The sequence below is a fragment of the Corynebacterium sp. TAE3-ERU30 genome, assembly GCF_019209925.1.
GTDB lineage: Bacteria > Actinomycetota > Actinomycetes > Mycobacteriales > Mycobacteriaceae > Corynebacterium > Corynebacterium megadyptis.
Genome location: NZ_JAHUTO010000005.1, coordinates 1 through 57,671, shown reverse-complemented (window position 1 = coordinate 57,671; position 57,671 = coordinate 1). Strand labels below are relative to the sequence as shown.

Annotated in this window: 48 protein-coding genes, 1 tRNA gene and 1 other RNA gene (1 of these 50 running past the window's edge); 28 read left to right on the top strand and 22 right to left on the bottom strand. The window is 61.1% G+C overall.

What is annotated here, in order from left to right:
• The 3 genes in view from KR227_RS10020 to KR227_RS10010 are tightly spaced (at most 20 nt apart) and all read left to right on the top strand, a layout consistent with a single transcriptional unit that may run on beyond the window.
• Positions 1 to 666, top strand: partial view of a TrkA family potassium uptake protein gene (locus KR227_RS10020; protein WP_151529602.1) — the 3' portion only. Its footprint begins 456 nt before the window's first position; only the last 666 of its 1,122 coding nucleotides appear in the window; its start codon lies beyond the left edge, outside the window; its stop codon occupies positions 664 to 666.
• 3 nt (positions 667 to 669) lie between these two features.
• Positions 670 to 1,500, top strand: coding sequence for an NAD(+) diphosphatase (locus KR227_RS10015; RefSeq protein ID WP_370625224.1), 831 nt, complete (start codon positions 670 to 672; stop codon positions 1,498 to 1,500).
• 20 nt (positions 1,501 to 1,520) lie between these two features.
• Entirely contained in the window at positions 1,521 to 3,629 is a 2,109-nt protein-coding gene (locus KR227_RS10010) for an ATP-dependent DNA helicase UvrD2 (protein WP_218365203.1), read from the top strand.
• Here the strand turns inward: KR227_RS10010 and KR227_RS10005 are convergent.
• The gene (locus KR227_RS10005) at positions 3,626 to 4,543 is read right to left on the bottom strand and encodes a TOMM precursor leader peptide-binding protein (protein ID WP_218365202.1); all 918 of its coding nucleotides are present in this window, start codon (positions 4,541 to 4,543) and stop codon (positions 3,626 to 3,628) included. The two genes, KR227_RS10010 and KR227_RS10005, sit on opposite strands and share 4 nt — an antisense overlap.
• A gap of 118 nt (positions 4,544 to 4,661) precedes the next feature.
• Between KR227_RS10005 and KR227_RS10000 the strand changes: the two genes are divergently transcribed.
• Positions 4,662 to 5,201 (top strand): SprT-like domain-containing protein, encoded by a 540-nt coding sequence (locus KR227_RS10000; protein ID WP_370625223.1) that lies wholly within the window; start codon positions 4,662 to 4,664, stop codon positions 5,199 to 5,201.
• A gap of 6 nt (positions 5,202 to 5,207) precedes the next feature.
• On the opposite strand, the gene KR227_RS09995 is transcribed toward KR227_RS10000, so the two are convergent.
• Positions 5,208 to 6,668: a zinc-dependent metalloprotease gene (locus tag KR227_RS09995; protein ID WP_218365201.1), complete on the bottom strand. Its 1,461-nt coding sequence runs from the start codon at positions 6,666 to 6,668 to the stop codon at positions 5,208 to 5,210.
• A 121-nt stretch (positions 6,669 to 6,789) separates the two neighbouring features.
• On the opposite strand from KR227_RS09995, the gene KR227_RS09990 reads away from it, so the two are divergent.
• On the top strand, positions 6,790 to 7,848 hold the full coding sequence (locus KR227_RS09990; protein ID WP_370625222.1) for a PDZ domain-containing protein: 1,059 nt from the start codon (positions 6,790 to 6,792) through the stop codon (positions 7,846 to 7,848).
• Positions 7,849 to 7,885: 37 nt separating this feature from the next.
• Here KR227_RS09990 and KR227_RS09985 read toward each other — a convergent pair whose 3' ends face one another.
• A complete protein-coding gene (locus KR227_RS09985) occupies positions 7,886 to 8,578 on the bottom strand; it encodes a hypothetical protein (RefSeq protein ID WP_218365199.1) in 693 nt (230 codons plus the stop codon).
• Between the two features lie 140 nt (positions 8,579 to 8,718).
• On the bottom strand, positions 8,719 to 9,258 hold the full coding sequence (locus KR227_RS09980; RefSeq protein WP_151550039.1) for a PPA1309 family protein: 540 nt from the start codon (positions 9,256 to 9,258) through the stop codon (positions 8,719 to 8,721).
• A 251-nt stretch (positions 9,259 to 9,509) separates the two neighbouring features.
• On the opposite strand from KR227_RS09980, the gene KR227_RS09975 reads away from it, so the two are divergent.
• Together KR227_RS09975 and KR227_RS09970 are read left to right on the top strand one after the other, a co-directional pair.
• Entirely contained in the window at positions 9,510 to 12,551 is a 3,042-nt protein-coding gene (locus KR227_RS09975) for a UPF0182 family protein (RefSeq protein ID WP_370625234.1), read from the top strand.
• 317 nt (positions 12,552 to 12,868) lie between these two features.
• Positions 12,869 to 12,945 (top strand) — tRNA-Met (locus tag KR227_RS09970).
• A gap of 2,083 nt (positions 12,946 to 15,028) precedes the next feature.
• Here KR227_RS09970 and KR227_RS09965 read toward each other — a convergent pair.
• Positions 15,029 to 15,451 (bottom strand): hypothetical protein, encoded by a 423-nt coding sequence (locus KR227_RS09965; protein ID WP_218365197.1) that lies wholly within the window; start codon positions 15,449 to 15,451, stop codon positions 15,029 to 15,031.
• A gap of 834 nt (positions 15,452 to 16,285) precedes the next feature.
• Between KR227_RS09965 and KR227_RS10930 the strand changes: the two genes are divergently transcribed.
• Positions 16,286 to 17,176: a CPBP family intramembrane glutamic endopeptidase gene (locus KR227_RS10930; protein WP_218365196.1), complete on the top strand. Its 891-nt coding sequence runs from the start codon at positions 16,286 to 16,288 to the stop codon at positions 17,174 to 17,176.
• Positions 17,177 to 17,357: 181 nt separating this feature from the next.
• Here KR227_RS10930 and KR227_RS09955 read toward each other — a convergent pair whose 3' ends face one another.
• The 10 genes from KR227_RS09955 to KR227_RS09910 all read right to left on the bottom strand — a co-directional run bounded on the left by KR227_RS09955 (position 17,358) and on the right by KR227_RS09910 (position 29,386).
• Positions 17,358 to 19,043: an ABC transporter ATP-binding protein gene (locus tag KR227_RS09955; RefSeq protein WP_370625233.1), complete on the bottom strand. Its 1,686-nt coding sequence runs from the start codon at positions 19,041 to 19,043 to the stop codon at positions 17,358 to 17,360.
• Between the two features lie 86 nt (positions 19,044 to 19,129).
• Positions 19,130 to 20,842, bottom strand: a complete 1,713-nt coding sequence (locus KR227_RS09950; RefSeq protein ID WP_218365195.1) for an ABC transporter ATP-binding protein — start codon at positions 20,840 to 20,842, stop codon at positions 19,130 to 19,132.
• Positions 20,835 to 22,265: an ABC transporter ATP-binding protein gene (locus KR227_RS09945; protein WP_218365194.1), complete on the bottom strand. Its 1,431-nt coding sequence runs from the start codon at positions 22,263 to 22,265 to the stop codon at positions 20,835 to 20,837. The genes KR227_RS09950 and KR227_RS09945 overlap by 8 nt, the downstream gene beginning before the upstream one ends.
• The gene (locus KR227_RS09940; protein ID WP_218365193.1) at positions 22,262 to 22,987 is read right to left on the bottom strand and encodes an energy-coupling factor transporter transmembrane component T; all 726 of its coding nucleotides are present in this window, start codon (positions 22,985 to 22,987) and stop codon (positions 22,262 to 22,264) included. Before KR227_RS09940 ends, KR227_RS09945 begins: the two co-directional genes overlap by 4 nt.
• Positions 22,984 to 23,541: an MptD family putative ECF transporter S component gene (locus KR227_RS09935; RefSeq protein WP_218365192.1), complete on the bottom strand. Its 558-nt coding sequence runs from the start codon at positions 23,539 to 23,541 to the stop codon at positions 22,984 to 22,986. The genes KR227_RS09940 and KR227_RS09935 overlap by 4 nt, the downstream gene beginning before the upstream one ends.
• Entirely contained in the window at positions 23,541 to 24,098 is a 558-nt protein-coding gene (locus KR227_RS09930; RefSeq protein ID WP_218365191.1) for an MptD family putative ECF transporter S component, read from the bottom strand. Before KR227_RS09930 ends, KR227_RS09935 begins: the two co-directional genes overlap by 1 nt.
• Before the next feature lie 448 nt (positions 24,099 to 24,546).
• Positions 24,547 to 26,331 carry an ABC transporter ATP-binding protein gene (locus KR227_RS09925; protein ID WP_255549288.1) on the bottom strand — a complete coding sequence of 595 codons (1,785 nt, stop codon included), beginning with the start codon at positions 26,329 to 26,331 and terminating at the stop codon, positions 24,547 to 24,549.
• Positions 26,328 to 28,079, bottom strand: a complete 1,752-nt coding sequence (locus KR227_RS09920) for an ABC transporter ATP-binding protein (RefSeq protein ID WP_218365190.1) — start codon at positions 28,077 to 28,079, stop codon at positions 26,328 to 26,330. The genes KR227_RS09925 and KR227_RS09920 overlap by 4 nt, the downstream gene beginning before the upstream one ends.
• Positions 28,080 to 28,230: 151 nt before the next feature.
• A complete protein-coding gene (locus KR227_RS09915; RefSeq protein WP_218365189.1) occupies positions 28,231 to 28,386 on the bottom strand; it encodes a hypothetical protein in 156 nt (51 codons plus the stop codon).
• 442 nt (positions 28,387 to 28,828) lie between these two features.
• Positions 28,829 to 29,386, bottom strand: a complete 558-nt coding sequence (locus KR227_RS09910; protein ID WP_218365188.1) for an MptD family putative ECF transporter S component — start codon at positions 29,384 to 29,386, stop codon at positions 28,829 to 28,831.
• 280 nt (positions 29,387 to 29,666) lie between these two features.
• Between KR227_RS09910 and KR227_RS09905 the strand changes: the two genes are divergently transcribed.
• The 6 genes from KR227_RS09905 (at position 29,667) to KR227_RS09880 (ending at position 35,434) form a co-directional block, all read left to right on the top strand.
• On the top strand, positions 29,667 to 30,269 hold the full coding sequence (locus KR227_RS09905) for a nitroreductase family protein (RefSeq protein WP_218365187.1): 603 nt from the start codon (positions 29,667 to 29,669) through the stop codon (positions 30,267 to 30,269).
• 806 nt (positions 30,270 to 31,075) lie between these two features.
• Positions 31,076 to 31,306, top strand: coding sequence for a hypothetical protein (locus KR227_RS09900; protein WP_218365186.1), 231 nt, complete (start codon positions 31,076 to 31,078; stop codon positions 31,304 to 31,306).
• 341 nt (positions 31,307 to 31,647) lie between these two features.
• A complete protein-coding gene (locus KR227_RS09895) occupies positions 31,648 to 33,144 on the top strand; it encodes a methylmalonyl-CoA carboxytransferase subunit 5S (protein WP_218365185.1) in 1,497 nt (498 codons plus the stop codon).
• Between the two features lie 45 nt (positions 33,145 to 33,189).
• Positions 33,190 to 34,752, top strand: a complete 1,563-nt coding sequence (locus KR227_RS09890; RefSeq protein WP_218365184.1) for an acyl-CoA carboxylase subunit beta — start codon at positions 33,190 to 33,192, stop codon at positions 34,750 to 34,752.
• 35 nt (positions 34,753 to 34,787) lie between these two features.
• Positions 34,788 to 35,048, top strand: a complete 261-nt coding sequence (locus tag KR227_RS09885; RefSeq protein ID WP_151550211.1) for a hypothetical protein — start codon at positions 34,788 to 34,790, stop codon at positions 35,046 to 35,048.
• Between the two features lie 26 nt (positions 35,049 to 35,074).
• Positions 35,075 to 35,434 (top strand): biotin/lipoyl-containing protein, encoded by a 360-nt coding sequence (locus KR227_RS09880; RefSeq protein ID WP_151550212.1) that lies wholly within the window; start codon positions 35,075 to 35,077, stop codon positions 35,432 to 35,434.
• A gap of 97 nt (positions 35,435 to 35,531) precedes the next feature.
• On the opposite strand, the gene hisN is transcribed toward KR227_RS09880, so the two are convergent.
• Entirely contained in the window at positions 35,532 to 36,317 is a 786-nt protein-coding gene (gene hisN, locus KR227_RS09875) for a histidinol-phosphatase (protein WP_218365183.1), read from the bottom strand.
• Positions 36,318 to 36,352: 35 nt separating this feature from the next.
• Positions 36,353 to 37,195 (bottom strand): inositol monophosphatase family protein, encoded by an 843-nt coding sequence (locus KR227_RS09870; RefSeq protein ID WP_218365182.1) that lies wholly within the window; start codon positions 37,193 to 37,195, stop codon positions 36,353 to 36,355.
• A 107-nt stretch (positions 37,196 to 37,302) separates the two neighbouring features.
• Between KR227_RS09870 and prfB the strand changes: the two genes are divergently transcribed.
• The 10 genes from prfB to KR227_RS09820 all read left to right on the top strand — a co-directional run bounded on the left by prfB (position 37,303) and on the right by KR227_RS09820 (position 46,077).
• Positions 37,303 to 38,409 (top strand): peptide chain release factor 2, encoded by a 1,107-nt coding sequence (gene prfB, locus KR227_RS09865; protein ID WP_218365181.1) that lies wholly within the window; start codon positions 37,303 to 37,305, stop codon positions 38,407 to 38,409.
• A 129-nt stretch (positions 38,410 to 38,538) separates the two neighbouring features.
• The gene (gene ftsE / locus KR227_RS09860; protein ID WP_218365180.1) at positions 38,539 to 39,228 is read left to right on the top strand and encodes a cell division ATP-binding protein FtsE; all 690 of its coding nucleotides are present in this window, start codon (positions 38,539 to 38,541) and stop codon (positions 39,226 to 39,228) included.
• 30 nt (positions 39,229 to 39,258) lie between these two features.
• Positions 39,259 to 40,161, top strand: coding sequence for a permease-like cell division protein FtsX (gene ftsX / locus KR227_RS09855; RefSeq protein WP_151530431.1), 903 nt, complete (start codon positions 39,259 to 39,261; stop codon positions 40,159 to 40,161).
• Between the two features lie 424 nt (positions 40,162 to 40,585).
• Positions 40,586 to 41,602 carry a siderophore ABC transporter substrate-binding protein gene (locus KR227_RS09850; RefSeq protein ID WP_218365179.1) on the top strand — a complete coding sequence of 339 codons (1,017 nt, stop codon included), beginning with the start codon at positions 40,586 to 40,588 and terminating at the stop codon, positions 41,600 to 41,602.
• Positions 41,603 to 41,723: 121 nt separating this feature from the next.
• Positions 41,724 to 42,722, top strand: a complete 999-nt coding sequence (locus KR227_RS09845) for an ABC transporter permease (RefSeq protein WP_218365178.1) — start codon at positions 41,724 to 41,726, stop codon at positions 42,720 to 42,722.
• On the top strand, positions 42,723 to 43,799 hold the full coding sequence (locus tag KR227_RS09840) for an iron chelate uptake ABC transporter family permease subunit (protein WP_218365177.1): 1,077 nt from the start codon (positions 42,723 to 42,725) through the stop codon (positions 43,797 to 43,799).
• The gene (locus KR227_RS09835; RefSeq protein ID WP_218365176.1) at positions 43,796 to 44,551 is read left to right on the top strand and encodes an ABC transporter ATP-binding protein; all 756 of its coding nucleotides are present in this window, start codon (positions 43,796 to 43,798) and stop codon (positions 44,549 to 44,551) included. Before KR227_RS09840 ends, KR227_RS09835 begins: the two co-directional genes overlap by 4 nt.
• Positions 44,552 to 44,620: 69 nt before the next feature.
• Entirely contained in the window at positions 44,621 to 45,121 is a 501-nt protein-coding gene (gene smpB, locus KR227_RS09830) for an SsrA-binding protein SmpB (RefSeq protein ID WP_218365175.1), read from the top strand.
• Between the two features lie 130 nt (positions 45,122 to 45,251).
• Positions 45,252 to 45,637: a transfer-messenger RNA gene (ssrA, locus tag KR227_RS09825) on the top strand.
• A 155-nt stretch (positions 45,638 to 45,792) separates the two neighbouring features.
• Positions 45,793 to 46,077 carry a hypothetical protein gene (locus KR227_RS09820; protein ID WP_218365174.1) on the top strand — a complete coding sequence of 95 codons (285 nt, stop codon included), beginning with the start codon at positions 45,793 to 45,795 and terminating at the stop codon, positions 46,075 to 46,077.
• A 735-nt stretch (positions 46,078 to 46,812) separates the two neighbouring features.
• Here KR227_RS09820 and KR227_RS09815 read toward each other — a convergent pair.
• Positions 46,813 to 47,841: a PTS sugar transporter subunit IIC gene (locus KR227_RS09815; RefSeq protein WP_218365298.1), complete on the bottom strand. Its 1,029-nt coding sequence runs from the start codon at positions 47,839 to 47,841 to the stop codon at positions 46,813 to 46,815.
• 413 nt (positions 47,842 to 48,254) lie between these two features.
• Here KR227_RS09815 and KR227_RS09810 point away from each other — a divergent pair, with 413 nt between their 5' ends.
• Positions 48,255 to 49,667, top strand: coding sequence for a PepSY domain-containing protein (locus KR227_RS09810; RefSeq protein ID WP_218365173.1), 1,413 nt, complete (start codon positions 48,255 to 48,257; stop codon positions 49,665 to 49,667).
• Here the strand turns inward: KR227_RS09810 and KR227_RS09805 are convergent.
• Complete coding sequence (locus KR227_RS09805; RefSeq protein WP_218365172.1) at positions 49,664 to 50,419, bottom strand: SDR family NAD(P)-dependent oxidoreductase; 756 nt, start codon at positions 50,417 to 50,419, stop codon at positions 49,664 to 49,666. The genes KR227_RS09810 and KR227_RS09805 overlap by 4 nt on opposite strands.
• Before the next feature lie 73 nt (positions 50,420 to 50,492).
• Between KR227_RS09805 and KR227_RS10815 the strand changes: the two genes are divergently transcribed.
• Both KR227_RS10815 and KR227_RS09800 read left to right on the top strand, forming a co-directional pair.
• Positions 50,493 to 50,618 (top strand): hypothetical protein, encoded by a 126-nt coding sequence (locus KR227_RS10815; RefSeq protein ID WP_255549287.1) that lies wholly within the window; start codon positions 50,493 to 50,495, stop codon positions 50,616 to 50,618.
• A 12-nt stretch (positions 50,619 to 50,630) separates the two neighbouring features.
• Positions 50,631 to 51,290 carry a hypothetical protein gene (locus KR227_RS09800; RefSeq protein WP_218365171.1) on the top strand — a complete coding sequence of 220 codons (660 nt, stop codon included), beginning with the start codon at positions 50,631 to 50,633 and terminating at the stop codon, positions 51,288 to 51,290.
• Positions 51,291 to 51,388: 98 nt separating this feature from the next.
• On the opposite strand, the gene KR227_RS09795 is transcribed toward KR227_RS09800, so the two are convergent.
• The 3 genes from KR227_RS09795 to KR227_RS09785 all read right to left on the bottom strand — a co-directional run bounded on the left by KR227_RS09795 (position 51,389) and on the right by KR227_RS09785 (position 55,387).
• Complete coding sequence (locus KR227_RS09795; protein ID WP_218365170.1) at positions 51,389 to 52,807, bottom strand: MFS transporter; 1,419 nt, start codon at positions 52,805 to 52,807, stop codon at positions 51,389 to 51,391.
• Between the two features lie 117 nt (positions 52,808 to 52,924).
• The gene (deoD, locus tag KR227_RS09790) at positions 52,925 to 53,641 is read right to left on the bottom strand and encodes a purine-nucleoside phosphorylase (protein ID WP_218365169.1); all 717 of its coding nucleotides are present in this window, start codon (positions 53,639 to 53,641) and stop codon (positions 52,925 to 52,927) included.
• 210 nt (positions 53,642 to 53,851) lie between these two features.
• Entirely contained in the window at positions 53,852 to 55,387 is a 1,536-nt protein-coding gene (locus KR227_RS09785) for an AbgT family transporter (RefSeq protein WP_255549296.1), read from the bottom strand.
• A 401-nt stretch (positions 55,388 to 55,788) separates the two neighbouring features.
• On the opposite strand from KR227_RS09785, the gene KR227_RS09780 reads away from it, so the two are divergent.
• Positions 55,789 to 57,357, top strand: coding sequence for an SDR family oxidoreductase (locus KR227_RS09780; RefSeq protein ID WP_218365168.1), 1,569 nt, complete (start codon positions 55,789 to 55,791; stop codon positions 57,355 to 57,357).
• The last annotated feature ends 314 nt before the right edge of the window (positions 57,358 to 57,671 follow it).

Sequence of the window (57,671 nt, the reverse complement as noted above, 5' to 3'; positions counted from 1 at the left end):
ACAGTGGTCATCGGCTACGGCACCAAGGGACGCTCCGCAGTCACCGCGCTGCTGGCCGATGGTGTGCCGCCCGGACAGATCGTGGTGGTTGATACCAACCGCCAAGCACTCGAGCGCGCCTCGGGGCACAACCTCGTGACGGTCCAAGGCAATGCCACGAAATCCGATGTGCTCAAGCTGGCCGGAGTCTCCCGCGCCCGGGCCGTGGTGGTGGCACCCAATCAAGACGATGCCGCAGTGCTCATCACCCTCTCGGTGCGTGAAATCGCCCCCTCGGCGATGATCGTGGCGTCGGTACGCGAGTCCGAAAACCTGCACCTCGTGGAGCAATCCGGCGCCGACTCGGTGGTGATCTCCTCCGAGACCGCCGGCCGCATGCTGGGCTTGGCTACCGTCACCCCGCCCGTGGTGGAGATGATGGAAGATCTCCTCTCCCCGGGCGAAGGCTTTTCCATCGCCGAGCGCATGGTCAAAGAAGACGAGGTGGGCGCCAACCCCCGCCACCTGGCCGATATTGTGCTGGGCGTGGTGCGCTCCGGCAAGCTCTACCGCATCGACGCCCAAGAGGCGGAATCCGTCGAACCCGGCGACCGGCTGCTCTATGTGCGCCGCGTGCTCTCCGCCGATATCCCCGATACCGAGCCGCCGCGCGGAGAAAGCACCTAGCCCGTGCCGGATCAGTCTGCCGATCGCTACCTTCTCGTTGGCCCGCAGCACACCATCGCGGCACAGCTCGACGCGGCCGAGCTGCGCCGCTGCGGTATCAGTGCCGAGGCGATGCGACAGCGAGTGAGCGTCGATACGCACCGCCAGCTCTATGCCGTGCAGGCCGACGCCGCCGCCCTTGAGCGCGCCGCGGCAGCGGGAGCACGGCTGTGCGGCCCCAGTGATCCCGAGTTCTGGGAGGGCTCGATCGCCGGGGAAGGGGAGCTGCTGCGGGCTCTCGCCCTAGTGAAATCCAAGGCCAGCACTCATTTTCACCCCGCCGATGGCTCCGCCTTGGACTATGCCGCCGACTCCGCCCGGGCGCGGGGCAGTAGTGGCTGGGTGTTTCCGCGCATCGACCCTGCCGTGATCGGCGTGGTGGAGCTGCAGAACCAGCACCGCATCCTCGTCGGGCGCAATGCGCAGCGCTCGCAGTATTTTTCGCTCATCGCCGGCTATGTGGAACCGGGCGAGTCGATCGAGGCCGCCTTCGTTCGGGAGGTGCTGGAGGAAACCGGCCGGCGTCTCGACGAGGTGCGCTATGTGTCCAGCCAGCCCTGGCCGCTCTCGGGCTCGCTGATGCTGGGCATGTACGGCACCACCGCCGATGTGGAGGCCCACTGCGCCACCGATAATGAGCTGCGTGAGACCCGCTGGGTGAGCGCGAGCGATATTCGCGAGCAGCGCTTCCCGCAGCCGCGCGTGGGCTCGATTGCGCACAGCATGATGCATGCCTGGGCAGCAGGTAGGCTCTTCGAGGCGCTGCGCGCCTCAACAACCAGAACTCAACCCTAGGGAAGGTGCTTTTCGACGCCATGTTCAGCCTCGATGACCTCGACGAGGACCAGCGCCGCGCCGCCGCGGCGCCCCGCGGCCCCGTGTGCATTCTGGCCGGCGCGGGCACCGGCAAAACCCGCACCATCACCTATCGCATCGCCAATCTCGTGAACGAGGGCATGGTTTCGCCCAACCGGGTGCTGGCGGTCACCTTTACCACCCGTGCCGCGGCGGAGCTGCGGGAGCGGCTGCGCAGCATGGGGGTGGCGGCCGTGCAGGCCCGAACATTCCACTCCGCCGCCCGCCGCCAGCTGGCCTATTTTTGGCCCTCGATCGCCGGCGATCTGCCGTGGCGAATGCTGGACAATCAATTCGGCGCGGTGGCCCGGGCGGTGCGGGCGGTGGGCCTGGATACCTCCACGGAATCCATCCGCGATGTGCTGGGCGAGATCTCTTGGGCCAAAGCCAGCCTGCTCACCCCCGAGTCCTATCCCGCGGAGGTGGAAAAGACGCTGCGCACCGCCCCGGCGAATCCGGCGAAGATCGCCCAGGCCTATGAGCGCTATGAGCAGCTAAAAAACACCAAGGACGGGGTGCTGCTCGACTTCGATGACCTGCTCATCCACGTCGCTGGGGCGCTGGAGAACGCGCCCGCGGTGGCCGAGGAGTTCCGCGATCAGTACCGCACCTTCGTGGTTGATGAGTACCAGGATGTCACCCCGCTGCAGCAGCGGGTATTGGAGGCGTGGCTGGGGGATCGCAGCGATCTCACCGTGGTGGGCGATGCCAACCAGACCATCTATTCCTTCACCGGCGCCACCCCGCGCTACCTGCTGGATTTCCCGCGCCGCTATCCCCAGGCCACCACCGTGCGCCTGCAACGCGACTATCGCTCCACCCCAGAGATCACCTCCGTGGCCAATAGCGTGATCGCGCGCGCCAGCGGCCGCATCGCCGGCACCCGGCTGGAGCTGGAGGGGTTGCGCCCCTCGGGGCCCGCGCCGAGTTTTCAGTCCTACCCGGATGAATCCGCCGAGGCCCGTGGGGTGGTGGAAAAAATCCAGCAGCTGATGCAGGAGGGAGTACCGCCCTCGGAGATGGCTGTGCTCTTTCGTATTCGCGCCCAGTCGCCCATCTATGAGCAGGCGCTTGCCGACGCCGGCATCCCCTACCAAGTCCAGCAAGGCGAAGGCTTTTATGAGCGGCCGGAGGTGCGCCAAGCGATGGCGCTGCTGGTGCGCGCCGCGCAGAAGTTCAACCGCCAGATTCAGGTGGAGCGCACCGCTGGTGTGGCCGAGGAGGAGCTGCAGCGCATCGGGCCCAGCGGCGTGGAGCTCACAGGCTATGTGCGCGATCTGCTGGCCGATGTGGGCCTCAGCGAGAAGGAACCGGAGGGCGCGAAGCAGCGGGAGCGCTGGCAGTCGCTGAAGGCGCTGGCGGATGTGATCGAGGATCTCGCCTCCTCCCACCCCCACTGGGGATTGCAGGCCGTGATGGATCAGGTGCATCAGCGCGCCGCCGCGAAGCAGGATCCCACCGTGCAGGGCGTCACCCTCGCCACCGTGCATGCCGCCAAGGGCTTGGAATGGGATGCCGTGTTTGTGGTGGGGCTGGTGGAAAAAACCATTCCGATCAGCCACGCCATCAAGGCCGGCAACGAGGCCATTGAGGAGGAACGCCGCCTGTTTTATGTGGGCATTACCCGCGCCCGTGAGCATCTGAGCTGTTCTTGGGCCCTGGCCCGCAAAGAGGGCGGGCGTGCCTCGCGGAAGCGAAGTCGCTTTCTTGATGCGGTGGTGCCGGAGGTGGATCTGTCTTCTGTGCCGCCGCGCTCCAAGCGTTCCAAGCGCTGCCGCGTATGCGGCACCACGCTGCTCACCCCGCAGGACAAGGTGGCCGGCCGCCACGAGGACTGCCCCTCGGGGGCGGATGCGGCGATCTTTGAGCGGCTCAAGCAGTGGCGTCGCGCCGAGGCCGAGGAGCTCAACGCCCCCGCCTATATCGTGTTCACCGACGCCACCCTCACCGCGATCGCCGAGGAGATGCCCTCCACCAAAGCCGAGTTGCTGGATATCTCAGGGATCGGGCCGATGAAGGTGGAGCAATTCGGGGAGTCGCTCTTGCAGCTTCTCGACGAGCTGCGCTAGCCCTTACTTGCCGTTCGCGGCCGCGGCCGCCGCTGGGAGGCCTCGAAGCACACCGGGCAGATCGGATGGGCCGCCACCGTGTCTTCCTGCACGGCCGTGTGGGTGACCGTCCAGCGGGTGCCGGCGCGCACCAGCTCCGGCTGGCTGCCCTCGTGGATCGCCTGGACGAGGGCGGCGATGACGGCCGCGGTGGCGGTGGTGGTGATGGGGCTGGGCTGAAGTTTGTGCGGGACGCGCTGGGCCACGATATCGGACCATGCGGGATCGGCGTCGCTGCGATAGAGCTCCATGCATAAGGGGCACGGCCCGCGAGTGCCGCGGCGCATCGGGCCGATGCAATAGTGCCCGTCGATCACGTCCACCACAATCAGTGGCTGCTCCTCGGCGATGAGCTGGGTGAGCAGCGGGGCGAGGAAGCGGTGCTGGCTGATCTCATCAATCACCAGCACTGGGTGGGTGGGCAGCTGCGCAATATCGTGCACGAAGGGGGCCAGAAAATCTGGGTGCTGGGGTCGGTGCAGGCTCACGCCCGTGGCGTTGAGCACGCCCGCCACCTGGGTGGCGAGGGGAGAGCGCCCGATGAGGCTCGCGGTACGGCCGCTGTCGGGGCAGGCTTCGAGGATGCGGTGCTGGAGGAGATCGTCGATAAGCGAACGCGCCGCACTGCCGGCCATACCGGCCTCTTCGAGCCAGGTGCTGAGCTGGGTGCGTGGTGTTGCCCGATGGACGCGGCGGAAGCAGCGGGCAATGGCGGCGCCCATGACGGGGCTGAATTCGTCGATGACCACTGCGGTCTGCGGGTTTTGCCCGAATTGCAGTGCCCCGCAGGGGCGGATGAACACAGAAATGCCCTCGCGCAGGCGCACCGTGGCGCGTGGTGCCGCGGTGTCGTGATGCTCCGCTGGTGCTTGCATAAGACGTTCCCCCCGAAACCCCGTTCTGCACTGGCGGCGGCCGACGCCGCCGTGTCTGGGGATAGTTCTACTACACTCACCCGCCCCGCGCAGCCGAGCGGACTACACTGGCGTGCTTGTGAGTACAGAGCAGCCCGCAGTGACAGTCATTCGATCGGCGCGAAGAAAGAAAACCGCAGCCATCGAGGCCCGCGGCGATGGCTATGTGGTGCGCATTCCCGCCCGATTGACGGCGCGCCAAGAGCGCGAGATGGTGGCCTCGCTGCTGCGCCGAGTCGAAGCGAAGCGCTCCCGCGGCCAGCTCAAGGATGACACCGCCTTAGAGCGCCGCGCCGCGGAGCTCAACCAGCGCTATCTGGAGGGGCGGGCGCGGGTCAGTTCCATCCGCTGGGTGCATAATCAGCGCCGGCGCTGGGGATCCACCACCCCCGCCGATGGAACGATCCGGCTGAGCCACCGGCTGCAGCCACTGCCCAGCTATGTGGTGGATGCGGTGATCGTGCACGAAATGGTGCACACCTTCGTTCCCGGTGGCCACGGTCCCGAGTTTCGGCAGTGGGTAGAGCGCTACCCACACACGGCAAAAGCCGAGGGCTTTTTGGAAGCCCTCAGCTTTATGGACGAGCGCCCGCTCCGCGAGGAGGGGCCGGATACCTAGCGGAGGCTAGGCGTCGCGGCCGCTGTCCTTATCATCCTCGTCCTTATCGTCGCTGTCCTGAGCGTCCGCATCCTTGGCGTCCGCATCTGCAGCGCCGGAGTCCGTGTTCTCGGCCTCGCGGGCGAGTTCCTCTTCGAGCTTGGCGATCTCGGCGATGGGATCGAAATCGCCGGAGTCCTCGGAATCCAGCAGGCCGTCGATGAACTCGGCGGAGTTATCCAAGTCCTCGGCCACGGGCAGGAAGTCGGGGTGATCCCACACCGCGTCGCGGCGTTCGATACCCACGGCGGTTTCCACGCGGCGCCACAGCTCCTGGGCCTCGGCCACCTTGGGGGCGGCGAATTCGATGCCCACCACCTTGGCAAAGGCCTTTTCGGCGGAGCCGCCGGTGGCGCGTCGGCGGCGCCATGCCTCATTCATCGCCGCGGTCGAGGGCACGCGATCGCCCATGGCTTCGGTGACCACGAGCTCCACCCAGCCTTCGACGAGAGCGAGCATCGTTTCCAAACGGCTGACCGCGGCAGCGTTGCGGGAGGTGACCGTGGGGGAGAGGTCCATGCCCTGCAGCCGGGCCATGGCCTCTTGGATGCCCTCGGGGTCCTGGGCCTCGGTCTGGATTTCGCGCATCGCCTCTTCCACATTGGAGGTGTCGATCACGAGACCGGCGGCGTACTCCTCCACCGAGGAAACGAGACGCTCCACCAGCCAGGGCACGTGCTTGAATAGGCGCTGCCGGGCGGCTTCGCGGGCGCAGAGATAGACCAGCGCTTCCTGGGCGGGTACTCCGAGATCCTTGGACATGGTCTGCAGATTCTGCGGCAGCACCGCGGTGGTATCGCGCGGGGCCACGGGCAGCCCAAAGTCCGAGCCGGTGAGCGCCTGGGTGGCGAGCTCGCCGAGCGCATTACCCAATTGCATACCGAAATTCATGGAGGACATCCGAGAGAGCATGCCGCGCATCGGCGCGATCATCTCCTTGGCCTCCTCGGGCACATTATCGAATTGCGCCTCGTTCATCTGCTCGGCCACAGGCGTCACAAAACGCTTCCACATGGGCAGCGTGTGCTCGAGCCAATCGTGGGCGTTCCACGCCTGCACCGAGGCTTCCGAGGTGGGCAGCTGGGTGGCGTCGTCAAGCCACAGCTCCGCTAGCCGCACCGATTCCCGGACGGCCTCGGCGTCATTCGCCCGTACCGGGCCCGGCGATCCCGCGGCTTGGCGGGCGATACGCTCGGCAAGGCTATAATTCACCGGCCCCTCCGAGTTGGGGTCGTTCATACTCGAGCCCATATCGCTGAGCATCTGCCCAAACTGGTTGAGCATGTCGCCTAAACCACCGGATACAAACTTGGGGTCATCCCCCGAGCCTCCGGAAAAGAACATGCCAAAGGGCGATTGGTCATCCCGACGGCGGTCATCGTCATCGTCTTCATTACCAAAAGAAAATCCAAATCCGTTACGGCTCATGGCACCAAATCTACCGCGCACGGAGTTGGGCTTGCTAGCGAGACAGCCACGCTGAGAGCGAACAGGGCGTGAGCCGCGAGTGTTGAAGCCTCGTGCTGTGGGGAAGGTAATGTGGTCAGTCGTGAATCCTCGTAAGCGCACCTTGACCTACGGCGCCATTCCAGTGGTGGTGCTCGCCGTGCTCGCCAACCTCGATCACGTTCCTGGCACCGACATCTCGCTGACGGTGCCCTATGCCGCCGAGGGGCCCGGCCCCACCTACGATGTGCTCTCGGAGTTTTCCGGGGAGCCGGTCGTGGAGATCACGGGAGCGCCCACCCAGACGACCACGGGCAGCCTCGATATGACCACGGTGGTGGTGCGCCACAATATGTCGCTGGCCCAAACCATGGGGCGCTGGTTGTTCAGTGATGACACGATCGTGCCGATCGAGGCAGTGTTTCCGCGGGATAAGACGGAAGAAGAAGTCCGTGAGATCAACCAGCAGGCCTTTGTGGATTCCGAATCGGCGGCGGTGGTGGCGGCGATGGGTTATCTCAACCGCCCCACCGAGGTAGAGGTGCTCTCCGTGGCCGAGGGCTCCGCCGCCGAGGGCAAGGTGCAGCCAGGCCAGGTGCTGCTCGCGATCGATGACACCCCAATGACCACGCCCGAGCAGGCCCGCGAGGCGGTGCAGTCTCATGAGGTGGGCGATGAGGTCACCGTGACCCTGCGTGATGAGGACGGCACAGAACAGACCGTCACCGTGGAGCTGGGGGATAACCCCCGCGCCCCGGGCACGCCACTGCTGGGCATTGTGATGAGCGCAGTTCCGGGCGATAACCTCGATGTGGATTTCCATCTCGAGGACGTCGGCGGCCCCTCCGCGGGGCTGATCTTCACCCTCGCCGTGGTGGAGAAGCTCTCTGCCGAAGACATCAATGCCTCCTTGCATGTCGCCGGCACCGGAACCATTAGTAATGACGGCACCGTCGGCCCCATTGGCGGCATCCAGCATAAGGTCACCGCCGCCCACCGAGATGCCGGCGCGGAGGTATTCCTCGCCCCGGAAGCTAATTGCGCGGAGGCGCTCAAGGGCGATCACGGCGATATGGACATCATCAAGGTCACCGATCTCGCCGGCGCCATCGAGTCCATGCAGGCCTATAAAAATGGCGGCGACTATCCCACCTGTGACTAGCCGCCGCTTGGGCCTTCGGTCCTAGGACGCGGAGTTCTTAGTCCTCGGAGTCTGCGTTGTTCTCCTCGTCATCGGCAGCAGCCGCGTTATCGGAGTCCTGCTCCTCAGGCTCCGTAGGCTCGCTCTCCGCGGTCCCCGGTTTCTCGGCAAGCCCCAGCTCATAGATGCGCTCTTCCGGATCCACATCATCGGTGGACACCATCTGCTGCAGAATCAGGCCCTTGTCCTTATTCACCACGGTGACAATCGCCGTGGTGCCCATAATGGACCAGCCGACCACGCGATCCTCGGACTTGTCCACCACCTGCGAATTCGAAAACTCGGTCAGCGCCTGCATCACCGACATCGACTTCGGCTTGGAACTCATGAACTGGAACGTGCCCACCTTCGGGCCGGTGCACGTGATCGAATTCGGCAGGCCATTCGGCTGGCAGTCATTGAGCTGCTCAAAGAGCTCCCGCGGCGCCAGATCGCCGTACTTCTCATAGGCCCTACCGATGGAGGCATCCTTAAAGTCCCGTGTATCGGTGCTGCTCGTTGTGCTTGTCGACGCCGTCTCGGTGCTGTCTTCGCTCTTTGCCGAGGATGTTTCCGAGGTGCGGGTCGAGGTCGTGGAACTGGAGGAGCTCTCCGCTACATCCGAGGCCTCGCCCGACCCCGAGCATCCCGCCGCCGTGAGCGCAGCAGTGAGGGCGAGTGCCATCAGGGGCAGAATCCGAGAATCTTTCATGACAGTGTTTTTCCTCCGCGTGGATGCACAATCGATGCGCACGCTATCTAAGACCATTGAGCTAGAGCACAGCGCACCACCCATGCTAGTTCACGCATACCGGCCGCTTGGAATCTTGTTGCCCGCGGTGGGAGCGGGGCCTAGTCCACATTCTCCTCGAAGGAATAGCGCAGCGCGGCGATTACGCCCGGGGCCACCCCGGCGCCGCCGCGGAGCTCAATATCGTCCTCCGCGAAGGCCCCCTTGGCCTCCAGCTCCTCCTCGGTGGGGCGCAGCTGCAGCAGCGTCAGATCGCTTCCGCCGCGCACCACACCAGAGAACAGCCGTGCCGGGCGGGCCGTCGTATCCGCGTGCTCTGCGCTGTCTTTAAACATGATCTCTTGGGCGAGCACCGCGCCCTCCACGCCCTCGGGCCACATGATGCGGGCAATATAATCGCCGAGTTCCTCGGAGCCCGGCTGGATGTGCTCGGGAAGATTATCCTGCACCACGAGAACGAAGGGCGAGTCATCGATGTCCTCCGGGAGAGCGTCGATAAGCCTCTCGCGAGGAACGAGCGCGAACAGGGTAGGGGTGGCGTCCCAGCCCTCGGCGTGAATGAACTCGACTGCCTCCAGCATGGCCTTGTTGAGGGCCTGCGGCAGAAGATAGGTGGCTGCAGATTCGTCGTGATTGCTCATGGCTTCCTTGGATTACGTAATGTGGTGAACTGTCTATGCAGTTTTGGTAGATATGAGTGTGAGATGTGCCGGAGCTGGGTGTGGCTGCGGGACGTCCTCGAGCAGCATGAGGGGGTCCACACACGTCACTATGTGCACCGCATCCGCTGGCTGGCCTCGCCCACGCTCGCACGGACTCACTCCCGCGCCCAACGGTACGGGAACCGTAGTTGATAGAGCGTGACTTAACCTAACAATGTGCATCAAGGAGAATAGCGTTGTCGAATAAGCGGCCCTCGTCCGGCCCGCCCATTAAACGCCCACCGAAGGCCCTCAGCTGGACCTTAGGCATCATTATCGCTCTTGTGGTGATCGCCCCCATGGTCGTCGGCTTCTACACCGACTGGCTGTGGTTTCAGGAAGTAGATTTCACCGGAGTGTTCACCAAGGTAGTGCTCAGCCGCATCGCCTTGTTCTTTGTGGGCGCCATCCTCGCCGGGGGCATAGCGTTCATCGCCGGATACGTCACCTATAAGAATCGCCCCGACTCCCTGGAGGCGATCGATCCGAATAACCCGATCCACCAGTACCGCAAAGTGCTGGAATCCTCCCTGCGGGGTGTGCTCGTCGGGCTGCCGGTGCTGCTGGGACTGTTCAGCGGCTTCGCGCTGCAGCGCGAGTGGCGCACCGTGTTGATGTTCTTCTCCCGAGAAAGCTTCGGCGAAACCGATCCGCAATTCGGCCACGACCTCGGCTTCTACGCCTTTGTGCTGCCCATGCTGCAGCTGATCGTGTCCTACCTGTCGGTATTTCTCATCATCGCGTTCTTCATCGGCCTCATCGGGCACTACCTCCTGGGAGGTATCCGTGTGGGCAACCGCATGACGGGGGTGCGTGCCTCTATTTCCACCTCCGCCCAGGTGCAGCTGACCGTGACCGCCGGGCTGTGGATGCTGGTGAAGGTAGCAGGCTACTATCTCGAGCGCTACTCGCTGCTCTTTAGCAGGAACGAAACGTTCACCGGCGGTGGCTACACCGATATCAACGCGATCCTGCCCGCCAAGATCCTGCTCATGGTGATCGGCATCGTGGTGGCCATTGCGTTCTTCTCCGCGGTGGTGCTCAAGGACCTCCGCATTCCCGCGCTCGCCACCGGCCTGATGGTGCTCTCTGCAGTGGTGATCGGAACGGCCTATCCGCTGATTATTGAAGAGTTCTCGGTGAAGCCGAACCGTGCGGAGAAGGAGCGCGAGTACATCCAGCGCAATATCGACTCCACGCGCTACGCCTATAACCTCACCGACGACAACGTCACCTACATGGAGAACTGGGGAGCAAAGGGCGCTACCGACGAAGAGGTGGCCAATGACCGCGCCACCCTGTCCAATATCCGCCTCCTCGACCCCGAGGTGCTTGCCGCCACCTTCACCCAGCAGCAACAGCTGCGTAACTTCTATGGCTTCCCCGACACCCTCGCCATCGACCGCTACACCACCGATGGGGAGCTGCGCGACTATGTGGTGACCGTCCGCGAGATGGACCCGAACGCGCTGAGTGATAACCAGCGCGACTGGATTAACCGCCACACCGTCTACACCCACGGCAATGGCTTCATTGCCGCCCCCGCCAACCAGGTGGATGAGGTGGCCCGCGATGTGGGATCCACCCGCGGCGGCTATCCCGTGTACAACGTCTCCGATCTGCAGGCGCTGAAGCAAAACCGCAACGATGAAGAAGTAAAGAAGCTCGGTATCGAGGCGAAGCAGCCACGTACCTACTACGGCCCGGTGATCAGTGAGGTCCCCGCCAATGTGGACTACTCCATCGTGGGCGATACCGGCGCCGGCCCAGTGGAGTACGACACCGACACCGACCGCTTCACCTACGACGGCAAGGGCGGCGTGGACGTGGGCAACATGTTCAACCGTGCTGCCTTCGCGCTGCGCTACCAGGAGCTCAACCTCTTGCTCTCCGATCGAGTGGGCAGCGATTCGAAGATTATCTTCAACCGTGACCCGCGCGAGCGCGTGAAGAAGGTGGCGCCGTGGCTGACCACCGACTCCAAGACCTACCCGGCTGTGGTGGATGGACGCATCAAGTGGATCGTGGACGGCTACACCACCCTCGCGAACCTTCCCTATGCGGAACGCACCTCGCTGACCAACGTCACCGAGGATGCCCGCAACCCCGAGGGAACTAACCAGCTGCTCTTCAACGATCAGGTCAGCTATATCCGCAACTCGGTGAAGGCAGTGGTGGACGCCTATGACGGCGATGTTCAGCTCTATGCCTTCGACGAGCAGGATCCCGTGCTCAAGGCCTGGAGCGATATCTTCCCGAATACGGTGAAGCCGAAGTCCGAGATTTCTCCCGAGATCATGGACCACATGCGCTTCCCCGAGGATCTTTTCAAGGTGCAGCGCGAGCTGATGACTCGCTACCACGTGGATGATCCTGGCGTGTTCTTCAACAACGACGCGTTCTGGTCTGTGCCCACGGATCCGACCGCAACGGAAACCCGCACCAGCGAACAAGCTGGCGGCAACGAGGGACGCCAACTGGCCCAGCCGCCCTACTATGTGGTGGCCGCCGACCCGAAGACGGGCGAGCCCAGCTTCCAGATGATCACCTCCTTCCGTGGTCTGAAGCGCGAGTTCCTCTCCGCACACATGGCGGTGTCCTCCGACCCGGACAACTATGGCCACATCACGCTGCGTGTGCTGCCGACGAACACCCAGACGCAGGGTCCGCGCCAAGCGCAGGACACCATGATCTCCTCCGATCAGATCGCGCGTGACCGTTCCCTCTGGGAGCGCACCAACAAGGTGATCGACGGTAACCTCCTCACCCTGCCGGTGGGCGGGGGAGAGATCCTCTACGTGGAGCCGGTGTACACCCAGCGTAAGGACCAGGCCTCGGCCTTCCCGAAGCTGCTCCGCGTACTGATCTCCTACAACGGCAAGGTGGGCTACGCGCCCACCATCGCCGAGGCCCTCGACCAAGTGGGTATCGACCCGAAGGAAGCCGCCGACCTAGATGAGGCCGAGACCGTCGACGCTGGCAAGGACGATGCCACGCCCGAGGACGGGAAGAAGGACGAGGAAGCATCCGCCGAAGATAGGAAGGATGACAGCACGGACACCCCGAGCGGTCCTGCTAGCGGAAGCGGCGATCAGGGCGAAGCCATTGATCGCATCAACCGTGCCCTCGAGAACCTGCAAGACGCCCGCAATGGTTCGAACGAAGAGTACGGTCGTGCCCTCGACGAACTCGATGATGCGGTGCGTGACTACCAGGAGAACTACCAGAACTAGCGCCCTATAACGCTAGGTAGTACGCCGCTTAGAGCGCCCACAGCCCTGCGGGGTTGTGGGCGCTGGTGTTTGAGGTGGTGTGCGGCGGTGTGCGGCGGTGTGCGGTGGTGTGCGGCGGTTCTTGGGGAAGTGTGTGCGGTGGTGCGCGCCGGGTATGGGCTGGGCTGTCTAGTGTGGTTTATCCCAGCGGGGTAGTGCCGAGAATCCGCAGTACACAGAGCGATTTGGATGCTGCGCTATTCCTCTGTATAGTTATCACACGTCGCTGAGACAGGCCGCAAGGCGTGGAACAGCAACAAGTGCATATATGCACCCGACGCGGGGTGGAGCAGCTCGGTAGCTCGCTGGGCTCATAACCCAGAGGTCGTAGGTTCGAATCCTGCCCCCGCTACCACTTTCCGAGAACCCTCGGCTTCCGATTGGAAGTCGGGGGTTTCTTGCTGTGCGGATAGCTTCTGGGGGAGAAGGTCAGTGATGTCAATATCAGAGAAAATTGGGCCACTACTCGGGGCAACCCCAAGCATGTAGCTAGGACGCTACGCACTCTAGATAGAGATGAGCCGTTTAATCTAGGTTTGAGATCATGCTGGGGTCTGGGGCTGCAGGAAACGCCTCACTACGCCATATAATGTCGAGACGTTTTGAAGGTCCTCCCGCGTGCCCAGTCGGAGAGAGCCAGCCAGCCAAACCCTCTCTCAAACTACCGCTGGTGGTGTATACATGGGTGTACATGTACGGGCGATGTGTTGATCCTGAGTCTACGAGATGTAGAGAAGGCTCACTCGGATGTGCTGGTACAGCACACTGGCGCCTGCGGGGTTTTTATGTACGGAAGACCTACATGGCTAACTAGACGAATTGGAATACGTCTATTTGCTGCCGGAATAGAATCTGGAGTAAAGAACCCTAGGGCTATTGCTGGCTATCGAAAGGTATGTGGGGCGTGATATAGCTAGGGGTGTAATGATTAATTCTGGGGTTCATTGCTTGGTTGGCACGTATGCGGAGTTGTTCAATGTAACTTTTGGTAGTTCGTGCTCCGAGAGTTACCCTAATAACGTAGGGTGCTATGAAAGAAGTATGGGGAGAGGGGAATCCCATGTCGCTTTCCCTAGGGGATTTCGTTATTTTTGATGGTAACGGTACTCCGTCGGATTCCTTTTCCGAATGATATGCAATGCGAAAAAGGTATGATTGATGATGGAATTAAAACGTCATTTGCTTGCGTTAGTGTCCCTTATTGGGGTCCTGATGCTAGCCAGTGGGTGCTCAACTTCAGCTGACGAATCGGCCGTATTAGATTCAATGGTGAATGATAATGGGGTGTCGAATTCCGGGGCGAGAGGGTCCGATGAGCCAATACTCGGTAGTGTCACTGATGACGGGAAATGTGATGGGTCCGTGGTCCGGATAGACCTGGAGAAGCCGACTGCTACCATTACATACCATGGTCAGCCGGGGGATGAAGTGACTATCTCCTTAGTCCCAAACGGCAAATCTTCGGAGTTTGACTCTGCGATACAGCAGCATTTTGAGATGGACAGTATGCAGACAGAAATGCAACTTCCCACGGGGATACCGAATAGTTCTATTTCGCACATTGAAGTTTCGGCATCAGGAAGAGTTGGTATAGCTGGAAAATGTCGGATCAATGTCCCGTAAGTGCCTTCATGCGCGCAGGGCGTTTTACGTAAAGTGGGCATATGGGTAGAGTGATTCTCGGTATTTGCCACCATTGCTGTAGCTGCATGAATCTATGTATAGGTTATTCAGGATGTGGGTATGTAGTAAGGCAATTGTGGGATGTGTTTATCAGAAGGCTGTCCGCGTTCAAGGTTGTGTGCGGTTTTAGTGTACATCCACGCTCGGTGGATGGTCATTTATAAACGTTTAGTGCTTATCATCCGCGGGGTAAAAAGTTTGCCCGCCATTCGTCTTTTGCATTTTAGAATGCGACTAATCCCCTTGGGGTCAGACTGGCGTAAGGTGGGTGCATTGTTTTTACCTTTATTAATCTGTTTCAGGTAAAAATAGTGTGAGCGGATAAACAGGCGTTCTTAGCCCGATGCGTGCCCACAAATATCCATCGAGCGGTAGTTGCGATCAGCTACCTCGAAGTGAGATAGGCACAACGTAGGGTGCCGTTGCTCATAGAGTTTGCTAAGTTCTTTAGCTGGTGATTGAAACAGGCAATGTTCATGGCGGCTGAGCAACACAGCAGAAAGTGTCCAAGCATGTAGCCGGCATTGCAATAACACAAGTTCTTGTGACTTGTGAGTTAAAAAGATGTGTAATGTATCGGCCCGGTTCAAGGCCTTAACTCGAAGGTTGTAGGTTTGAATCCTGCCGCAGTACCTCCTTTCGAGAATCTTAGGGTTCGCATTGAAGTCCAGAGGTTTCTTACTGCGCGATTTCTTGTAGGATATGGGCGCCACTCTCCATTCACTTTGAAACATGTCGCAGCGTTGGCGCGTCTTCTAGTACATCTTTCCTGCTCCAGACTTGCCGTAGCGCGCGTCCACCAGCCGGTAGTACTCCTCCCAGCTGTCGGCCTCCATCGGAGACTTGTCCGGATCGAACTCCTCGGCTTCTTCCTCCTGCATCTGCTGCATCCGGAGAGCCCTGATCGGCTCGAGGTACATCTCGTCGAGAACTAGTTCGCTCCCGATGTAGTGCGCCTGTTCGTGAATCTTCATCCACTCGTCGACGTTCTCGTCCAGCCGTTGCCCCGGATTCTGCTTCGCCCAGTTCGCCTTCGCGTTCTCGGTCGCTTCGTAGATTGCTTCTCCGGTCCTGTCCAGCAGTTCCTGCCAGGCTTCCTCGATCGAGTCCTCGTCAGTCGGAAGCCCCAAGATCTCGTGCCATTCCTTCAGCATCGACGGCTCTGCGTATGTCGCCATTGTTGCTGTCTCCTCTTTCTGCTTCGGGTGTTGGTTGAAGGGCGCTGTTGAACGTGACGCACAGCTTCAGTGATTCTGTCATCGTCTGCTCGTCTCCGGCAGGCCATGTGAGCTATCCCTCTCGGCGAACACCCCTCCATGGTGGATGGCGCTGCTCGGCCGATGTCGAGCAGGAGCACAGGACTAGTTTTTCGGCTGAGGGCATGGGGCATCACGGTGCTGTGTGTTGTCGCCAGATTCTGTCGGTGGGACTGTATCGCCGAGTGATGATGGCCTTCTCCAGAGCCTCGTGGATGATTCGCACGTTCGCTGCGATGGGGCTCATGGTGTGCACTACGTCGCCGCTCTGCCCGCTGCGGCCGCGTGCACAGAGCTGGGCACCCCAGGGTTGTGACTATGACGCTCCTCACCCCAGCGGCTCGCCGACTCACAGCAGCTCTCATTGCCTCGATGAAAGTGTCTTATACGCGAGATTATTCTCACTTTTGGGGCGCGAATAACGTAATAGGGAGGGGCAGTGGCGAGGAGATGCTGGAGATTTCCTGCTGCACCTTACATAAGCCCGCCGAGCAGAACCGCTGATCACCGTTCTGGATGTGTAGCGTGGTGGGTAGTAGGACGTCACTTTCTTCCTCGAGGTCATAGACCTAGGAGTGCGCCTATCCAGCAGCCAGACCTATCGCTCCCATTGCATTCCGGTGAGAGCGCTAGGTGTTTACCGCGGCTCTTTCCCGCAGAGAATGGACATTTCCCTTGTCGCCGACAACAGAACCACACGACTCCCATTCGGTACGGCATGCACTGCCGAAAAATAAGACACCCCTCATACCGGCGGTGGATTTCGATGAACGCCTAGCCCCGTGGCGCACACGAAACCTCATCATCAGTGTCATTGTTCCCACGATTCTCGTCATGGTCGTGGTGTTCTGTAGCGACATCCTCGTCGGGATCATGGGTGACCTTTCTGCCAGTGTCTCCTCCCTAGCTGTGATGTCCCCGATCAACATAGGCTCCACCCTCGGGCGCATCCTTGCTGTCCTCCTGTGCCTTCTGCTGCTCACCAAGGTGTTTCGGTTGCGGCTGCCCGATCTGGGCATGGTTCGAGAGAACCGCTTCGGCACCTGGATCACGGGTGTCGGTTTCGGCTTCGCCGCGGTGACCATCGTCTACCTGCTCAACGTGCTCGTCGGGGCCCTCGATGTCACGTTCACCATGAAGGCGAACGAACTGTGGATGCTTCTGCTTGCGGCTGTCTTCTTTGCGTTCCAAGGATTCTTCGAGGAATTGCTCTTTCGTTTCTTCCTCATCCCAGCTTATGCCGCGCGGATCACTGTGGCAGGCGCTATCGGCCTCTCGTCGATCCTCTTCGCATTCATCCACCTGAACAACCCGAACCTGACCATCTTCGGTCTGGTGAACTTGGTGCTCTACGGCGTCGTATTCGGCACGATGTACTGGCGCACAGGTAACGCCTGGTTCGTCGCCGGCTGGCACAGCGGCTGGAACTTCGTGCTCGCCATGCTCTACGGATCGCACGTCTCCGGCAACGTCCTACCCGGTTCCATCGTGTCCTCGGCTCCGAGCGGCAGTGCACTGCTCAACGGTGGTGAGTTCGGCCTCGAGGGCTCGGTGCTCACCACGATCCTCGGCATCGCGATCATTGCGTGGTGCATAAAGACAAAGAAAAAGGACACCACCGCAGTGGTGTCCAAGCGGGTGCGCTAAACACCCCTAATCAGCACCAATAGTGCGCACAGCAGGGACATCGCCTCACGGACGCTCTTAGCGGCCATCTCGTCCGCGAAGCTGCTGTGGTTCATCCCGCGCCGCGGGGCACTGGTGCGTCGAGAATGCCGAGAACTGGAGTGCCCAGTGCGCCCCGCCTGGGGAACGCACTGGGCGCCGTTTAGCTTTGGGTGGTGATGCTCCAGCCGGAGGCTGCTTCGCGGCGGTTCCAGAAGCGGCGGTAGGGTCCGTTGGCTGCGTAGAGTTCGGTGTGGGTGCCGTGTTCGGCGATGTGGCCGTCGTCGCTGAGTACGATGATGTTGTCTGCTTCGCGTACGGTGTCGAGTTTGTGTGCGATGACGAGTACTGTTGCTTCGTCGCGGAGCTTGTCGACGCTGGCAACGATGTTGGCTTCGTTTTCTGCGTCGAGGGCGCTGGTTGCTTCGTCGAGGAGCACGATGGGTGCTTTTTTGAGTAGGGCGCGGGCGACCGAGACGCGTTGCCGTTCGCCGCCGGAGAGGGATCGGCCGCCCTCACCCACACGAGCATTCCACCCATCGGGCAGTCGCTCGGCAATAGATGTCACCCCAGTGAGAGCAGCTGCTTGTTTCACCTCATCGTCGCTCGCTCCTTCCCGGCCGACGCGGATATTTTCCATCAGGGTGTCATCGAAGAGGTAGACGTCCTGAAACACCATGGAGATCTGTCGCATGAGCTGCTCGGTGGTCTGATCGCGCACATCGACGCCACCGACGCGAACGACACCGGAATCAACATCCCAGAAGCGAGAAATAAGCCGGGCAACAGTGGTTTTACCAGAACCCGAAGGCCCCACCAGGGCCACCATGGTGCGCGGCGGGACGCTAAAGGACAGGTCGTGGATGACCGGGCTCTCGGCGTCGTAGCCAAAACTGACGTTGTCGAACTCGATCTCCCCAGGGGAGGGGAGCTCGGCTTCTGCGGATGGCTCAGAGAGAACCTCGGCATCGAGAATCTCCATGGCTTGATCCAATGGTGCCCGCGCCATGTCCATGCCGATGAGCGTGTCCATCAGCGCATTGAGTACCTGGCTGTATCGCAAGGTAAGGCCGATAATGGCAATGGTCTGCAATGGGCCTAGGGTGTCGTTGATCGCGAGGCTCGCGGTCGCTGAGATCATCACCACCAGGACCATCTGCACGACACCTCCTGCCAGCGCAATCGGCACCAGTGACATCCACAAATCCCGCAGCCGGGCCTTGTCTTCGGCCTCGGTGGCCTGACGCAGTGGGGCGAATTCACTCGATCGGCCCGCCGCGCGTAATGCCGGCTGGCAGGCAGAAAATTCCACAATGCGATGGGATACCTCGCGTGTCTTCGGTACGACATTGGCCGTGGACTTCGCTTTTAGCCACTGGGCTAGTCCATTGACGAGGAGTACCACGGGGATGAAGGCGGTGAGGGCCAGTCCTAATGTGGGGTCCCAGAACCATGCGCCGATGACGATGACGAGCATCGTTGCGGCATTGCTTAAGATGGTGGCCATCATGTGTGCCAGTGTTTGGCCAATGGACATGAATCCATCGGTGACCAGCTGGGATAGCCCACCGGTGCGCTCCGAGCGGAACCAGCCAAGCGGCAGGGCAGCTAAGCGGTCGCCAAGGCGGTGGTGCAGGCTCGTAATCAAATCGAGGGCGACGTCATAGCCCACGATGGCTGATCGATAACGCAGTACTGCGCTGATGAGTGCAAGGCCAGCCAGGATGAATAACCACGTGGTGAGGTCGAAGCCCCAACTCGTGCCGCCGACGGCCATCGTCATTGCCGTAGGCAGTAGCGCCAGCATGGCGAGACCATCGACCACGCCCATCGCGGTGGTGAGGGCCATGTGGCGGATGTTCTGGGACCGACCACGGTCGGTGAGGAGGCGGCGGATAGGTCCGATGAGGAGAGGGCTGCGGATAACGGAGACGCTCACGAGACTGCTCCTTGCATGAGCTCGGTAACGGCGTCGGTAGTGACATCCGCGCCGCGAAGGATGGTGTGGATACGGCCGCCGACAAGGTGCACCACCATGTCGGCTCCGAGAACCGACTCCGGCTTATGTGCGATAACCAATACAGTGCGGCCCACGACGAGCCGGTTCAACGCTGCTTGAATTTCCGCTTCACAGTCGGTGTCCGTTGCTGCTGTTGCCTCGTCCAAAACGAGGATCGGGGCGTCGGCAAGCAATGCCCGCGCGATGGCAATGCGCTGGCGCTGGCCGCCAGAAAGATCAGTGGTGATGGTGTCCAAGCCCAAAGGCAGGGAGCGAATATCCTCGGCAATCTGGGCGTCAGCAGCGGCCTGCCAGACATCCTCGAGGGAGGCATCGGGGCAGGCGAGAGCGATATTGTCGCGCACGGACATCTCCGGCAATTGCGGGTCTTGGAGCACGAAGGACACGCGCTCATAGAGCTCCGCGGTAGGAATATTCCGTACGTCTGCACCACCAATTGTCACCGTGCCAGAGGTGGGATCTTGGAAGCGTGCCACCATTGTGGCCAGCGTTGACTTACCGGAGCCCGACGGGCCGATGAGCGCAGTGACGGTGCCTGGGTTCAGCGTCAGGGAGACGTCGGAAAGCGCCGTATTCTCGCCATAAGAGAAGGAAACGTTGTGGAACTCCACGGTGTTATCGCGCGGATGTTCCGGCTCCTCTGGCGGATTCAGAGAGGGACTGTCTAATACATCCTTGACGCGTAGGGCGGCGTTGCCTGCCATCTGATAGGCCCACATGGAGTTGCCCATCGTGGTGATGGCCAAAGGAACCATCAGGGCGATCAGGCTGGTCGCAATCACATCGGCCGGATTGACGTAACCCTGGGAAACCAACCAGGCGCCACCGCCGAGGTTGATCAACACGAGCACCGACACACTGATCGTGGACTCGGCCAAGCCGGAGATGCGCAGCATCGGTCCCACCCAGTCGAGATAAAACTTGCTGAAGGTGTTGGCGGCATCCCGGTAGCGGCGGTGCGCCTGGCCGACCCTGCCGAAGGTTTTCACCACGGCGATGCCATCGGCAAATTCGGTGGCAGTCGCCGAGACGTTGCCGAGGTGGTCATCCATGCGGGCGGTCTTTTCTCCCATGGACGACATCATCCAGGCTTGTACCGCGATGTAGATCGGCAGTGTGGCGATAGACAGCAACCCCAACCGCCAGTCGACGATAAAGGCATAAACGACCAGTGCGATGGGGGCGATAACAGCTGCGGTGCTTTCCGCGGGGGCGTGTGCGACGAGCATGTGCAAGGTTTTGACATCGTCCTGCACGGCTTTGCGTACTCGGCCAGAGTTTTTATCGCTAAACCACGCCAGTGGGGCGTGCGAAATGTGTTCAATAATGCGGTCGCGCAGAATTCGGTTGAGCTTAAGATCCGCGAAGTGGGTGACCGCCAAACCCAAGGTGAACAGCAGGATCTGCAGAATGAACGTGCCGATCAAGAAGTAGACGATGGTGCGCACCCGGTCGGGGTCGGTCGTAGGTGAAAGAAGCTCCTCGCCGAGCCGGACCAGTGCGACATAGGGCGCGACCCGAAGTATTGCGGATAGTGCTGAGAGGATCCGAGCAATCCAGATCTGCTTCTGGATCGGGGAGAGGAATTCATTGAGAGCGGTTTTTCCCGCCTGATATTTATTATCCATGTGTCTTCCTGTTGATATCTGGAAGGTGAACGACGTAATCCGCGCACTCCTCGATAAGTTCCTCGTCGTGGGTGATAACGATGACCACCGCACCAGCGTCGGCAAGCTGCCGCATCCGCTCAGCAATAGCGACCAGATGAGCCTGGCCGACACCCGAGGTGGGCTCATCGAGGATGTGTACCTGTTTGTTCTGGGCCATTGCTGAGGCAATGACGAGCCGTTGCCGCTGCCCGCCGGAGAGCGACTGGGGGTGGCGATCTTCTAACCCGTCGAGATCGAGCTGGGCGAGAAGCGTGCTGACGTCGATAGCCTCGCGTTCAGAGGCGGTGTGACCGAGGGTGATCTCGTCCTCCACGGCCTCGGCGAAGAGCTGACGGCTCACGTCCTGCATGACGATATAGCTGGCCTTGGTGCGGGCGGCACTGCGCATGGGGGTGCCGTTGATGCTTATGGTGCCGCCGCGCGCCGGCGAACTCAGGCCGCACAATAGGCGCGCCAGCGTGGTTTTACCGCAGCCATTTGGTCCGGTCAGGGCGGTGATAGCGCCGGCTGGGAAGGATGCCTCAGGGATATCGAGAATCTGCTTCGAGAGATAACTGAAGCGAATATTCTCCAGCTGCAGGCCAGCGCTGCCCTTTGGTGGCGCGGGAGGATGCGTGCCCTCCGGTGGGGTGATCCGGCGCAGCCCCAATTCGCGGCGCTGAGCGTCGGAAAGCGCAAAGAACTCTTCGCCGGTGAAGCGGTGTGCCAGCCGGCCATCGCGGAAATAGAGCACCTGGTCCGCGAGGTCGCGGAGGAAGTAGAGTCGGTGCTCAGCGACAACGATGGTGCGCCCAGCGGCTTTTTGGTGGGCGAGGATATCGTGCAAATCGTCGATGGCATCCGGGGAGAGATTGGATGAGGGTTCATCGAAAAGAAGTACCGGTGCTTGGCTGGCGATTGCGGCGGCGCAGGCAACCCGCTGAGTTTGACCGCCAGACAGTTCGTTGAGTTTTCGGCCAATAAGGTGCTCTGTGTTGGTTTCTTTCGCCGCCGCGCGAATGCGGGCGATGGTGTCCTCGGCCGGAATCCCGAGGTTTTCATTGCCGAAGGCCAGCTCGCTGGTGACCTCGTCGGTGAAGAACTGGGTGCGCGGGTTCTGGAACACCGTGGCGGAGGTGAGCAGCGCATCGTGCAGCGGCTGGTTGGGCACATCGGTGCCGGCCACCGTGACCGTGCCGGTGAGCGTGCCGGGATGGAAATTGGGTACCAGCCCATTAAGAAGGCGTAGCCCAGTGGTTTTTCCCGAGCCGGAGGCGCCGCATAGCACTGTGAGCGTGCCAGCTTCGGCGCTGAAGGTGATATCGCTCAGGCCATGCTCGGTGAGTTCACCGTTGGTGCCGAAGGTGTAGCGGAAATGAACGTCCGCGACGCTGATAGTCATAGCGGCAGCTCCCAATCGCTTTGGGCAAGGATGATCAGTGCAATAACGGCGAGGATGAGGACGGCGTCGACGGGGCGGAAGCGCGGTTGCATGATGGAGGTCGGCTTGCGCGGCCCGCCGAGGCCACGAATCATGGCCGCAGCCGCGAGCTCATCGCCGGCGCGGACCACAGTGGTCAGCAGGGGGATGACAATAAGTTCCGCGGTACGTAGGGGGTGGGCCATCATGGACCAGCCGGTGGGGCGGATGCCGCGCAGTGTCATCGCATCGACGACGGCGCGCGCCTCGGTGGCGATAACGGGGAACATGCGAAAGACCACTGCCAGCGGCACGACCAGGAAATTCGGTGCGTGTAGCCGCTTGAGCGCATCGATGAGCTCGGTGGGGCGGATAGAAGATACAGCCCAGTAGGCGGCGGCGATGACCAGGCCAAACCGCGATAACCAGTATCCGATACCGGAGAGCAACGCCAGGGTGGTGGAGGCGCCGGCGTTGATGATGATCTCGTAGCCGAAGACGAAGAACAGCCAGAAGATGAGGAACCCGAAGAAGGGCTTCGGTCGCCGCAATGTCGCCAGTGCCGTAAACACGACGACTGCGGCGGCGATCTCTACTGTTCTCGTCGTCGCCCCCAGCGCCAGTGCGTTGACCGTGAGGAGCGTCAGCAGCACAGTTCGGGGGTCGGGGCGAGACAGCGGCCGCGGTTCGGGGATGGGTGTCATGCCAGACCAGCGCGCTGGAAATTACGGTGGCTCAGGCGCTGCCCAAGCAGCCCTCCGAGGACACCGACAATGAACATGCCGATAGCCCAGATGAGCAGCACGGGGCCGTTGAGCACAGCGGAGATGGAGTCGGCGTACTCCGGGTTCATCCGCTCCGCGACATCAGCCCAAAACTCGTCGCTGTTGAAGATGACGGGTAGCCAGCCGATGACCAGCCAGATGCTGAACACGCCGTAGGCTAAGGGGAAATTCTTCGTGGCCTTGAGGATCGCATCGGCGGCAAGCCCCAGCAGCGGGGCGAGGATGAGCATGGCCCACCAGTTGCCGAATGCGACGAAAAGGATACTAGTGATGAGCGCCAGCAGGGTCAGCGCACCGAATTTCGGGACGCGGGAGGCGTATACACCCACAACCATACCGTTGGCCAGAATGCCAATGAGGATGCCGATGAACATGAACGCCGGACCGGCTAATTCGATCATGCCGGTGAGCAAGACAACCGCGATATACAACGCGGTGAATATGCCGACGTTGATGAAGTCTCTGGTGGTCATTAGGCGAGTCCTGCTCGTTGGAAGTTGCGCTTATTGAGTTTCTTGCCGAGTAGGCCGCCGGCGTAGCCGAGGATGAAGAGCATGATGAACCAGATGGCTACGACCCAGTTGGTGAATAGCGCACGCATCTGCTCGGTGTATTCGGCGCCCATCTGTTCGGTGAGTTCGGCGTAGTAGGTGTCGGCGTTGACGATGGCGGGCACGAGGGGGCTGATGAACCACAGGGTGAAGATGGCGTAGGCGAGGGGGAAGTTTTTGTTCTTGAGGAGATCGGCGGCGAGGCCGAGTAGCACCATGACTATTGCGATGCCCCACCAGTGGCCGGTGGCGATGAATAGGAGGGCGTTGATGAGGCCGAGGAGGGCTAGTGCGCCGACTTTCGGGACGCGGGTGGAGTAGAGGGCAATGACTGCGCCATCGATGAGGATGGAGAGGGTCCAGCCGACGAACATGAATGCGGGGCCGAAGAAGCCGATCATGCCGATGGCGAAGACGACGACGAAGTAGAGGGCAGAGAAGATGCCGACGTTGATGAAATCACGGGTTGTGAACTTCACGAGTCCTACCTTAGGGAATAGTTAGTGGAACCTACCCTAACTATTGTTACTCTTCGTAGGGGGGTGTCAAGGTTGGCTTGAGGTGTGGTGATGGGGGAGTGGGAGTCTTTGGTGAATCCGCGCGCGTGGCAAGGTGTGCGTGTGGTGTGTCGTAGTCGTTGAGCAGGGAGAATGCTGTGTTCATGGCGTGGGGCGCGCTGCGAGTGTGCGAGTGCTCACGGGCTCGGGTTAGTCCCTATAACGGGGGCGCGGGCAGCAGAGGGCGAGCCTGCCGTGCCGCGGGCGGCCGCTGCATCCTCAGCGTCGGCGAGCGAGTGGGGTGGGGCCTGAATAGTCTGACGTGCCCTCTTATGGTCTCGATACAACCGTGTAGTAGCAAAACCACGGCACACATCGGCGGTGCCGACATGTGCCGTGGTGTGGTTGCTCCCGCGGCGCGGGGCGTTGTTTAGCTTTGGGTGGTGATGCTCCAGCCGGAGGCTGCTTCGCGGCGGTTCCAGAAGCGGCGGTAGGGTCCGTTGGCTGCGTAGAGTTCGGTGTGGGTGCCGTGTTCGGCGATGTGGCCGTCGTCGCTGAGTACGATGATGTGGTCTGCTTCTCGTACGGTGTCGAGTTTGTGTGCGATGACGAGTACTGTTGCTTCGTCGCGGAGCTTGTCGACGCTGGCAACAATATTGGCTTCGTTTTCTGCGTCTAGGGCGCTGGTTGCTTCGTCGAGGAGCACGATGGGTGCTTTTTTGAGCAGGGCGCGGGCGACCGAGACGCGTTGCCGTTCGCCGCCGGAGAGGGACCGGCCACCCTCACCGACACGGGAATCCCAGCCCTGGGGCAAATGTTCGGCGATAGTGGTGACACCGGCGAGTTCGCCAGCAGCGCGGACCTCTTCGTCGGAAGCATCGGGGCGGCCGACGCGGATATTTTCCATCAGGGTGTCATCGAAGAGGTAGACGTCCTGGAACACCATGGACAGTTGTTGCATGAGCTGCTCGGTGGTCTGCTCGCGTACATCGACGCCACCGACGCGGACGACACCGGAATTAACGTCCCAGAACCGAGAGATCAGCCGGGCGATAGTGGTTTTGCCGGAGCCGGAGGGGCCGACGATGGCAACCATGTGGTGGCGGGGGACGGAGAAACTGATATCGCGCAGAACAGGCTGGTCGGCGTTGTAGCCGAAGCTCACATCGGAGAACTCAACAGTGCCGGGTGCAGTGAGCGTCGCGGGCTGTGCAGGCTCCGGTAGCCGGGGAGCGTCCATAATGGCGCTGGCCTGGTTTAAGGGTGGGCGGATTGCGTCTACGCCGATGAAGAGATTGCCCAGTTCGGACAGGATCTGGGAGTAGCGCAGGGTCAAACCGATAATCGCGAGGGTCTGCAAAGGGGGCAGGGTGCCATCGATGGCGAGGTTCGCCGCACCGGTCACAATCAGCACCACGAGCAGCTGCATCATCACGCCACTCATAGCGCTTGGAATGAGACTCACCCACGCATCTCGGTTGCGAGCTTTGTCATTGTCGCGGCCCGATTGAATCAGCGGCTCGAAATCATCGGCCCTGCCGGCGGCGCGCAATGCCGGCTGGCAGGCAGAAAATTCCACAATGCGGTGAGACAAGTTCTGCGTGGAAGGAACAACCTTTTCCGAGGCTTTCCGCTTGATCGACTGCGCGATAATTAATACCACGTAGGTCACGAGCGCAATAACAGTGAGTGTCAGACCGAGGACAGGGTTCCACAACCAGGAGCCAGCAACAATGACCACCAGCGTTGCGGTGTTGGCCGAAATCTGACCGACTATGCGTGCTTGCAGCTCACCGATGAGCAAAAAGCCATCGCTGACTAGTTGCGATAGGCCGCCAGTGCGGGAGCTGCGGAACCACCCCAGCGGCAATGAGGCAAGAGCATTGCCGAGCAGTCGGTGCAGATTCTTAATGAGATCGAGGGCGGAATCAGAGCCAACGCGGGTGTTGATATACCGCAACACAGCGCCGGCGAGTGCGAGCACGGCCAAAATGAGCAGCCACCCCGTGGTTTCTAAGCCCCATTCGGCTTGCCCCGTGGCCAGTGACAACGTCAGCGGGAGGAGCGTCAGCAGGGCGGCACCTTCGATCGCGCCGATAATGATGGATAGAACGATATGCCGACGCTGCAGAGCCCAGCCTTCGTCTGTAAACATGCCCCGTGAGACCTTCAGCAGCAACGGGTCCTGCATAGTGGCGCGTAGTGATGTATTCATCGGGCGGAAACCTCCATCAGCTCAGCAACGGACTGCGGAGTGACGTCATCACCGCGCAGGACCTTATTAATACGACCAGCAGTCAGGCGAACCACCATGTCTGCTCCTTGTACCGACTCCGGCTTGTGGCCAATCACCAGCACCGTGCGGCCGACAACCAAACGGTTCAACGCGGCTTGGATTTCGGCTTCGCAATCGGGATCAGTTGCCGCGGTTGCCTCATCGAGAATGAGAATCGGGGCGTCGGCGAGTAATGCTCGGGCGATGGCAATGCGCTGGCGCTGGCCACCCGAAAGCCGGCTCGAGCCGCCAACGATGGTGTCTAGCCCATCGGGAAGCTCGCGAATATCCTCGGCGAGCTGGGCAGCTGCAGCGGCCTGCCAGATATCGTCCTCGCTCGCATCTGGGCGGGCCAGGGCGATATTGTCGCGGATGCTCATTTCCGGAAGCTGGGGATCCTGCAGCACGAAGGCCACATGCTTATACAGAGTGTCGGCGGGGATGGAGCGAATATCGGCCCCGCCGATACTGACTGTGCCCTCGGTGGGGTCTTGGAAGCGCGCAACCATGGTCGCTAAGGTGGATTTACCCGATCCGGATGGGCCAACCAGGGCGGTAACGGTCTGTGGCTCGAGGGTGAGGTTGATATCGGAGAGTGCAGTATTGTCGCCATAGGCGAAGGACACCCCAGAGAACTGCACGGTGCTATCTGCCGGTGTTTCCGCGTGCTCAGGAGCGGGCAGCGTCGGGCCACTGAGAATCTCTCTAATGCGTAGTGCCGAGTTCCCGGCGAGCTGATACGCCCACACCGAACGGCCGATAGCCTGAAGCGACAGGGGCACAACTACGGCAATCAAGCTGGTGGCTAGAACATCGACGGGGTTGACATAGCCGGCGTGGACCAGAGCAGCGCCGCCACCCAAGTTCACAAAGAACAATACGGGGATAGCGATCACGGCTTCGGAAAGAGCACCGATCCGCAACATGGGGTTCACCCACGCGAGATAGAATTTGGCGAAATTATCCGCTGCCGTCTGGTAGCGAGAATGAGCTTGACCGACTCGGCCGAAGGCCTTGACGACGTTAATGCCATCGGCGAACTCCACTGCGGTGGCCGAGACATCGCCGAGGTAGTTGTCCATTTCGGCGGTTTTCTCGCCCATATTGGAGATCATCCACGCGTGCATAGCTAGGTAAATAGGCACAGTGGCGATGGACAATAGGCCCAAGCGCCAGTCCACAATGAAGGCGTAGGTGATGAAGGCCAGCGGTGCGATTGAGGCAACAGTCTGTTCCACTGGGGAGTGGGCGACGAGTGTGTGCAGGGTCTTCACATCGTCTTGCATTGCCTTGCGGATACGCCCCGAGGTGCGGTCACTAAACCAGGCCAGAGGGGCAGTAGAAATGCGGTGGATGATTCTTTCGCGCAAGACTTGGTTGAGTTTGAGGTCTGCGAAGTGCGCGATGGCCAGCGCCAGCGTGTAGATAGAAAGCTGGGTCAAGAAGGTGCCGATGAGCACCAGCACGATGGTATTGACGCGATCCGGGTCGGGCGCGATACCGGCATCATAAGCCGGAAGTAGCTCCTCGCCGAGTCGCACGAGGGCGACATATGGCGCAACTCCGAGAACTGCGGAGATGGCGGCTAGTATTCGTGCCGCCATGATGCGGCCTTTGACCGGCTCGAGCAGTTCGTTCAAAGATTTTTTGCCAGCGGCGCGTTTATCAGCGCCGGAGGATTCAGCCATGGTGTGGTCCTTAAATGGTTATCTCAATCTTTGTGTATCGGGGACAATGAATGGCGTAGTCGGCGCATCTGCCGCGTGTCCTCGGGTCGAGATCGGCGCAGGTGTACCTCACGTCTGTGCGTATCCAGTCCGGGGGAGAAACCTTCCGGTGTCAAAGGATGCTCACCTGTAATGGGCGAGTGAGGTGGAGGGTGACGATCACGCAGTTGATCAGGATTGCCGAGAAACAGCCGACGAGCAGGAATGCGGGGCCAAAGAAGCGCGCTAAGCAGGTACCGAAGACAACGAGGTCGAGACGAGAAGACACAGACGGTGACGAAGTCGCGAGTAGTGGCGTTCACGAACCCTCTCCTTGGCTAATGGTCAAAGAGCGCTAACCATTATTGCTAGCATCGCTTCCATTGTTTTTTTAAGGCTAACCTAATTTCTCCTATGGGGTGTGCGCGGGTCAGTAGCATGGCGCGCCTCTCCATGTCCTTCCTATGGAGTTGCCACCTGCTGCGGGGAAGATAGACCGCGTCAATCGCTCGACGCCGCCAGCCACAAGCGCCTCGCTGCTGGCACTCATCGGCAGCGGGGTAGAAAAGTGCAGCGATGATGCGTATGGCTCGCCAGTGATGGCATGCGGGGAGAGGGCGTTGGCGGTCAGCACTAGGAGGATGAGTGTGCTGGATTCTGGTGGGCGGGCGGCGTAGTGCCAGAGGGCAACGAGGTGACAATAGTGCCGTGCATAAAGCCCCAGGTGTGCATTAGGCCAAGCCAGCACGCTGGAAGTTGCGCCTATTTAGTTTCCTACCCAGTAGTCCACCGGCGTAGCCGAGAATGAATAGGGCGACGAACCAGATAGCCACCACCCAGTTAGAGAACAGCTCACGCATCTGCTCAGCGTATTCAGGTCCCATCTGTTCGGTGAGTTCGGCATAGTATTTATCGGCGTTGACGACTGCGGGCAGCACGGGGATGATGAGCCACAGCGTAAACACAGCGTAGGCGAGCGGAAAGTGCTTGTTCTTGAGGTAGTCGGCGGCGAGGCCAATGATCACCATCACCACTGCGCTGCCCCACCATTGGCTGGTGGCAATGAACAGCAGCGCATTAATGAGGCCGAGGAGGGCCAGCGCCCCCATCTTTGGCACGCGGGCGGAGTAGAGCGCGATGACGGCGCCGTTGATGAGAATTGCCAGGGCCCAGCCAACAAACATGAATGCCGGCCCAAGAAGGCTCACCATGCCGATGGCGAAGATGACCACGAAGTACAGGGCAGAGAAAATGCCGACGTTGATGAAATCACGAGTGGTGAAGTTCACGAGCCCAATCCTTAGTTATTAGTTAGTAAAAGCTATCCTAACTATTATGGCTCTCACAGGGGATGTCAAGCCCGAACTGGCTCCTCTCGGCCGGAGTGTCTCAGTTGCCGGTGGATCCGGATGGGTGGAGGGCCACCTGGTGCGCAGGCGGCGCCGACTGGGTGGTATCTGCTCTTAGGCGAGAGTGCCGCGGGTGCGTGGCTCGGAAGGGCCTCCACCCCAGTCCCGTGTACACGGCGAGGGCATGGAATAACAGCTGATTCTCACTGTTGTAGGGGGCATGGATAACACGTCTTCTCTCGTTCACAATTTGATTGCACAACGCCGCACCGTTCGCGCCTATGCGGACACTCCAATCCCTGACGCTGTGCTGGATCGGGTTGTGTCCTCGACGCTCGAAGCGCCGAGTGCGTTCAACCTGCAGTTGCGTGATGTTGTGGTGGTCACTGACCCCGAGCTGCGTCAGGCGCTCACGGATTCCTCGGGCCAGCAGCAATTTGCGGATGCCCCGGCGGTGCTCATCTTCGTGGGCCGCACGGAGATGTGGCCAGAGGATGCCGAGGAAATCCTCGGCGCTAAGGCGGACTATGTGCGCGGCTACAAGCAACAACAATCGGCGGGGCAGCGTCGACAAGCTGCGATTATCGACGCCACCCTCGCGGCCGGCACCGCCTTGCTGGCGGCACAGGCAGAAGGGCTGGCCACCAACCCCACCACCGGGTGGAACGATGAGGCGGTCAAGGAGATCATCGGCCTTGGTGGGCGAGACGATCGCAGCGTTGCGGTGATCGTGGCGATGGGATACCCCGACCCGCAGGCCGAGGTGCCGGCCCATCCTGGGCGCAAGGCGGACCGGCGAGTGGACAATAGCTACGCCCGCTAGCGCGCACTGGGGCAGCGGCGAGCTCCCTCCTGAATTTCTCGATTAAAACGCACAGTTATTTTTTCATTGCCGCTCTCTCTAGCGTCACGTATTTCGCTAGAGAGGGCGGTGTTTGTAATTCTCAGCACCTGCGTGAACTCTTCGCGGTGGTGGCTAGGTGCGGCCTGTGTCGAATGGTGTTTTCTCGGGCGCGGGTCCCGCGCGACGCGCTGCCTGAGCGTCTTCCCATAGGGCCGGAGGAGGGGTGCAGATGCCAGTGGCTGCGAATGTGTCCGAAAAAAATCCGCAGCGAGGCTAACGCCGAATCTGAGGTAACCCTTTCTCGCCGCGATAGGGGACAAGACAACAAAGTTCGTCCCGAATATCTAGTGACTTATAGGTAGGAACCTGCAGCTAAGGGGCGTGATAGAAGTATCGCCGGTCGCTCACACGGGAACGGGGTGATTTATCGAGCGGGCGCGCAAAGGCGATGCCTGGCGGAGTTATAGGCGGCTTCCGAGGAGGTTTCTGAGTGAACTTTAGGGGTGTGGGGGTAGCAAAAGGGGGTGGTTTCTGAGGTTGCCCTATCTCGACCCGCTGGAGCGGTGTGGCGGCGGACGGCTGGCGCTGCTACGCCGGAAATCCTCGCTTTAGCTGGAGGATCCTTAAAACATTTCCTAGAGAAACTAGATTTCTACTCGAAGAAAACTGAGATGAACTGGTGGTTAACGCTAGGAAAGTTATTGCAATCGTTTTGTCTGTCTCTTAGGGTTTGGTGTGTACGTAAACAGCAGTCACGCGGTGGCTACGACAAGAGGAGACGGTGTATGTCTTTCGTTCTTCAGATCCAGGAAATCGTTGAGGGGCCGATCAAGGACCTGTACGTAGAGGTCGGCAGCTCCCTGCCCACCTTCGCCCCGAACTTCGTGCCCGAGCAGGTCGACTTCGCTGAGGGCCAGTTCTCCAGCGAGTGGTTCAACGGCCAGACCTTCTCCTCCGACTGGGGTTCTGACGAGCTCATCAGCCTGGGCAACTTCAACATTGCCGGCACCGAGTAAAGCTTCTTAGGCTTTATATATTCCCCGATCCGCGCGTGAGCGCGGGTCGGGGTTTGTGCGTTTGGGGGGGTTAATCTACGCTACCGTAACCTGAACATTGTTCAGAGGTAGGAGATTGCTCACACATAGATGGGTGTCTGTGGGGGCGCCCATGTATTCAAAGACGTGGGATGAATGTCCGGTTTTGTGGGGTAGGCTGTGTTTTACTCACTACTGGGGTGAGGGTGGGGGTATTGCAGGCAATCTTCCCTGTGTCAATGTGGGTTTCTTGCGCTATCGTGTCCGATCATTCGTGGGCTGTGATCTGCGCTGGGGCGTTAATCCCACTAGGGTGAAGCAGTATGAGCCCACATAAGATCGGCGTAACCGAAGTCGCTTTCCGCGACGCGCACCAAAGCCTGTTTGCAACTCGTTTGGCCATGGAAGACATGGTCGATGTCTGCGAGGAGATGGACCAGGCAGGCTTCTGGAGCGTGGAGTGCTGGGGCGGCGCAACCTATGACGCCTGCATTCGATTCCTGAACGAAGACCCGTGGGAGCGCCTGCGCACCTTCCGCAAGCTGCTGCCCAACTCGCGCCTGCAGATGCTGCTGCGCGGTCAGAACCTCCTCGGCTACCGCCACTACGAGGACACCGTGGTGGATAAGTTCGTGGAGAAGTCCGCAGAAAATGGCATGGATGTCTTCCGCGTCTTCGATGCGTTGAATGACCCGCGCAATCTCGAGCACGCCATGCAGGCCGTGAAGAACGTGGACAAGCACGCCCAGGGCACCATCTGCTACACCGTATCCCCGCTGCATGACGTGGAGGGCTACATCAAGCAGGCTGGTCGGCTGCTGGACATGGGTGCTGATTCCATTGCGCTGAAGGATATGGCCGCTCTGCTCAAGCCCCAGCCGGCCTATGACATCATCCGCGGTATCAAGGAGACCTACGGCGAGGACACGCAGATCAACGTGCACTGCCACTCCACCACGGGCGTCACCATGGTCACCCTGATGAAGGCTATTGAGGCCGGCGCCGATGTCGTGGACACCGCCATCTCCTCGATGTCTCTCGGCCCGGGCCACAACCCCACCGAGTCTCTCGTCGAGATGCTCGAGGGCACCGACTACGAGACCGATCTGGACATGGACAAGCTCATTACTATCCGTGACCACTTCAAGAAGGTGCGCCCGAAGTACAAGGAGTTCGAGTCCAAGACTCTGGTGGACACCAACATCTTCCTCTCTCAGATCCCCGGCGGCATGCTCTCCAACATGGAGTCCCAGCTCACCGCCCAGGGTGCGGGCGACCGCATCGATGAGGTGATGGAGGAAGTGCCGCGCGTGCGCAAGGACGCCGGCTTCCCGCCGCTGGTCACCCCCTCCTCTCAGATCGTCGGCACCCAGGCCGTGTTCAACGTGCTCATGGGTCGCTACAAGGTACTCACCGCCGAGTTTGCCGATCTCATGCTCGGTTACTACGGCGAGTGCATCGGCGAGCGTAACCCTGAGCTGATCAAGCAGGCCGAGGAGCAGACCAAGAAGGAGCCCATCACCTGCCGTCCGGCCGATCTGCTCGAGCCGGAGTGGGACCAGCTCACCAGCGCTGCTGAGGAGCTCGATGGCTTCAACGGCACCGACGAGGATGTTCTCACCAACGCACTGTTCCCGTCCGTGGCACCGGGCTTCTTCAAGACCCGCCACGAGGGCCCGAAGAACGTGGGCAAGACCGAGGAACAGATGAAGAAGGAAGCAGAGGCCGCCTCCGGCTCTGCCAACGCCGTGCGGGAACCCATCAGCTACCGCGTCACCGTGGGTGGCCGCAGCGAAACCGTCAAGGTGGAGCCCGCCTAAACGCGGGCCACGTAGAAACATACGAGAAGAGGAAAGCAGTAGACAATGGCTGACACTCACGAGCCAACAATGCAAGAACGCCTCGACCACCTTGCCGAGGAACGCGAGCGCGTCTCTCAAGGTGGGGGAGCGGACCGTCTCGACAAGCAGCACCAGCGCGGCAAGCTCACTGCCCGCGAGCGCGTAGAAAAGCTGCTGGATCCGGGCACCTTCCAAGAAACCGGCATGTTTGCCAAGCACCGCACCACCCACTTCGGGATGGATAAGGCCAATGCCCCGGCCGATGGTGTGGTCACCGGCACCGGCGTGGTCTTTGACCGCCTGGTGCACGTTGCCTCCCAGGACTTCACCGTCATGGGCGGCTCCGCTGGCGAAACCCAATCCAATAAGGTGGCCCAGACCATGCGCGAAGCTGGCGTGACGGGCACGCCCTTCGTGTTCATCAACGATTCCGGCGGAGCCCGTGTGCAGGAGGGTATCGATTCCCTCTCCGGCTACGGCAAGGTCTTCTACGAGAACGTCTCCCTGTCCGGCCTCGTGCCGCAGGTGTCCATCATTGCCGGCCCCTGCGCCGGTGGCGCCGCCTACTCGCCGGCACTGACGGACTTCATCATCCAGACCCGCAAGGCCAATATGTTCATCACCGGCCCCGGTGTGATCAAGTCGGTCACCGGTGAGGATGTCACTGCGGAGCAGCTCGGCGGCCCCGATGCCCATATGGCTAAGGCCGGCAATATTCACTTCGTCGCCGACGATGATGAGCAGGCCATTCTCATCGCGCAGAAGCTGCTGAGCTTCCTGCCGCAGAACAACACCGAAGAGCCGCCGATCGTCGATCCCGACCCCGTGGTGGAGCCCGACGAGTCGCTGCGCGATATCGTCCCCGTCGAAGGCAAGAAGGGCTACGATGTGCGCGAGGTAATCGCCCGCATCGTGGACCACGGAGACTTCCTCGAGGTCCAAGAGGGCTTCGCCCGCAACATGGTGGTGGGCTTTGGCCGCATGGTGGGCCGCACCGTCGGCATCATCGCTAACCAGCCCAATGTGGTCTCCGGTGTGCTGGACATCAACTCCTCCGATAAGGGCTCCAGCTTCATCCGCTTCTGCAACGCCTTCAACATTCCGCTGGTCACTCTCGTGGATGTGCCCGGCTTCATGCCCGGCGTGGCCCAGGAGCACGGTGGCATCATTCGCCACGGCGCGAAGATGCTCTACGCCTACTCCGCCGCATCGGTGCCGAAGGTCACCGTGGTGCTGCGCAAGTCCTATGGTGGCGCCCACCTGGCCATGTGCTCGAAGGACCTGGGCGCAGACCGCGTCTTCGCCTGGCCCACCGCGGAAATCGCGGTGATGGGTGCCGAGGGCGCGGTGAACGTGGTCTTCCGCAAGGAGATCGCCAATGCCGAGGACCCCGAGGCTAAGCGCGAGGAGATGGTGGCCGAGTACAAGCGCACCTTCTCCACCCCGTATATGGCCGCTTCCCGCGGCTTGGTGGATGACATCATCGACCCGGCTGATACCCGTGCGGTCATCGCCAATGCGCTCGAGATGCTCCGCAATAAGCGCGTCACCCGCCCGTTCAAGAAGCACGGCCTGGGGCCGGCCTAAGCCGCCGCCGAGAACGCAGCGAGGGAGAAATAAGTATGAAACCGAAAAGCAATGACGAGCTCTACCAGCTCATCCAAAAGCTCAACACTCGCGTGAGTCTGCTCGAGGATGAGGTCAAGGAGCTCCGGGCTCGCTCGGATCAGGACATTCCTGAGGATGTGCTCTTTGCCATCAGCGCGGCCGTGTCGGCCTATATGGGCAATAAGGGCAAGGTCAAGGCTGTGCGTTTCCAGCGTCACCGCACCTGGGCACACCAAGGCCGCCAGATCATCCAGACCCGCTCCACTCACCTGTAGATCAAGTTGTTAAAGGTATAAGCATCATGAAACTGAAAGTTACCGTCAACGGCATCGCCTACAGCGTGGACGTTGAGGTTGAAGAAGACAAGCGCACCCTCGGCCCGATCGTGTTCGGCGGCAGCTCCTCGCCGTCCACCGAACCGGCCACCGCCTCCGTGCAGGGTGTCTCCGCTAATGCCGTCGTGGCGCCGCTGTCCGGCTCGGTCAGCAAGGTGCTCGTCAGCGAGGGCGAGGAGATCACTGCCGGCCAGGTGCTGGTGGTTCTCGAGGCCATGAAGATGGAAACCGAGGTCACCGCGCCCGCCGATGGCACCGTGGCCACCATCAACGTGGAAGCCGGCGACTCCGTCCAGGGTGGTCAGTCGCTCATCGACTTAGCCTAAACCGGCCGCCACGCGCGCACCCACATACACGCACTGCTCCCTGCATCATCCTCCATCAGGAGGGATGCAGGGAGCAGTACGCTATCAGCGCTAGTGCCTAGCGGGAGAAGCGGCTGAGCAGCTCCTCGTGGAGCAGGCCATTGCTGGCTAGGGCGCTGCCGCCATGCGGGCCCTCCTCGCCCTCGACCGAGGTGAAGCGGCCGCCGGCTTCGGTGACCAGCACGCTCAGCGCGGCGAGATCCCAGAGCGAGACTTCCGGCTCGAGGGCAATATCTACCGCCCCCTCCGCGAGCAGGGCATAGGAGAAGAAATCTCCATAGCCACGCAGGCGCCAGGTGTCCTCGCTCAAGCGCACAAACTCCTCCAGCTGGCCGCGCTCCTGCCAGCCGGCCAAAGAGGAAAAGGACACGGACGCATCCGCGAGAGAGGCTACCTGGGAGACCTGGATGCGGCGTGGCGAGGCGCCGTGGGGCTGCGCCCATGCGCCCTGGCCAGCGCTGGCCCACCAGCGGCGGGTGAGCGCTGGGGCGGAGACCACACCCACCACGGGCTCGCCGTCGACAAGCAAAGAAATAAGGGTGCACCACACCGGTACGCCGCGGACGAAATTCTTGGTGCCATCGATGGGATCGATCACCCACTGCCGGCCAGCCATGGTGGTATCGCCGCCGAATTCCTCGCCCAGGATGCTGTCCTGGGGGCGATCGATGGCCAGCCGCTCGCGCAGTGCCTCCTCGCAGGCGGTGTCCGCATCGGAGACGGGGGTGAGATCCGGCTTGGACTTCACCTGCAGGTCGGCGGCGTGAAAACGGTCGGTGGTGATGCTATCGGCGATGTCCGCGAGCTCGAGAGCGAGGGCGAGATCCTCGGCATAGGTTGGCACAACAGGCTCCTTGAGAGATATCAGTAAACGGTTTTTTAAGACTCTAGGGCGGCGCGGATCTGCTCCACCGCCTGGGCATTACCGGCGATAGACCAGATCACGCCGCCGGCCTCTACCTGGGCCGTGGCGCCGCCGTTTCCCTCCACGAGGGCGCGGCCGGGCAGCCAATCCCACGAGGGCACCGAATGCTGCATCCATGCCCCCATCGTGCCATCGGCGACGCTGGCCAGATCCACGCTGCCCGCGCCCCACATGCGGATGGTGGAGGGCAGCTGCGCCACCGCCTGCCATGCGCCGGCCACCTCGGCATTGCCCACATAGGTGGGGTGGAGATAGGTGGCCAGAGGGATGGTGGAGATATCGGCGTCGCTGAGCGGGGGAAGGGATTTGCCATCGCGGGTGGTGGGGATCTCGGGGCCGCCAAACCAGGTATAGCCCATATCGGGGCGGTGGACGGCGCCGAAGTGCACCTGCTCGGGCTCGTCCGGGGTGCCGCTGACCAGCGCCAGGGCGGAGCACCAATAGTCGGAGCCGCGGGAGAAGTTGAAGGTGCCGTCGATGGGGTCGATCACCCAATAGCGGCCGGAGTCGGATTCCCGCGAGCTGCCCTCCTCGCCGCGCACCCCGTCCTCGGGGCGCAGCGCCTTGAGTGCATCAGAGACAAAGCTCTCGGCAGCGCGATCGGCCTCGGTGACTACATCTGAGACGCTGGTTTTGCGCTCGGTGGTAATGCCCACCTCCCGCATCCGCCACGCCAGCCGGCTGGCGTTATAGACCAGTGCCTGCGCCAACTGCTCATCGGAGCGGTCTTGTTGGGCGACAACAAAAGTAGAAGTGACGGAGGAGATCATCTCAGCTAAAGAACTCATGTCCACCATTGTGCCTTGTCTGCCGCGCGCAGGTGTGCTCACGGAGCGCAGGTGGGGGAGCGGCACGCTCTGCCCGCGTTCGGCGCGGTTGAGAGATATGCATAGAATGAACAACTATGCGCCCCGAGATTCAGCACCAGCATGCCAGCCTAGATTCCACCCTGAGCACCTTGGAGAAGGTACTTGACCCGGTGGGGCTGAGTGATGCCGTGCGGGAGTTGGAGATGAAGGCCGCCGATCCCTCGCTCTGGGATGATCCCGAGCACGCCCAGAGCGTCACCACGGAGCTATCCAATAAGCAATCCCAGCTCAAACGCCTGACCCAGCTACGCCAGCGGGTAGACGATCTGCCGATTATGTACCAGCTGGCCGAGGAAGAGGGCGAGCCGGAGGATCTGGCCGATGAAGAGCTGCGGGCGCTGCAAAAAGAGATCGAGTCGCTGGAAGTAACCACCATGCTCTCCGGCGAGTATGACGCCCGCGAGGCCGTGATCAATATCCGTTCCGGCGCAGGTGGCGTGGATGCCGCAGACTGGGCCGAGATGCTCATGCGCATGTACACCCGCTGGGCGGAGAAGAAGGGCCACAAGGTGGATGTCTATGACATCTCCTATGCGGAGGAGGCCGGCATTAAATCCGCCACCTTCGTGGTGCACGGCGAGTACATGTACGGCACCTTGTCGGTGGAGCAGGGGGCGCACCGTTTGGTGCGGCTCTCGCCCTTCGATAATCAAAGCCGCCGCCAAACCTCCTTCGCCGAGGTGGAGGTGCTGCCGGTGGTGGAAAAGACCGACCATATCGACATCCCCGACTCCGATATCCGGGTGGATGTTTTCCGTTCCTCCGGCCCCGGCGGGCAGAGCGTGAATACCACCGACTCCGCCGTGCGCCTGACCCACCTGCCCACCGGGCTGGTGGTGAGCTGCCAAAACGAAAAATCGCAGCATCAGAACAAGGCCTCGGCCATGCGCGTGTTGCAGGCCAAGCTGCTGGAGCGCAAGCGCCAAGAAGAACGCAATGAGATGGACGCCCTGGGCGCCGGCGGCAATGCCTCCTGGGGCAACCAGATGCGCTCCTATGTGCTGCACCCCTATCAAATGGTGAAGGATCTGCGGATGAACTACGAGGTCAATGATCCCACCAAGGTCCTTGAAGGCGACATCGATGACTTCCTCGAGGCCGGGATTCGCTGGCGCATCGCCCAGAACTCCGAGGAGGATTAACTCGGCCTTTCTCCGTGGGATCGGCGCAGGTGAGCGTCGATAAGCGCGCGGCAGAAATGTGGGGGCAGACTTTAACACCAGCCAACAGCAGAGTTTTCAATGTGACTGCTGGGAACTAGGGTGGTTCATGTGATCACGTTTGATGGTGTAACCAAGACATATAAGACGTCCACGCGCCCAGCGCTGGACAATATCAACCTAGAGATTGAGAAGGGCGAGTTTGTCTTCCTGATCGGCCAATCGGGGTCGGGCAAGTCCACCTTCCTGCAGCTGCTCGTGCGCGAGGAAGACGTGACGAGCGGCGATATCTACTTCGATGACTTCCATGTCAACGCCCTGCGTGGGAAGAAGATTAATGAGCTCCGGCGCAAGATCGGCTTCGTCTTCCAGGACTTCAAGCTGCTGCCGAAGAAGAATGTCTACGACAACGTGGCCTTCGCTCTGGAAGTAATTGGCAAGGATAAAAAGGCCATCGACAAGCTGGTGCCCGAGACTCTCGAGATGGTCGGCCTCGAAGCCAAGGGCAATCGCATGCCCCATGAGCTATCCGGCGGCGAGCAGCAGCGCGTGGCCATTGCCCGCGCCTTCGTGAACCGGCCGCTGTTGCTCTTGGCCGATGAGCCCACCGGCAACCTTGACCCGCACACCTCCACGGACATTATGGTGCTGCTCAACCGCATCAATAAGACGGGCACCACCGTGGTGATGTCTACGCACAACGCTGGTGCGGTGGACGCCATGCGCCGTCGCGTTATCGAGTTGAACTTGGGCAAGCTCGTCCGTGATGACGTCCGCGGCGTCTACGGCGAGGGCAATTAAGTAGCAGCGGGACAATAAGGAGACAACATTATGAGGCTTGGAATCGTGCTGCGTGAAGCCCTGCAGGGGCTCGGACGCAACATCACCATGACCATCGCGTTGGTGATTACCACCGCAATCTCGCTGGCACTGCTGGCCACCGGCATTTTGGTGACCAACATGACCGAACGCACCAAGGATATCTACCTGGATCGGGTGGAGACCATCGTGCAATTCGACGAGGAGATCTCGGCCAACGATCCCACCTGCGAAAGCGATGCCTGCCGCGAGATCCGCGAGCAGCTCGACGGTGCCGAGGGCGTTGAGGCCGTGACCTTCCGCTCCCGCGCCGATAGCTATGAGCGCTTCGTGGAGCTCTTTAAGGACACCGACCCCCAGCTGGTGGAATCGACCACCGAGGATGCCCTGCCCGCTGCATTGCACGTGCAGCTGACGAATCCGCTCGATGATTCCCCGCTGGAGCCCATCCGCGACAAGGAGCAGGTCATCGCGATCATCGACCAAAACGATGATGTCCGCGCGGCCACCGATAACCTTGATTCGATCCGCAACGCCACCTTCCTGATCGCCGCGGTGCAGGCCGTGGCCGCGATGTTCCTCATCGCCAATATGGTGCAGCTCGCCGCCTATCACCGGCGGGAAGAAACCAAGATCATGCGCATCGTCGGCGCCTCGCGGTGGTACACCCAAGCGCCCTTCATTTTGGAGGCCGTATTCGCCGCCCTCATCGGCTCGGCACTCGCCGTCGCCGGGCTTTTCGCCGGCAAGAAGCTGGTGGTGGACCAGGCCCTGTCCGATCTCTACTCCTCCCACATCATCGCTCCCGTGCTCGACCAGCACGTGTGGGTTCTCGCCCCGGTGATTGCACTCATTGGTGTGGGTTTTGCGGCCATTACCGCAGACGTGACCCTGCGCATATACGTGCGGAAATAGTTTCCGCCGCAGCGCTTATCGACGCCCACCTGCCGCACAGTTTTCCCGCAAAGGGAAGAAGCGTGAAGGCCGGTGGGCGTTCTGCTGTCTGCTGGGTACGGAAGCGTAGGGGCAGAGCGGAGGCATGCCTACCCGATATGGGGGTAGTGAATGCGAGAATATCCTCGGTTTAGGCAGTTGAGGCAGTCCTAAGTGAGCGAAAGCTAAATTAACCCTAGGAATTGGGGGTAAGGGTGCGTTACCCTTTCTCTGTGTCGAAGCAGATCCGCCACAGAAGCGGCTGTCGCATAGGTGGCGACGTGGGCTTCGACGTTTCGCTGTCACGTCGAGTGAGACGCACTCGTACGGACTGGGCGCCGTACCTGCCGTGGTTGTCGGCCACATGCATGGTGGACGCTCTCGATGAAAGGACGATTAACCCAATATGAAGAAGCACCTTCGCTTTACTGCTCTCAGTGCCATTGCTGCACTCAGCCTTGCGGGCTGTGCCACCGGTGAGGACAGTGGGTCCTCTTCCTCTTCTTCCTCCGCAGCGGATGGTTCCGCCTCCAGCGGCGAGGTAAAGATGGTCAGCGTCACCGATCAATTCGGTGAGCACGAAGTACCGGTGGATCCGCAGCGCGTCGTGGCCACCGATAACCGCATCCTCGAGACCCTGCAGGACTGGGACATCCCGCTGGTGGCGGCCCCGCAGGACATCATCCCCACCACCATCAGCTATCGCACCGACGATTCCGTGGTGAACATCGGCAATCACATCGAGCCGGACCTCGAGGTCATCGTGGCCGCCGAGCCCGACCTGGTGCTGAACGGCCAGCGCTTCCAGCGCATGTACGAGGACATCAAGTCGCTCGTGCCCGATGCAACGGTGCTCGACTATGAGATCGAGGAAGGCGAGGATCTCGGCGAGGAGCTGAAGAACCAGACCACCGACGTGGGCAAGATCTTCCAGCGCGAGGACGACGCCAAGAAGCTCAACGATAAGTTCGATGAGTCGGTCGCCGCCGCCAAGGAGGCCTATGACCCTGATCTCAGCGTGATGGCCGTGATCGTCTCCGGCGGTGAAATCGGCTATGTGGCCCCCACCGTGGGCCGCACCCTGGGCCCGGTGTTCGACCTTCTGGACCTCACCCCGGCCCTCGAGGTGGACAACGTCTCCGATGACCACAAGGGCGATGACATCTCCGTGGAGGCTATCGCCGCCGCGAACCCCGACATCCTGCTGGTGATGGACCGCGACGCCGCTGTGAAGGCCGACGATCCCGACTACACCCCGGCCCTGGAGGTGCTCCGCAACTCTGAGGCACTCAAGGACGTCCCCGCGATCCAGAACGACGCCATCATGGTGATGGATAACGACACCTACACCAATGAGGGCATCCAAACCTACACTGAATACTTCAACGCTATTGCGGAGAAGTTCAAGGCTCTGAAGAAGTAGCACGTGTTCCACACCCGCGTGGGCAGGTCGTGGACCACCACGCGGGTGTGGTTTGTGTTGTCCCACCTGTGCGCTCAGCCTGCGGGCTGTGCCACGCATCACTTAAGGAGCTACCACAGCGATGAGCACCCCCGCCGTTACCTCTGCTGATGGCCGTGATTCGCGGCCCGCTCGCCGCACCACCCGCCACTCGGTATGGGATTGGAAGCTCGCGGTGGGTATCGTGGCGGTGGCGGGACTGCTGGTGGCCTCGCTTCTCGTCGGGGTGCATGACACCTCAGAGATGCTCAACATCACCCGCATCCCCCGCACTATTGCGCTCGTGCTGGCCGGCGCCGCCATGGCGCTGTCGGGATTGGTGATGCAGCTGCTTACCCAGAACCGCTTCGTGGAACCCACCACTACCGGAACCACGGAATGGGCGGCTCTGGGCTTGCTTTTTGCCATGATCATCTTCCCGAACCCGTCGCTGACCGTGCGCATGGTCTCCGCGGTGGTGTTCGCTTTCGTCGGCACCGTAGTGTTCTTCCTCTTTTTGCGCCGAGTCAGTCTGCGCAGCTCCCTGATCGTGCCCATCGTGGGCATCATGCTGGGGGCGGTCATCAGCTCCATCTCCACCTTCGTCGCCCTTCAAGTCAATATGCTGCAGCAGCTCGGCATCTGGTTTGCCGGCAGTTTCACCTCGGTGCTGCGGGGACAATACGAGGTGTTGTGGTTGGTGGCCTTTGTTGTCGTGGCGGTATGGATCTTGGCGGATCGCCTCACCGCCGCCGGCCTGGGCCAGGACCTCGCCACCACCATCGGCGTGAACTACAATCGCGTCCTCTTGATCGGCACCCTCATGATTGCCTTCGCCACAGGAGTGGTGACGGTCGTCGTCGGCAACCTGCCCTTCGTGGGCCTGATCGTGCCGAATGTGGTGTCCATGATCCGCGGCGATGACCTCCGCTCCAACCTTCCCTGGGTGTGCCTGCTCGGCATCGGCATTGTCACCGTCTGCGATCTCATTGGCCGGTTGATCATCATGCCCTTCGAAATTCCCGTGTCCGTGATCCTCGGCATCGTCGGGGCCGTCGTCTTTATCGGCCTGCTTCTCTCTCATCGAAAGGGCAGAATCTAGATGGCTTCTTTTTCGCTTATCGACGCCAACTCCCAGCCTTCTCCACCCTCGGGCTCTGCCGATTCCGCCGCGCCGCGGCATCGCACACTCGCCTTCGGCTCCAAGCGCACAGCTCGGCGCTATTGGTGGCTTATGGTGGCACTGAGCGTGGCCGCCGTTGCGCTCGCAGTGCTGCTGGTGTGGTGGGACAACCCGATGGAGGTGGGCACCCGCGGCTTCTGGCTCATTGCGGAGCGGCGTGCCTTCTCGGTAGCGGTGATGGCGATTGTCGCGATCTGCCACGGGCTTGCCACCGTCGCCTTCCAAACGGTGGCGAATAACCGCATCGTCACCCCCTCCATCATGGGCTTCGAGGCCCTCTACATCACCATCCAGACCAGCTTGGTCTACTTCCTCGGAGTATCTGGATTTATTGCCTTCTCTGGGCCGATGCAATTCGGCGTGCAGGTCGTGGTGATGGTGCTGCTGGCGCTCATGCTCTATGGGTGGCTCTTGGACGGGCATGGAAGCGATATGCAGCTGATGCTGCTCATCGGCATCATCATCGGCGGCGGTCTGACATCGGTGTCCACCTTCATGCGCCGCATGTTAAGCCCTAGCGAGTTCGATGTGCTCGCCGCGAAGATGTTTGGCTCGGTCAATAACGCCGATTCCTCTTATCTGCCCATCGCGATACCAGTGATGATCGTGGCCGCCGTCATTTTGCTTGGCAAGTCCCGCACACTCAATGTGCTCGCCTTGGGCAGGGAAGCCACCACGAATCTCGGGGTGAACTACCGGCGCCACACCATCATCGTGCTCACCTGCGTGGCCTGCCTCATGGCTGTGTCCACCGCACTCATCGGGCCCATCACCTTCCTTGGCTTCCTCGTCGCCACCTTGTCCTACCAAGCCGCGGATACCTATGACCACCGGCGGATTCTGCCGATGGCGGCCCTGATGGGCTTCGTTGTGCTGGCGGGCGCCTACTTCGTGATGAAGCACATCTTCTACGCCCAGGGCGTGGTGTCCATCATCATCGAGCTCGTCGGCGGACTGGCATTCCTCATCGTGATCCTTCGGAAAGGCACCCTATGATTCGTCTGACCAATGTTTCCAAAACCTATGGCTCGGACACAGAGATCGGACCCGTGGACCTTGAGATCCCGACCGGTGGCATCACCGCCCTCGTCGGCCCCAATGGTGCCGGAAAGTCCACGCTGCTGACGATGATCGGTCGCCTCTTAGGAATGGATAGCGGCACGATCACCGTGGCTGGCTACGATGTGGCCAGCACCCGCTCGGAGGATCTCGCACACGTGCTATCGATCCTGCGCCAAGACAATCACTTCATCACTCGGCTCACCGTGCGCCAGCTCGTCAGCTTTGGGCGTTTCCCCTATAGCAAGGGGCGGCTCACCGCCGAGGACGAAACGATCATCGAGCGCTATCTCGACTTCTTCAAGCTCACCGATCTCGAGGACCGCTATCTCGACGAGCTCTCGGGAGGGCAGCGACAGCGCGCCTATGTGGCGATGGTGCTCGCCCAAGACACCGAATACGTGCTGCTCGACGAGCCGCTGAATAACCTCGACGTCGCCCACTCCGTGTCCATGATGAAGCACCTACGTACTGCCGCCCGCGAGCTGGGGCGCACGATCATCGTGGTGCTGCACGATATTAACTTCGCCTCCGCCTATGCCGACCAGATCTGCGCCGTGCAAAACGGCGAGGTGCTCTACTTCGGCCCGCCCGAGGAGATCATGACAGGAGAGATCCTCACCGAGATCTTCCACACCGAGGTCACCTGCATGGAAGGGCCCGAGTATCGCGTTGCCGTGTATCACTAATTGGCGGCGAACCCTGGAGGGGGAGGGCGTAGGACTCGGAACGAGTGCACGCTAGACTGGGGAGCTGTTATGAGCAAAAAGAAGAAGAAGCAGCAGCGCGCCGGAAAAGACGCCGTGGTGGCAACCAATAGGCGAGCGCGGCATGACTTCACTATCCTGGACACCTACGAGTGCGGCGTCGCTCTCGTCGGTACCGAGGTGAAATCCATCAGGGAAGGGAAAGTCTCCCTCGCTGACTCCTTCGCCACCATCGATAGGGGAGAGGTGTGGCTGCAGCACCTCAACATTCCCGAATACTCCATGGGTACCTGGACCAACCACTCCCCGCGGCGCAACCGCAAGCTGCTCTTGCATCGCCGTGAGATCGACTCCCTCGAGGGCAAGGTACGCGATGGGAAGCGCACCTTGATTCCGCTGAAGCTCTATTTCAAAGATGGCCGGCTCAAGCTGGAGCTCGGACTGGCCGAGGGTAAGCAGGCCTATGACAAGCGCCAAGACATTAAAAAGCGCACCGAAGAACGCGAGATCACTCGCGAGCTGGGGCGGCGGATCAAGGGCATCAACGCCTGATTAGTGCCAGATTAGTGACTCATCAGCGCAGCCCCATGGTGGGGCATTGTCAGCGCCCATTCTGAGGTGTAAGATGGAGCTTCCTGTGAACGGATGAGCACAACACCCGACCGTGTCACAGGACGAACGAGGGGCTGATTTTTGGTTTCGACTTCGTACACTGATCCAGGGGAAGCGTGCCGGTGCAGACTACTGACCACCGATTTAAGCGTCGTAGTAACTAAAATAAACGCAGAGAAGACCTCTCAGCGTGACTACGCCCTCGCTGCCTAATCAGCGACGCGTGTCTGTCGGCCTAGGGTAGTTCCCGCCCTAGTTCCCGGCATCGACTTAAGGGAACTTGCCCACTGGCTGTGTTGACGGGGCCAGCGGGGACTCTTACCGACAACTGGGCTCATCATCCGGATGTGTTCGTCCAAGCCGGAGAGCCGAGTAGAGATCAGCGCACGAACTGCGCACGGAGAAGCCCTGGTGAGATGACGAAGGACCCGGGTTCGATTCCCGGCAGCTCCACTAACAGCATTTCCCCTAGTAGTTTTCTACTAGGGGTTTTGTTGTGTTTACGCTGGTTGAGGGTGTGCTAGCTTTATGGCACCAACGTTGTCGACCGTGGTGCAGTTCAGGCCCGCGCCTCCCCTGTGAAGGCGAGAAGCTGAGAAAGGAGGGTGGTGGTGGATTTCCCGACGTTCAAAAGCCGCGAAGACGTCTACGAGTTCGTCGTCGCGTCGGGGCCCTCTATACCTGATTGGGTCATGGAGCAAGTTCAGAAAGAGGAAAAATACAGTGAGTATGGATACGCAATAGCGCACTACATGCTTGCGGCCCAGCACTTCGGGATGGACGATTGGGGGCCCTATACCGTGCAGGAGAATATTGAGTTATTCATCGACGATGACGGCCTCGACATCCTCACTGAAATCCTCTCGGTTGATCCAGACACCGTGGAGGTGGTCTAGCCCAACTGACCTTCTACGCCACGTTCTTTGTGGGTGGTGATGGTGAACTCCTGGTTGGTTGATGCTGAGCGTGCTTCCCAAGGTGGACACTAGCCCTGCATTATGCGTCATCGAGGAATCGCTGTGTGGGGATTGTGTTATTCCCGCTGTGGCTACTCCTAAGTGCAGTCATGGATAACGATTCAGTCGATCACGCCCCCGAGAACACAGATCAGGTATTCGACAGCTGCGCCGCGAGCGGTGCTGGTGTCGAGACCGCGGGCGAGACGGAGGTGTCTGTCGAACAGCTACGCCAAGAGCTAGAGACGATGCCCAGAATTCGTGGTGTGTGCAGCGGCTGCGCAGCCCCTGGTGTGGCGTCATGAGGAATGCACCCCGGGTTTGTGTGTGTTGAGAAAAAGAAAGTGCTGTGCCAACGAAAAGCGCAGACTACTACAGAAAGTCACTGCCATCCGCTAAGAACTGTGAATAACTCGCCGCGTCACGGCAGAAACTACTGTGTTTCTCTATATTCCTCGATATTCTTTCCACACTGGCCGCCGTGAGTGGAATAAGTGCACTATGACTTAGACAAGTGCATATAACCCTATTCGAATGCCTTTATTTCGTGAGCTGCCCCGTACTCGGCGGGATATGCGAACGGTGAAAAGGCGGCGCAGTGGGCAGCGAACGTAGCGCCGAGATCGGCCGCTCCCCGCGCACGAGCCCCCAGTGCTAGGACTAGGCGCGCCCGCTCTAGTCAAACTCGAGGGCGTAATCCTTGGGGGAGGTAATCGGCAGCAGCTTTTGGAAAATGAAGGTGAAAAGCAGCGAGAGCGCAGTGGGGGCCACAAGGAAGATGAGGAGCACGGTCGCGAGGGGGCTGCCGGTGTTATAGGCGGCGAGTGGTCCCACCGCACCGGTGATGCCGAAACCGGCGGAGATGGGGGTGCCCGCAATACCGGCCGCGCCTCCGATGGCGCCCAATACGGCAGCGTGGGCGAGAATCGGAATCATCATCACGGGCCGTTTGAAGGCGTTGGCCATCTGCATCTTCGGAGAACCCAGTAGGTGCAGAATCGCGGTGCTGAAGTTATTTGCCTTCCATCCGGCGACCATGAGGCCGAAGCCGGCTGCAACAACACCGAGGTTCGCCGTGCCGGCGGCGACGCCATCCATCATGATCGCCGTGGCCAAGCCCACCGTCGAGACAGGGGAGACGATCAGGGCGGCAAAGATCATGGCGAGCACAATGCCCATGAGGATCGGTTGTAGCCCCGTGGTGCCATTGATGAGGCCGCCGAGCCATTCGGTGAAGATTTTGACCAGGGGGTAGGTGACGATCCAGCCAATGCCGCCGGCAATCACCGTCACCAGGGTGGACATCAGCAAGATGGTGTAGGACTTCAGCCGGTCGCCGATGAGATAGATCAGGCCGATGGCCAGTGCGGCGGTCAGGCCGGTGTTGATCACGAGGCCGGTGCCTTGGAGGTGAAAACCGCCTTCGGGATCCACGGTGGCGACGCCCGAACCGCACATGGCGGCAATGCCCACTGCCGCGGTCTGGATGGGGGTGAGCTTGAATTGCATCGCCACCAGCACGCCGATCAGCACCGGCAGCGTGGATGTCGCCATGCTCACCACGGTGATGATCTGTGCGCCAAAGGGAAAGACCGGGAGAAGCGCTGTCAATAATGCGCCCAGGAGGGCTTGGGGAACGAGGGCCACAACGACGGCGATGGAGATGCCATTGAGCACCTTGAGAGTGAACTCCCATGCAGTCATTCGCGGCGGAACCGTGGAGGGGTCCGGATTACTCACTGGTTCATTGACGGCCAGGGGGCCGTCGGGAACCTCATCCGGCTGAGATTGAGTCTGATTGGTTGCTGCGTGGCGCTCGTTCTTAGTCACATATGATGACTCAACCAAATACGTGGGTGCAGCCCAAATTTCGCCCCGCACGGAGGGGTAGCTGAACGTCGCCGAGAGTGGCTGCTACCTCGCTGTATTCCGATGATGTCAGGGTTGGTAGATGCCACCCACAAGTAATTTTGTGCACATATCAACAAATGCGCAAAGCATTAATGAAAATGAATGACTTCTCCAGTTCTGGAACTAAATTATGGAACTCGGGGAACTTTTCACGCGGCGTTTCCGACAACTGAAAGCGAACCCATGTGAGAAGTCAAGGAGAACGTATGCCCGAAAATTCACAAACACGTTCTCGGCGTCAAAGTGGATTAGGCGCATTGGTGCGTCGAATCCACTTCTATGCCGGAATGTTTATCGGACCATTTCTATTCGTTGCGGCAGTAAGTGGTGCACTTTATGCTGTGGCGCCATCAATGGAATCGGTTGTATATCGAGATATTCTGCGTGCGCCGGAATCCAACACCTCTGTTTCACTCGAGGAGCAAGTGCGGGCCGCCCACGACGAGCACCCTGATCTGCCCATTGCGCAGATTTGGCCCTCTTCGGAGCCGGGAGAAACGACGCGCGTGCTGCTCAGCGATGAGTCAGTGGGGGAGAAGCGCTTGCGTAGCGTCTTTGTGGACCCCGCCACCGCAGAGGTGGTGGGAGATGAGCCCACCTATTCCGGGCTCGGCGAGCTGCCAATGCGTTTCTGGATTTCGAGTCTGCACGAGAACCTGCATCTCGGGGACCCGGGCGCGCTCTACTCGGAGATGGCGGCGTCATGGATGTGGTTCGTGGCACTCGGCGGCGCGTATCTCTGGTGGCGACGGACTCGGAGCGTCAGCGGCTCGCTGCGCGGTATCGCGAATACGACTCCCGGTAGCCGGAAGCGCATGATGAACTGGCATGGCGTCGCTGGGGCGTGGCTGCTCGTGGCGATGATCGGGCTGTCTATCACGGGTATCACCTGGTCTAATGTGGCTGGCCAGAATGTCTCCGCCACGGTGACGGCGCTGAATTGGAAGGCCGAGCCGATCGCCACAGAACTAGCCGGCAGCGCCGCAGGAAGCGCGGAGCCGCTGGAGGCGGAAACGATCGCGGCACAGTCGGATCGGGTGGTGGCCACTGCCCGCGAGGAGGGGCTCACGGGATCCCTCCGCCTCTTCCCCGGCGAGGACACCGCGACTGCGTGGCAGGCCAGCGAGCGCTGGGTGCCCTATCGCCTCGGTAGCGACGCGGTCTCTATCGATGGGGCGAATGGCGAGGTTGTCGACAGGCTGCCCTTTGCGGAGCTGCCGGTATTTTCCAAGCTGACGTCCTGGGGCATTTATATGCACATGGGCATCATGTTCGGCCTGCCGCTGCAGATCCTGCTGTGTGTGGCCGCGCTCGCCATGGCGGGCCTAGTGGTGACGGGCTATGTGCTGTGGTGGAAGCGGCGCCCAACCGTGGGCGCGCCGGCTGGAGTGCCGGGACCGCGGGGTCAGCTCAGCGGCATGGACTGGGCGATTATCGCCATCTTCCTCGCCACCGTGGGCACCTTCCTGCCGCTGTTCGGGGCAAGCCTGCTGGCCATGCTCATCGTGGATCGGATCCTCGTGCGGCGTGCCCAGCGCAGCAAGCAACGCAGTAACCGCGCCGCTGAGAGCGCCACGCCCCGCGATCGCGAACCGGTGGTCGCCGCGGCTGCGCCCTAGGCGAGTACCGCACCGCCATCAACCGGCAGGATGGCGCCGGTGACAAAGGAGGCCTCCGAAGACAGCAGCCAGGCCGTCGCGGCGGCAATGTCTGAGGGGGCGCCGAAGCGGCCCAGCGGCACCTGGGCTCGCTGCTCCTCCTTCAGCTTTTTAGGCAGGGTGTCGAGGGCGGCGGTGGCGATGGGGCCAGGCGCCACGCCGTTGATGCGAATGCCGGAGGGCGCATAGTCCAGCGCCGCGGTCTCAGTGAGGCCGACCACTCCGTGCTTGGCCGCAATATAGGGGGAAAGATGCGTGCTGGCCTGCAGCCCGCCGATGGAGATGATGTTCACAATCGCCCCGGCCCCGACTCTGGCGAAGTGCTGCAGCTGGGCGCGCATCCCAAAGAAGGTGCCGCGCAGGGTGACGTCGATAGCGCGATTGAAGGTGGCGGTGTCGATCTCTCCGAGCGGTGCGGGCGGGGCACCGAGGCCGGCATTGTTCACCGCGGCGTCTAGGCGGCCATAGGTATCCACGGCGCTGGCCACGAGGGCGTCATTGTCCTCGGGGCTGCCGGCGTCGACATGCACCCATGTGGCAGTGCCGTCGGCGTCGGTGATCTCCTGCACGGTCGCGGCCGCCGCCTCGTCATTAATATCCGAGACCACCACCGCGTAGCCCTCGCGGCCCAGCCGGGTGGCGATGGCTCGGCCGATTCCCTCCCCAGCGCCGGTGATCGCGACCACGGGGGCATCGATGGGATTAGTAGGCATAAGATTCCTCCAATACTGGACTGTGCTCGTTCTGCCCCGAGATTAGGCGCAGTGGCAGGGTGGGTGCAGATTTATGCTTATCGACGCCGCCATGAAGCAATTCCGCCCCACTGCCGCAGGCGGCTACCATGAGACGGGGTGGATGCGCGTGCACGACCACCACGATGAGTATCCTTCCCCCTTCTACCCGCATATATAAGGAGCCCGCCGCGTGCTCGAAGCCTTGACCTTTGCTTTCGTCGATTCGATTAACGTGCTCCTCATCGGGGTGATTGCCGCTATCGGGGTGAGTTTGCCGGCTCGGGATCGGCTCTATCCTCGGGTGGCGGCGTTGCTTATTGTCGGCGACTGGCTCGGGGTATTTTCTCTGGCGCTGGTGACGCTCTTTGTGTTCGATGGCATCGGTGATGCCGTCAAGCACTTCGTGGACTCCCCGTGGTTCGGCGCGCTGCTCATCGCTGCCGGCCTCTTGATTGGGCTCATGGCGCTGCGGGGCGGCTCCAACTCCCAGTTGATCGACCGTATCCTGCGCCCCTTGCAGCGGCCCTCGGCGTTGACGATGCTGACTGGTTTCATCCTCGGGCTGGCGCAGTCCGCCACCTCGGGGCCCTTTTTCGGTGGGCTGGCGGTGCTCTCTGCGGAGGGATTGACGGATATCGACCGCTATCTCGGCCTGGTGTTTTATGCCTCGGTGGCGCTGAGCCTGCCCACCCTATCGGCGATCGCGGTGGGGTTGGTGCGCAACCGGCCACGCTCCACCCTCGGATCCGCGGTGCTGTATGCCCGCGAGCACCCAGAGAAGGTGGCCCGTAATGCCAGCTATGTGGTGGCGGCATTATTGGTGGTACTCGGCCTGATGTATACCTTCTAGCCGGCTGACTGCCTAAAGATGCCGCACATAAAGCGCCCCGCCGCGGCGGCTTCCCTCGATCGGAAGCGCCTGCGGCGGGGCGTTGAGTATTGGTACAGCTAGGCGTTCACTTTGGCCTCGCTGCGAGCCTCGGCCCGGCTCATCGAGCGATCGCTGATGATATAGACCGCAAGGGCAATGGCAGAGAGCAGCACCAGCAGCCACAGCACCGAGGAGTAGGTGGCGTCGGGGCCGTCGCCACCAAAGAAGCGCACGTCCATCTCTACGAGCTTGGCCGAGTAGGCGATACCCAGCGGGACGGCGATATTGATGGTGAGGTTGTAGAAGCCGATGGCGATACCCGTCTTGGCGGCGGGGATGGTGCGCACCGCCGAATTAACCAGCGGGGCGTACATCACGGCGAAACCTGCCGAGAACAGAATCATGGCCAGCGACAGCACCCACAGGTTGGTGTTGATCAACACGGCGGTCAGCACCAGCGACAAGATGATCATGCTGATGGCGGTGATGATGGCCTGGCGGGAATTGAGCACCTTCGCCACCTGGCCGGAGAGCGCACCCACCACGGCACCGGCGGCATAGCCCGGGGCCAGCACCAGCGAGGCCTGGGCGAGATCGCCGCCGTGGACGTTTTCCACCGCGCCGGGAATCACAATCACCGACAGCCCCAGCTGGGTGGAGTAGAGGATGAGCACGATCACCAGCGCCCACACATAGCGGCCATTGTGGAAGAACTCGGGACGCACCACGGTGTTGCTATGGGTGCTGATATGCCAGATGAACAGGGCGATACCCGCCACGGTGAGCAGCAGCCAGCGGAGCTTGAAGTCCTGCATGTACAGCATCACGCTGGTGGCCACCACGGCCACGAGGAAGAGGCCAAAGATGTCCATGTGCCCGCCTGCCGAGGCTTCCTCGGGCACCGTCTTGAGGATCACCGGAATCGCTAGCACGGCAATCAGGGCGATGAGGAACATCGCGGTCCACGAAATATAGGTGGCCACAAAACCACTGGTGAGCGTGCCGAATAGCAGGGCGAGCTGGAAGGCGGAGGTGGAAAAGCCCAGGTAGGTCTTTTGGTCTTTCTCGGAGAGGTGCTTCGTTACGTAGATAACGTAGAGCGTCTCCGCGGCCGCGAGACCGCAGGTTTGGATGATGCGACCGGTGAGCACCATCGGCCAATTGCCTTGGAAGAAAAAGCCCACCAGCGAGCCGATGGCCATGAGCACAATGCCCACGATCATGAGCTTGCGGATGCTGATCACATCGGCCAGCGCGGCATAGACCACCGCGCCGATGCCGATCACGATGCCGGCCAGGCTGGCCTGCAGGGAGGCGGTATTAGTGGAGATGCCCAGATCCTGCGCGATCGGCAGCGTCATGAACTTAAAGCCATTATCGATCACCAGGCAGAACACGAAGCTGAGGAGCAGGATCGGTACGGCTGCCTTGGGGTTAATCGCGGGCGCAGTGCGGGCGGAGCTCGGTGCGGAGCTCGAAGAAGATGAGGTTGACATGGCCTCCACCAAGTAAAAAGGGGTGCGGAAAAGGGGTATCGGGGCAGGTCGATGCCCCTCGCCGCCGCGTTATGCGGGACGAGGTGGGCGTCGACAAGCGAAAAGGGGCGAGCCGATTTAGACGGCGGCCAGCGGCAGCGCGAGTTCCATCATCGTGGTGAAGGCGGTCTGGCGCTCCTCGGCGGTGGTCTTTTCTCCGGTGACAATATTGTCGGAGACGGTGAACAGGCCCAGCGCCTCGGCGCCGGAGGCTGCGGCCACGGCGAACAGGCCCGCGGATTCCATCTCCACGCCGAGCACGCCCATGCGCGACCAGCGCTCATTCACGGTCTCATCGGCGTTGTAGAACACATCGGAAGAGAGGATATTGCCCACGTGGGTGGTCACGCCCTTGTTCTTGGCCTCCGCCTGCAGCGCCTCGAGCAGGCGGTAGGAGGACAGCGGGGCGAAGGTGCCGGGCAGGTTGTACTGGTACATGAAGTTCGAATCCGTGCAGGCACCCTGCGCCACCACGACCTCGTAAAGGCCGAGGTCTTTCTGCAGCGAGCCGCAGGAGCCGATGCGGATGATCTTCTTCACGTCATAGGTGTTGTACAGCTCCCAGGAGTACAGCGAAATCGAGGGAATGCCCATGCCGGAGCCCATGACGGAGACCTCGTGGCCCTGGTAGGTGCCGGTGAAGCCCAGCATGTTGCGGACCTCGTTGAAGCAGACCACATCCTCCAGGTAGGTCTCTGCGATGAACTTCGCGCGCAGCGGATCGCCGGGCATGAGTACGGTGTCCGCGATGGGGGCGCCCTTGGGGTTGATGTGGGGGGTAGCAATATCTGCCATGGTGAGAACTCCCTCGAGTTTGAAGGCTTATCGACGCCCACCTGCTGCATCCTGCACGGTGGCGCCGGAATGACATCCCCAAGGCTAAACCCGCCTAAGAACAAAAGTCAATGGCAGAATTTACATTTGTTCACGATCTGTGGGGTTTATCACCAACGCCCCCGCCATCACTCAGGATGACGGGGGCGGTAGTCAGTGATTGGGGCGGGATTAGCGCACCGGCACACCGGGGCCGAGCGGGATGCCCAGGGCGTACCAGAGGATGAAGAAGAGGAACCAGCCCACGAGCATGACCAGCGAATAGGGGATAGCCAGGCTCATGAGGGTGCCCACGCCCGCCGGCTTGTAGTACTTCTGCAGGAAGGACAAAGCCAGTGCGAAATAGGGCGACATCGGGGTGATGATATTGGTGGGGGAATCGCCCACGCGGAAGAGCATCTGCGCCACCTCAGGCGAGATATTCACATACATCAGCATGGGCACGACCACCGGAGCCATCAGCGCCCACTGCGCGGAGCCGGAGGTGATGAAGATATTCAGCACCGCCACCATCAGCACCAACGCGCCAAAGAGCACCACCGGCGGCAGATCGGCGCTGGTGAGGAACTCCGCGCCCTTAATCGCCGTCCACTGGCCGATATTGGACCACTGGAAATAGGCGGTGAACTGCGAGACGGCGAAGAACAGCACCAGCATGGCGGTCAGCGTATCCAGACCCTTTTCCATGAACTCCGGCACATCGCTCGAGCTGGTGATGGTGCCCATCACCTTGCCGTAGACCATGCCGATCACCGCGAAGAGCAGGGCAATCGAGACGACAATGTCGGTGAGCAGCGGGGAGTTCAAGATGCCATCGCCCTCGCCGCGCATCGGCGAGCCGGGAATGAAGAGCAGGGCGAACCACGCGGCCATAAACAGCAGCGCGGCCCAGCCGGCGGCCTTCAGCGCTTTCACTTCCTGCGAGTGCACGGAGAGATCATCCTCCGAGCCCTCGTCCTCCAAGTGATCGGGGGTGTTGAAGCTGGCCTCGTCGTAGTTGATCTTGGACTCATCGACGGTCTTTCGCACATGCTTCGTCACGAATAGCTCCGTCACCGCGGTGATCAGCAGGGAAAGAACCACTGCCGAGGCCATAGAGAAGAAGTAGTTCGCCAGCGGCGAGACCACATACTCCGGGTCCACAAAAGCCGCGGCCTGGGTGGAGATACCCGCCAGCAGCACGTCGGTGATATTCAGAATCAGCGAAGAGTTGAAGCCGGCCGAGGATGCCGCGAAGGCCACCATGGCGCCCACGATCGGGTTGCGGCCCACCGCATTAAAGGAGGCGGCACCCAGCGGAATCAGGATCACATACACCGCATCCGAGGCGATCGAGCCGGTCACACCAGCCAAGGCCACCGCGAAGGTGAGCATGGCGGGGTGACGCACCTGGGCAATCGCGGAACGGATCGCGGCCGAGATGAATCCCGAGTACTCCGCCACCGCGACACCCAACATGCACACCAGGATCAACCCCAGCGGGGCGAAGGACACGAAATTATCCACCGCGTCCGTGACCATCTTCTGCATGTACTCCGCGGTCATGAGATTGACCACGTCGATGGTCTCGCCGGAGCCGGGATCGGTGGCAGACATGCCAATCCGCGCCCCGATCCAGGAGCTTAAGATCACAATGCCCGACAGAATAACGAAGAGCCAGAAGGGGTTCGGCAGGGCATTGCCGACCCTTTCGATAGCTCCCAGCATGCCCGTGGACTCGCGTGCGGAGTCGTCGTCCGCGGGCTTATCAGCCACGGCCGTGGCTGTATTGTCGCCCTGGTGCTGCGACGCATTCTTTTCATTTTTCTCGAGGTTCTCGCTCATTGGCGCACCTTTCATACAGTCTCCGGCCTCTGAAGAAGAGAGGGCGCGAGCTGCGGGTAGCAGACATAGGGCTATCCACCTAGGCCCCTACCAAGCGGCGGTGCCAGCTGTGACACGCCTGAATATGCGGCAGGAATGGCCTAAGTTAGGGACCTACGCTAACAAATAGTGTCCTAGATCTCATAGCACCGCTCAGCGGTGCGGGGGCGATGCAGCGCTCGAGCAGCGAGAATCGTGCCGAGAAGCTGCGACGATAGGGCGGATTGCTTGGTAGGGTGGCGAGCATGAACTACCAAGAGAAGTCCGTGGTCAACCATAGCGCCGAGCACCCTGAACGGCGTGTCCTCGTGACAGGGGCTACCGGGTATGTGGGCGGTCGTCTTGTTCCCGAATTGCTCGCCGCCGGCTTTAGCGTGCGCGTGACCTCCCGCAGCAAAAAGAGCCTCGCCCGCTTCGATTGGTATGAGGATGTTGAGGCCGTCGAGGTAGACCTCCAAGACCAGGAGAGCGTGCGCGCCGCCTGCGAAGACATCGACGTGCTCTTCTATCTTGTGCACTCCATGGGTGGAGAGGAGCAGGATTTCGAAGAGGTGGAAAAGACCGTGGCCACCGCGGTGGCTACCGCCGCCAGCGACGCCGGGGTCAGCCAGATTATCTATCTCTCTGGGCTGTATCCGCAGGATGTGCCACTGGAGGAACTATCCAAGCACATGCGCTCCCGCGAGCGCGTGGCACAGATCCTGCTGGAATCTCCCACCCCGACCATCGTCTATCGCGCCGCCACTCTCATTGGTTCCGGTTCCGCTTCCTTCGAGATCATCCGCCACCTTGTCGAGCGGCTGCCGCTGATGGTGGCGCCGAGATGGATCACCAACAAGATTGAGCCGATCTCTATTCGCGACACCTTGTACTACCTGGTGCGCGCGGCTGATCTCGAACAACCAGCGAACCGCGGTTATGACATCGGCTGCGGCACCACCTATGAGTTCGCGGATTTGCTGCGCCAATACGCCACGGTGCGCGGGTTGAAGCGCTGGATTGTCGGCATGCCGATTTCGCTGCCCATGGACAAGCTCTCGGGCATGTGGATCGGGCTGGTCACGCCCGTACCGGAGGGGCTGGCCATTCCGCTGGCCCAATCCATGCAAGAAGACGCCGTCACCGCAGAACACGATATCGCCGAGCTCATCCCAGATCCCGACGGCGGCCTCAGCGATTACCGCACCGCGGTCAGCCGTGCCATCACCAAGGACACGGAGGGTGGGGTAGACACCTCGTGGGATAGCAGCTGGAAACACGCCGGTACCGCCTCCAGCACCATAACGGGAGATAGCGGCGATCCGGCTGCCTCCCAGAGCAATGACCCCACTTGGGCTGGCTCGGATATCTACCGCGACGTCCGTGTCCGCCGCACCCCCGTGGAGATCGAGAAGGTCTGGCCCGTCTTGGAAAGGATCGGCGGACACACCGGCTGGTACTCCGCCACGATCCTGTGGCAGATCCGCGGATTCATCGACAAGCTCATCGGCGGCCCCGGTCTCGGCGGCCGGCGCGACCCGCGCCACCTCGAAGTCAATGACCGACTCGATTGGTGGCGGGTCGAAGACATCGACCGCCCGCACAAGCTGGTACTGCGGGCAGAGATGAAGCTCTCCGGTGAGGCCTGGCTGGTCATGGAACTCAAGGAGGTCGAAGACGAGGAGGGTAACCGCACCGAATACACCCAAACCGCGCTCTATCAGCCCAAGGGGCTGCTCGGACGGGCCTATTGGTGGGCGGTGGCCCCCTTCCACTTCTTCGTCTTCCCCCTGATGGCCCGCAATATTCTCGACGAAGCCGCCTCGACCACCTAGCCCCAGCGGTGTTTAGCTAGCGTTCACCTCCCAGCACTGGGCTTTTATAGCCTGCTCTGGGAGGTGTTTTTGTGGGTTTTGCTGGGGTTTTGGTGTTGGGTGGGGGTTGTGTGTAGTGTTTTCGGAGTCAGCGAGGCGGCCGGCCCGGTTGTGTTGGTTGTTTTGTTGGTGGTGAAGGTTTTACTGGGTGTTGTTCGGTTGTTGGTTTGACTGTTACGGCGCTTGTGTATTAAGCTTTCGACACGCTGCTTGATGGCACTGCTTGTGTGTGGTGTTTGATGGTGTGCGGATGTTGTTTGAGAACTCGATAGTGT

What these genes read in the sequence shown, in the direction of transcription:
- KR227_RS10010 (WP_218365203.1), top strand. Translation starts at nt 1,521, where the DNA reads ATGTTCAGCCTCGATGACCTCGACGAGGACCAGCGCCGCGCCGCCGCG.
- KR227_RS10005 (WP_218365202.1), bottom strand. Translation starts at nt 4,543, where the DNA reads ATGCAAGCACCAGCGGAGCATCACGACACCGCGGCACCACGCGCCACG.
- KR227_RS09995 (WP_218365201.1), bottom strand. Translation starts at nt 6,668, where the DNA reads ATGAGCCGTAACGGATTTGGATTTTCTTTTGGTAATGAAGACGATGAC.
- KR227_RS09985 (WP_218365199.1), bottom strand. Translation starts at nt 8,578, where the DNA reads ATGAAAGATTCTCGGATTCTGCCCCTGATGGCACTCGCCCTCACTGCT.
- KR227_RS09980 (WP_151550039.1), bottom strand. Translation starts at nt 9,258, where the DNA reads ATGAGCAATCACGACGAATCTGCAGCCACCTATCTTCTGCCGCAGGCC.
- KR227_RS09965 (WP_218365197.1), bottom strand. Translation starts at nt 15,451, where the DNA reads ATGGCGACATACGCAGAGCCGTCGATGCTGAAGGAATGGCACGAGATC.
- KR227_RS09955 (WP_370625233.1), bottom strand. Translation starts at nt 19,043, where the DNA reads ATGGCCCTCACCACCGCGATGGGCGTGGTCGATGGTCTCGCCATGCTG.
- KR227_RS09950 (WP_218365195.1), bottom strand. Translation starts at nt 20,842, where the DNA reads ATGGATAATAAATATCAGGCGGGAAAAACCGCTCTCAATGAATTCCTC.
- KR227_RS09945 (WP_218365194.1), bottom strand. Translation starts at nt 22,265, where the DNA reads ATGACTATCAGCGTCGCGGACGTTCATTTCCGCTACACCTTCGGCACC.
- KR227_RS09940 (WP_218365193.1), bottom strand. Translation starts at nt 22,987, where the DNA reads ATGACACCCATCCCCGAACCGCGGCCGCTGTCTCGCCCCGACCCCCGA.
- KR227_RS09935 (WP_218365192.1), bottom strand. Translation starts at nt 23,541, where the DNA reads ATGACCACCAGAGACTTCATCAACGTCGGCATATTCACCGCGTTGTAT.
- KR227_RS09925 (WP_255549288.1), bottom strand. Translation starts at nt 26,331, where the DNA reads ATGAATACATCACTACGCGCCACTATGCAGGACCCGTTGCTGCTGAAG.
- KR227_RS09920 (WP_218365190.1), bottom strand. Translation starts at nt 28,079, where the DNA reads ATGGCTGAATCCTCCGGCGCTGATAAACGCGCCGCTGGCAAAAAATCT.
- KR227_RS09905 (WP_218365187.1), top strand. Translation starts at nt 29,667, where the DNA reads ATGGATAACACGTCTTCTCTCGTTCACAATTTGATTGCACAACGCCGC.
- KR227_RS09900 (WP_218365186.1), top strand. Translation starts at nt 31,076, where the DNA reads ATGTCTTTCGTTCTTCAGATCCAGGAAATCGTTGAGGGGCCGATCAAG.
- KR227_RS09895 (WP_218365185.1), top strand. Translation starts at nt 31,648, where the DNA reads ATGAGCCCACATAAGATCGGCGTAACCGAAGTCGCTTTCCGCGACGCG.
- KR227_RS09890 (WP_218365184.1), top strand. Translation starts at nt 33,190, where the DNA reads ATGGCTGACACTCACGAGCCAACAATGCAAGAACGCCTCGACCACCTT.
- KR227_RS09885 (WP_151550211.1), top strand. Translation starts at nt 34,788, where the DNA reads ATGAAACCGAAAAGCAATGACGAGCTCTACCAGCTCATCCAAAAGCTC.
- KR227_RS09880 (WP_151550212.1), top strand. Translation starts at nt 35,075, where the DNA reads ATGAAACTGAAAGTTACCGTCAACGGCATCGCCTACAGCGTGGACGTT.
- KR227_RS09870 (WP_218365182.1), bottom strand. Translation starts at nt 37,195, where the DNA reads ATGGTGGACATGAGTTCTTTAGCTGAGATGATCTCCTCCGTCACTTCT.
- prfB (WP_218365181.1), top strand. Translation starts at nt 37,303, where the DNA reads ATGCGCCCCGAGATTCAGCACCAGCATGCCAGCCTAGATTCCACCCTG.
- ftsX (WP_151530431.1), top strand. Translation starts at nt 39,259, where the DNA reads ATGAGGCTTGGAATCGTGCTGCGTGAAGCCCTGCAGGGGCTCGGACGC.
- KR227_RS09850 (WP_218365179.1), top strand. Translation starts at nt 40,586, where the DNA reads ATGAAGAAGCACCTTCGCTTTACTGCTCTCAGTGCCATTGCTGCACTC.
- KR227_RS09845 (WP_218365178.1), top strand. Translation starts at nt 41,724, where the DNA reads ATGAGCACCCCCGCCGTTACCTCTGCTGATGGCCGTGATTCGCGGCCC.
- KR227_RS09840 (WP_218365177.1), top strand. Translation starts at nt 42,723, where the DNA reads ATGGCTTCTTTTTCGCTTATCGACGCCAACTCCCAGCCTTCTCCACCC.
- KR227_RS09835 (WP_218365176.1), top strand. Translation starts at nt 43,796, where the DNA reads ATGATTCGTCTGACCAATGTTTCCAAAACCTATGGCTCGGACACAGAG.
- smpB (WP_218365175.1), top strand. Translation starts at nt 44,621, where the DNA reads ATGAGCAAAAAGAAGAAGAAGCAGCAGCGCGCCGGAAAAGACGCCGTG.
- KR227_RS09815 (WP_218365298.1), bottom strand. Translation starts at nt 47,841, where the DNA reads ATGACTGCATGGGAGTTCACTCTCAAGGTGCTCAATGGCATCTCCATC.
- KR227_RS09810 (WP_218365173.1), top strand. Translation starts at nt 48,255, where the DNA reads ATGCCCGAAAATTCACAAACACGTTCTCGGCGTCAAAGTGGATTAGGC.
- KR227_RS09805 (WP_218365172.1), bottom strand. Translation starts at nt 50,419, where the DNA reads ATGCCTACTAATCCCATCGATGCCCCCGTGGTCGCGATCACCGGCGCT.
- KR227_RS10815 (WP_255549287.1), top strand. Translation starts at nt 50,493, where the DNA reads ATGCTTATCGACGCCGCCATGAAGCAATTCCGCCCCACTGCCGCAGGC.
- KR227_RS09795 (WP_218365170.1), bottom strand. Translation starts at nt 52,807, where the DNA reads ATGTCAACCTCATCTTCTTCGAGCTCCGCACCGAGCTCCGCCCGCACT.
- deoD (WP_218365169.1), bottom strand. Translation starts at nt 53,641, where the DNA reads ATGGCAGATATTGCTACCCCCCACATCAACCCCAAGGGCGCCCCCATC.
- KR227_RS09785 (WP_255549296.1), bottom strand. Translation starts at nt 55,387, where the DNA reads ATGCTGGGAGCTATCGAAAGGGTCGGCAATGCCCTGCCGAACCCCTTC.
- KR227_RS09780 (WP_218365168.1), top strand. Translation starts at nt 55,789, where the DNA reads ATGAACTACCAAGAGAAGTCCGTGGTCAACCATAGCGCCGAGCACCCT.